This is a genomic window from Marinobacter lutaoensis, assembly GCF_001981305.1.
In the GTDB taxonomy this organism is placed as follows: domain Bacteria; phylum Pseudomonadota; class Gammaproteobacteria; order Pseudomonadales; family Oleiphilaceae; genus Marinobacter; species Marinobacter lutaoensis.
Genome location: NZ_MSCW01000003.1, coordinates 112967 through 163716, shown reverse-complemented (window position 1 = coordinate 163716; position 50750 = coordinate 112967). Strand labels below are relative to the sequence as shown.

Genomic DNA, 50750 nt, shown 5'->3' with positions numbered 1-50750 from the left:
TACAGCCCCACGGAAAACTGTCAACGGCCTGCGGGAAAAAAATTCAAAATCTTCGGTTTCCACCTATGTTGTTGATTTCAAAACACACAATTTGACCATAAAACCATCGATCAGCCTCTTGCCGGGCGCCTCAGGGGCACCAGGGACGCCCAACCGAACCACCGAACCCGGACCGCCAGCAACAGCAGCATCACCATACCGTACGCCACCATGGGCGTAATATCACTGCGGGCCTGCCAGAGATAATGCCCCCAAGCCAGCAACACCGCCAGGTACACCAGGCGATGCAACGGCTTCCAGCGGCGCCCGAGTCGCCGCATCGCCATCTGGAAGGAGGTCGCAGCCAACATGGCGAGCAGCAGGAACGAGAGCGCGCCAAGCACGATGTAGGGACGCTGGGTGAACGTTGTCCCAAGATCCGACCAACCGAGAACGAACTGGAGAAAAGCCAGCAGGTGCAGGCAGGCATAGAAAAACGTGAATAAGCCCAGCATCCGACGGACGCGCACCCACGCGGACCACCCTGTCCAGCGCGCGAACGGGGTCATGCACAGGGTCAGCAGCAGGCACTGGAACGCCGCCAGTCCCAGCCGTTCGGTGATAATTTGGCCCGGATCCGGCCCCAGCCCCGCGCTGTAAAGGTCCCAGGCAATCCCGGACAGTGGCAACAACGCAAGGACAAACACCACGCCCTTGAACAGCGGTATTGGCAAGGCCATCGCCTTCGGCGCCTCCAGCTCCTCAGTAAAACTTGCTCAGATCCATACCACGATACAAGTGGGCGACCTGCTCGCCATACCCGTTGAACTTGCGGGTTTCGATCCAATGCGGGGACAACAGCCCGGAAGGCAGGCGGCGCTCTCGCTTTTGGCTCCAGCGTGGGTGATCAACCTCCGGGTTCACATTGGCATAGAACCCATATTCATTGGGAGCAATCGATTCCCAGGTGGTCACCGGACGCATTTCCTGGAACCGGATCTTGACGATCGATTTGATGCTCTTGAAGCCGTATTTCCAGGGCACCACCAAGCGCAGAGGTGCGCCATTCTGGTTTGGCAGGGTCTTGCCATAAAGCCCCACCGCCAAGAAACTGAGCTCATTCATCGCCTCATCCAAGCGCAGCCCCTCCCGGTAGGGCCAATCGATGGTGCTGAACAGCGAACGCTGGCCACGCATCTGCTCAGGGTCGTACAGGGTTTCGAAAGCGACGAACTTGGCGTTCGAGCCCGGTTCGAACCGGCGCAGTACTTCCGCCAGAGGGACACCGATCCAGGGAATCACCATCGACCAAGCCTCGACACATCGCAGCCGATACACCCGCTCCTGATACTCGACGGGTTTCAGCAAGTCTTCCAGGGCGTAGGTGCCAGGCTTGCCACACGCCCCCTCCACCACGACGGACCAAGGCTCCACCGTCATCTCACCCGCATATCGGGCGGGATCGCCCTTGCCCGTTCCGAACTCATAGAAGTTGTTGTAGCGGGTGGCATCTTCGTAGGGGGTCTGTTCTTCCCGGGTCGAGTATTCGGGCACAAAGGTGGATGGCAGTGACTGTCCCGGCCTAGGCACCGGCGCGGCTGTGGCCAGACCGGGCAGCAAGCCTGCCCCCGCGACAGACGCGGCCATGCCCGCCATGAAGGCGCGACGGCTGAGGTAAACGGGCTCCGGTGTCACTTCGGAGTAGGGAATCTGCCATGGGGGGCGAGTCGTGATCAGCATCCGGAGTCTCCAGCCTTTGTCCGTGTCCATGGCAATGGTTGACCGGGCAATACACAAAAAATTCCCCGGCGAGGCCGGGGAATTGCGGGAAACCGGGGCGCTGACGACTAGGCGGCGCGACGCGGTTTGCGACGGAACAGGGCCCGCACCGGGCCGGACAGGGCATAGACCAGGAACCCAGTGAACAGGACAGTGGCGGGATCGATGGCAATGACGATCAGTACCAGGACAAACAACAGGATGGCGGCAAACGGAACCCGGCCACGCAGGTCCAGGTCCTTGAAACTACGATAGAAAATGTTGCTGACCATCAGCACTCCGGTGCCCCCGACCACCAGCACCGACAGTGCCGTGAGCCAAGCGGCGTTGTCAAAGGCGTGGAAGCACCAGACCAGCCCCGCCACGCACGCTGCTGCCGACGGACTGGGCAGACCGACGAAGTATTTTTTGTCCACCGATCCAATCTGGGTATTGAACCGGGCTAGGCGCAACGCGGCGCCCGCCACGTAGATGAAGGTGATGGCCCAGCCGAACTTGCCCAACCCGTTCAGCGACCAGAAAAAGGCCACAAGCCCAGGCGCGACGCCGAAGGCTACCATGTCCGCCAGGCTGTCGTATTCCTCACCGAACTTGCTCTGGGTGTTGGTCATGCGCGCCACGCGGCCGTCCAGTCCGTCCAGAATCATGGAGACGAAAACCGCGACGGCCGCATTGTCAAACAGTCCGTTGGCCGCCGCGACAATGGCGTAGAAACCGGAAAACAGTGAGGCCGTGGTCAACGCATTGGGCAACAGGTAAATCCCCTTGCGCCGGACCGGCGCTCCCCCGACCAGTTCTTCCTCAACCACTTCGCCCATGTCCACTTCGGGCTCCTGGGCGTGGGACTTGACCGTGGACGCTTCCACCGAATGTTTTTCTTCACTCATTGCCTGATGACTCCGGAAAGCATGTTGGGCGCAGTATAAACGAAAAACGCGGCCACCCGGGCCGCGCTGTACAAACCGTGCCGGAAACCCGGATCAGTTCTTTTCCTTATCCACGATCTTGTTCGCGGAGATCCAGGGCATCATCGAACGCAGTTTTTCACCAACCACTTCGATCGGATGCGCGGCATTCTCGCGCCGGCGCGCGGTCATGGAAGGATAGTTCAGGCTGCCCTCGGCAATGAACATTTTCGCGTACTCGCCGCTCTGAATCCGCTTGAGCGCCTTGCGCATGGCCTCGCGGGACTGTTCGTTGATGATTTCCGGGCCGGTCACATACTCACCATACTCCGCGTTGTTGGAGATGGAGTAGTTCATGTTGGCAATGCCACCCTCGTACATCAGGTCAACGATCAGCTTCAGTTCGTGCAGGCACTCGAAATAGGCCATTTCAGGCGCGTAACCGGCGTCCACCAGGGTTTCGAAACCGGCCTTGACCAGCTCCACCGCACCACCGCACAACACCGCTTGCTCACCGAACAGGTCGGTTTCCGTCTCATCCTTAAAGGTGGTCTCGATGATGCCGGTGCGGCCGCCGCCGATGGCGCTGGCGTAGGAGAGCGCGACATTCTTGGCGTTGCCGGAAGCGTCCTGGAAGATCGCCACCAGATCTGGAATACCGCCGCCCTTGGTGAATTCCGAGCGCACGGTATGGCCCGGCGCCTTGGGCGCGACCATGATCACGTCCAGGTCCTTCCGGGGCACGATTTGGTTGTAGTGGATCGCGAAGCCGTGGGCAAAGGCCAGGGTGGCCCCTTCCTTGAGGTTCGGTTCGATCTCGTTCCGGTACAGCTGGGACTGGAACTCATCCGGAGTCAGCACCATGACCAGGTCTGCCTGGGCCACAGCGGAGGGCACATCACGGGTCTTCAGCCCATAGGCCTCGGCCTTGGCGATGGAGGAGGAGCCAGGGCGCAGCCCAACGGTCACGTCGACGCCGGAGTCTTTCAGGTTGCAGGCGTGGGCATGCCCTTGCGAGCCGAAGCCGATGATGGCTACTTTCTTGCCCTGGATGATGGAAAGGTCGCAATCCTTATCGTAATAAACTTTCATGAGAAACCTCTTATGGATGTCGGGCCGCAGGCCCTGCTGTCAAATTACGTTGTGCGGTTAGAGGCTGAGCACCTTCTCGCCACGGGCAATGCCGGAAACCCCAGTCCGGACCACTTCCAGCACGCCAGATGTGCCCACGGCCTGGATGAAGCCGTCCAGCTTCTCGCTGTCGCCCGTGAGCTGGACCGTGTACACCGAGCTGGTGACGTCGACGATCTGGCCCCGAAAGATGTCCACTGTGCGCTTGATCTCCGCACGCTGGGAACCGGTTGCTTTCAGCTTGACCAGCATCAGCTCCCGCTCAATGTGGGCGCCCTCGGTCAGGTCCACCAGTTTGACCACCTCAATGAGCTTGTTCAGCTGCTTGGTGATCTGTTCGATGACCCGGTCCGACCCCCGCGTGGTCACGGTCAGGCGGGACAAAGTCTCATCTTCCGTCGGCGCGACCGTCAGGGTCTCGATGTTGTAATTGCGCTGCGAAAACAGGCCGACCACCCGCGACAGCGCCCCGGGCTCGTTCTCCAGCAAAACAGAAATGATTCGACGCATGATCACACCCTCTCCGTCTTGCTGAGCCACATATCCTTCATGGCGCCACGAGCCACCTGCATCGGGTACACATGCTCGAAACGGTCCACGTAGACGTCGACAAAGACGAGCCGGTCCTTCATGGCCAGGGCCTCCCTCAGCTTGGGCTCGAGGTCTTCCTTGCGGTCAATCCGGATACCCACGTGGCCATAGGCCTCCGCGAGCTTGATGAAGTCCGGCAGGGACTCCATGTAGGACTGGGAGTGCCGGGACTCGTAGTTCATGTCCTGCCACTGTTTGACCATGCCCAGGGCTTGGTTGTTGAGGTTGATGATCTTCACCGGCAGATTGTACTGCTTGCAGGTGGACAGTTCCTGAATGTTCATCTGGATACTGCCCTCACCGGTGATGCACAGGACCTCCGCGTCAGGGTGCGTCAGCTTGACGCCCATGGCGGCCGGCAGACCAAACCCCATAGTGCCCAGACCACCGGAGTTGATCCAGCGGTTGGGCTTGTCGAACTTGTAGTACTGTGCCGCGAACATCTGGTGCTGGCCGACGTCGGACGCCACGTAGGCGTCTCCGTTGGTCAGTTTCCAGAGCAGCTCGATCACCTCCTGCGGCTTGATCACATCCGGGCTGGTTTCATAACGCATGCCATGAAATGCCCGCCACTCCTCGATCTGTTTCCACCAGGCAGCCAGCGCCTCGGCATCAGGCCGGGCCTTGCTTTCCCTGACCAGTGACAGCATTTCCTTGAGCACCGCATCGACCGGACCGACGATCGGTACATCCGCTTCCACGGTCTTGGAGATGGAGGCCGGGTCGATGTCGATGTGAATGATCCTCGCCCCCGGACAGAACTTCTCGGTGGCATTGGTCACCCGGTCATCGAAACGCGCCCCCACCGCCAGAATCAGGTCGGAATGGTGCATGGCCATGTTGGCCTCATAGGTGCCGTGCATGCCAAGCCAGCCCAGATGCTGCTTATCGGTGGCCGGGTAGCAGCCAATCCCCATCAGGGTATTGGTGATCGGGTAGCCCAGCCTCCGGGTCAGCTCGGTGAGCTGGTCCGATGCCTTGCCCAGGATGACGCCGCCGCCGGCGTAGATCACCGGACGTTTGGCCGCCAGCAGCATGTCCACCGCTTTTTTGATCTGACCGGCGTGACCCCGAACCGCCGGATTGTAGGAGCGCAACTTGACCTTCTTCGGGTATGAGTATTCATACCGCTCGTTCGGGGAGGTCATGTCTTTTGGAATGTCCACCACGACGGGGCCGGGACGGCCGGTCGAGGCGATGTAATAGGCCTTGCGGATGGTTTCGGGGATGTCCTGGGGACGGCGCACACTCATGTTGTGCTTCACCACCGGCCGGGACACACCGATCATGTCGGTTTCCTGAAAGGCATCCTCGCCGATCAGGGTGGATGCCACTTGGCCACACAGAACCACCATAGGGATGGAATCCATAAAGGCGGTGGCAATACCGGTGATGGTGTTGGTGGCTCCAGGGCCCGAGGTCACCAGCACGGTTCCAGGCTTGCCTGTGGCCCGGGCATAGCCGTCCGCCATGTGGACCGCCGCCTGTTCGTGCCTCACCAGAATATGCTTGACCTTGTCCTGCCTGAACAGCGCGTCATAGATGTGCAGCGCTGCGCCACCCGGATAACCGTATATGTACTCGACGCCCTCATCCTGAAGGGCGCGGATCAGCATATCGGCGCCAGACAATAACTCCACGTTTTTCTACCCTCTTCTACGAGTGAATGAGCCGGGAAAACCCGGTTGCCTGGATTCACGGTTTTCCGGCTTCTTGTGGAAGCGGAACCGGCTTGCTCCTCCACACCTTCAAAAGAGGTTGTCTCCTGGCCGGCCGCCCTCCTGAGGGTTGCGGAGGACGACCATTCGATCGGTTGCATGCATGCAACAACCAGTACACACCGCGACCCGGCGTGATCAGTGTGGTCATAAACGGGGGATACTTGCTCGGGATTGCCTGCCGTATTAACCCCAGTTTCAGGCAATCGACAATTCTGACAGCGCGAAACTCCCTGTCAATAGGCGCTGGCAGTTAATCCGCCACAATCGCCGAAAGCTCTGCCATACTTCCGGAAGCGACGCTGTCGAGTTTTGAACCAGACGAGGGAAATTGGGCCGGATTGGTGGCATGATAGGCACTGTCATGTCTTGGCCGCAGCGTCAGCGGAGCCTGAGCGGAAGTCACGGAAACGATGAGTGGGACGATGAACAGAAAAATCCTGATGTTTTTGAGCCTGTTGGCAATCGCCGCCCCAGGGCTGGCGTTCAGCGGTTCGGTTTACAAATGGACCGACGAGAACGGCATTACCCATTTCGGTGATCGCCAACCCACGGGCCAGCAGGCCGAACGGATCAGCGTACGAGCCGGTTCCGCCGCCAGCCCCAGCCAGCCGAGTGCGCCCCAGGAGCAGTTGAAAGCCCTGCAGGAACAGCAGGAACAACAAGCGGTTTCCGACCGCCGACAGGCTCAGCTGGACGCCATGCGTAAGCAGCGCGAGGCCAATTGCGCCATGGCCCGGGCCAATCTGGACATCATTGACAGCAACGCCCGGATCCGGGTCGAGGAAAACGGTGAGGCACGGTACCTCTCGCCGGAGGAAATCGCCACCGAACGGGAAAAATACCAGCGCATTGTCGACGAAAACTGTGGTCCTCAGGCCCCGGACGCCGATCTGCGCTGATCAAAAAAGGGCAGTCCTCCCAGACTGCCCTTTCCACATTGGCCGCCATCAGGCCTTTTCGAACACCAGCTGGTGCTCCTTCACCGTCGCCTTGATGGTATCCCCCGGCCCGAACTCGCCCTGTAGCAGTTTCTGAGCCAGCGGGTTCTCGATGTTGCGCTGGATCGCCCGCTTCAACGGACGGGCACCGTAGACCGGGTCGTATCCGACCTCCGCCAGCAACTCCATGGCGGCATCGTCCAGCTCCAGCCGGATGTCCTGATCCGCCAGACGCTTGTTCAGGGAGCCGATCTGGATCCGGGCGATACCGCGGATCTGATCTTCGGCCAGCGGATGGAACACCACCACCTCGTCGACCCGGTTAATGAACTCGGGCCGGAAATGGGTGCCAACCACCTCCATCACTGCGTTCTTCATGGCCTCATAGTTCTCCTCGCCCGCCTTTTGCTGGATGATGTCGGAACCCAGGTTCGAGGTCATCACGATCACGGTGTTACGGAAGTCCACGGTACGCCCCTGACCATCGGTCAGGCGGCCATCCTCCAGCACCTGTAGTAGGATGTTGAACACGTCCGGATGGGCTTTCTCCACCTCGTCCAGCAACAGTACGGAGTATGGCCGGCGCCGCACTGCCTCGGTCAGGTACCCCCCTTCCTCATAGCCGACATAGCCCGGAGGCGCGCCAATCAGCCGGGCCACGGAGTGCTTCTCCATGAACTCCGACATGTCGATGCGCACCATCGCCTCTTCGGTGTCGAACAAGAACGAAGCCAGCGCCTTGCACAGCTCCGTCTTGCCGACCCCGGTCGGGCCAAGGAACAGGAACGAGCCGTTCGGACGGTTCGGGTCAGAGAGGCCGGCCCGGGAGCGGCGTACCGCGTTGGCCACAGCCTCGACCGCCTCGTTCTGGCCAATAACCCGGGCATGCAGGGCCTCTTCCATGCGCATCAGTTTGTCGCGCTCGCCCTCCAGCATCTTGGATACGGGGATGCCCGTCCACTTGGATACCACCTCGGCGATTTCCTCCTCGGTGACACGGTTGCGCAGCAGCTTCATTTCCATCATTTCAGCCTGGCTGGCCATGTCCAGCTGGCGCTCCAGTTCGGGGATGCGGCCGTACTGAAGCTCGGACATTTTGGCCAGATCACCGGCACGGCGGGCATTTTCCAGGTCAATCCGAGCCTGTTCGAGCTGACTCTTGATTTTCTGGGAGCCCTGCAGTGCCGCTTTTTCGGTGTTCCAGACCTCTTCCAGGTCGGCGTACTCACGCTCAACCTTGGCGATCACCTCGCTCAGTTCCTCCAGCCGTTTCTTCGAGGCCGCATCGGTCTCTTTCTTCAACGCCTCGCGCTCAATCTTCAGCTGAATCAGGCGGCGCTCCAGGCGATCCAGTGCCTCCGGTTTGGAGTCCATTTCCATCCGGATCTGGCTGGCCGCCTCATCCACCAAGTCGATGGCTTTGTCCGGCAGCTGGCGGTCGGTGATGTACCGGTGCGACAGCTTGGCCGCGGCGATGATCGCGGCATCGGTCACCTCGACCCCATGATGCACCTCGTAGCGTTCCTTGAGGCCGCGGAGGATGGCAATGGTGTCTTCCTCGCTCGGCTCGTTCACAAACACCTTCTGGAAGCGCCGCTCCAGAGCCGCGTCCTTTTCAATGTACTCGCGGTACTCGTCCAGCGTCGTGGCGCCCACGCAGTGCAGCTCCCCCCGGGCCAGCGCCGGCTTGAGCATGTTGCCCGCATCCATCGACCCTTCGGCCTTGCCGGCGCCCACCATGGTATGGATTTCGTCGATGAACAGAATGACCTGCCCTTCCTGTTTAGCCAGTTCATTGAGCACCGCCTTCAGGCGCTCCTCGAACTCACCACGGAACTTGGCGCCGGCAATCAGGGCCCCCATGTCCAGAGACAATACCCGCTTGTCTTTCAGGCCATCGGGTACTTCACCATTGACGATACGCTGGGCCAGACCTTCGACGATGGCGGTCTTGCCCACGCCCGGCTCCCCGATCAGCACCGGGTTGTTCTTGCGGCGACGTTGCAGCACCTGGATGGTTCGACGGATCTCGTCGTCCCGGCCAATCACCGGGTCCAGTTTGCCGGCCGCGGCCCGCTCGGTCAGGTCGATGGTGTACTTAGACAGCGCTTGGCGGTTTTCCTCGGCACTGGCATCAGACACCGGTTCACCGCCCCGGATGTCGTCAATGGCCCGGGTCAGGGCAGCCTTGTCAACGCCCTGCTCCCGCAGCACCCGACCCAGGGTGCCTCGATCTTCCAGGGCTGCCAGCAGGATCAGCTCACTGGAAATGAACTGGTCCTTGCGTTGCTGGGCCAGCTTGTCGGCGATGTTGAACAGACGCCCCATGTCGTTGGACATGGACACATCCCCGGCCGACCCTTTGACTTCCGGCAGGTTCTCAATTTCCCGGGCCACCGCCTGACGCACCCGCCCCGGTTCCGCCCCCGCCTGTTTCAGCAGCGGCTTGATGGCGCTACCTTCCTGATCCAGCAAGGCCATCATCAAGTGAAGCGGTTCGATGAAGTTGTGATCCTTGCCCACCGCCAGCGACTGCGCATCCGCCAGCGCGGTCTGCAGTTTGCTGGTCAATTTGTCGATTCTCATACAGTGTCCCCAATCTGGTTCACGGATACCCTGCGATCCGAACGGCTGGATCGTTCATATCCCGTTGGCTTTGACACTAAATGTAGGGGCGGGCGGGGGGACTTCAAGCAAAAGGGCGGGCATTTCGTCAGAAAATTGACGGTTGTCATGTTGTCGAAGGGGTGCGCCGGCTGCCGACGCCACACTCAGGTCAGCCAGATCAGCGAGGCCATACGGCCGGTCTGGCCATCCCGACGATAGGAAAAGAACCGCTCGGAGTCGGACAGCGTGCACAGACCACCCCCAAACACCCGGCCAACACCCGCTTGGGCCAAGCGCTGGCGAGCCAACCCATACAGGTCGGCCAGGTAGTGGCCCGGCCGGTGGCTCGATGGGACAAAGGCCCGGGCGGCCTGCGGGTCCCGCGCGAGAAACTCGGCACGCACCTCCGGCCCGACTTCGAACCGCTGCGGGCCAATGGCCGGCCCCAACCAGGCCAGCACATCCCCCGCCGGCACCGGCATTGCGGTTACCAACCGCTCCAGGACCCCGGCACACAGGCTGCGCCAGCCCGCGTGCGCAGCCCCTACCACCTGCCCCGCCTGATCACAGAGCAGAACCGGCAAACAGTCCGCGGTAAGAATGGCACAGGCCATGCCCCGCTCACGGGTCCAGCAGGCGTCGGCGGTCACCAGCGTCCCGGCGGAAGCGGCCGTCAGAGCCACCACATCGATGCCATGGACTTGGTTCAGCCAAACCAGCCGAGCGGTTGGCAGCCCGGTCACTGCCGCCAGCCGACGCCGGTTTTCCACCACATCCTCCGGCCGATCCCCCACGTGCCCGCCCAGGTTCAGGCTGTTCCAGGGAGGCTGACTGACCCCACCCTGACGTGTCGTGCACAGGGCCCGAACACCGGCCGGCGCCGGCCAGTCCGGTGTCACCAGATCGCGTTCAGAAATCATGGAGCTCCCGTTCCCGGGCATGCGCCCTCAGCCCCTCGATCAGGGCCACCATATCGGCGGGCAGCGGCACTTCCCAGCTTAGCCGCTCGCCCGTTTCGGGGTGCTCCAGCGTCAGTTGCCGGGCATGCAATGCCTGCCGGCCAAACCCCGCCAGCAGGTCCCGCAGCTCCGGCGTGGCGCCCTTGGGTAACCGCATACGCCCCCCATAGAGCGGATCCCCAACCAGCGGGTGTTTGATGTACGCCATGTGCACGCGGATCTGGTGAGTCCGGCCACTTTCCAGGCGGCAGCGGATGTGGGTATGAGCGGCGAAACGCTCAACCAGCCGGTAATGGGTCACAGCCGGCTTGCCGGCGGCAACCACAGCCATCTTCTTGCGCTCACGGGGGTGGCGCCCGATGGGCGCGTCCACGGTGGCGCCACCGGTGAGGCTACCCACCACCACCGCGTCATACTCCCGCCCCATGGTCCGGGTTTGCAGTTGCTCCACCAGAGAGGTATGCGCCACCAGACTGCGGGCGACCACCATGATGCCCGAGGTGTCCTTGTCGAGCCGGTGTACAATCCCGGCCCGGGGCAGGTTCTCCACTTCAGGGGCATGGTTGAGGACGGCGTTCACTAGAGTACCCTCGGCATGGCCGGCGGCCGGATGCACCACCAGCCCCGCCGGCTTGTTGATCACCAGCAGGTGTTCATCCTCATAAACGATGTCGAGCCGGATGTCTTCCGCCGTCCAGCTCACCTGGACTTCAGGCTCTGCATTCAGTGCGATGACGTCGTCCAGCATCACCTTGTCACGGGGCTTGCGGGACTCGCCGTTCACTGTCAGGGCCCCCGCCCTGATCCAGGTTTGCAGGCGCGAGCGGGAGTGCTCCGGCATCAGCTGGGCCACCGCCTGGTCCAGACGACGGTCGCTGAGCTCGGCGGGAACGACGAAACGGGCGGTAATGCGGTTATCGGTGGACATCGAGCCCCCACGGCCAGTGATTACATTTCGGAGAGAATCTGCGACTGCCGAAGACCAGACACTGCACATGGAGGATCATCCCCGCTACAATGTCGGCTCTTTGCACATTACTCGACATTATACGGGATTCCGGCATGAGATCAGTTGTTCGTTTGCTGCTGCTATCCACCCTGGTGGCCATGATCAGCGCCTGCGCCAACCACCCCAGACAAGAGGAGGTGCTGCCGGAACAGACATATTATGAAAATGCCCGTCGCGCCATGAACGCCGGCAATTTCAACGAGGCCGAGCAGAATCTGGATGCACTGGAAACCTATTACCCGTTTGGCCGTTATGCCGAGCAGGCCCAGCTGGACCTGATTTTCGCCCGCTACCAGAACCTGGACCTGGAAGGCGCCCGCGCCGCCGCCGACCGCTTCCTGCGCCTGAACCCACAAAGCGAACACGCAGACTACGCGCTGTACATGCGGGGGCTGGCCTCGTACAACCTGGACGTAGGACTGGCCGCCCGCTACTTCCCGGTTGACATCTCGGCCCGCAACCCTGGCGAACAGCTCCAAGCCTTCCGGGATTTTTCCGAGCTGCTGAGCCGGTATCCGGACAGTGACTACGCCGCAGATGCCCGTCAGCGCATGCTCGCCATTCGCAACCGAATGGCTGAACTGGAACTGCACGCGGCCCGGTACTACATCAAGCGACAGGCCTATCTGGCGGCCAACAACCGGGCCCGCTACGTGCTGGAAAACTACCCGACTTCTCCGGCGGTCGAGGAAGCGCTTGTGATCATGGCCGAGACGTATCGTTTCCTCGACCTAAAAAAGGGGTATCGGGATGCCGTAGCACTGCTGCGGGAGAACTTCCCCAACAGCGAGGCGTTCGATGACAGGGGCGAGTTCAAGGCGGATATCCTGAAGCGGGAAAACCGGTCACTGGCCAACGTCGTGACCTTCGGCCTGATCGGCGACGAGTGAGCCGGCCCGGTCACTTGCCGCTTTTCCAGCCATTGGTGATGGGATAGCGGCGATCCTTGCCAAATCCCCGCTCGGTGATGCGCACCCCGATCGGGGCCTGTCGACGCTTATATTCGTTGACGTCCACCAGGCGAATGACCCGCTCCACATCCTTGCGCTCGAAGCCTTCGGCGATGATGGCCTCGGCACTGAAGTCGCGCTCCACGTACAGATTCAGAATCTGATCCAGAATGTCATAGCTGGGCAGACTGTCCTCGTCCTTCTGGCCTGGCGCCAGCTCCGCCGACGGCGGCCGGGTGATGACCCGCTCGGGGATCACCGGCGACAGGGTATTGCGGTAGCGGGCCAAGCGAAACACCAGCGTTTTGGGAACATCCTTGAGGACATCAAAGCCCCCCGCCATGTCGCCATAGAGCGTGGAATAGCCCACGGCCATCTCACTCTTGTTACCGGTCGTCAGCACCAGCGAACCGAATTTGTTGGACAGCGACATCAGCAACACACCGCGCAGGCGGGCCTGCAGGTTCTCTTCCGTGGTGTCCGGCGTGGTGCCCTGAAACGGTTCGGCCAGAGTGGCCATGAAGGCATCGTACATGGGCTCAATGGAGAACACATCGTACTGTACCCCCAGAGCCCGGGCTTCGGCCTCCGCGTCCTCGAGGCTCATACTGGAGGTATAGCGGAACGGCATCATTACGGCCCGGACCCGCTCCTTGCCCAAGGCATCGACGGCCACCGCCAGCGTTACCGCCGAGTCGATGCCCCCCGACAACCCCAGGACCACGGACCGGAAACCGTTCTTGTTGACGTAGTCCCTCACCCCGGTCACCAGGGCCTGGTAAACGCCCGCCTCCAGAGACAGAGGCTCCGGCAGCGGCTGGGAAATCGGCTGGCAGTGATGCTCGCACAGGAACTCCACCGGATAGAGGTCCTCCCGGAACTGGGGCGCTTCCACCCTGAGGGCGCCGGAGTGGTCATACACCATGGAGCCACCGTCAAACACCAGTTCGTCCTGGCCGCCGACCAAGTTGACGTACACGATGCTGATCGCATTCTCCCGGGACTTGCGCTCCAGCAAGGCCTTTCGACGTGCCTGCTTGTCGGTGTCGTAGGGTGAGGCATTGAGGTTCAGGAGCAACCGGGCGCCGGCGGCGGCGCAGTCCTCCACCGGACCGTCCTTCCAGATGTCCTCACACACGGTGATCCCTACCGGAATCCCCCGGATCGTCGTCAGGAAGGTATCCCGCCCCTCAGCGAAATAGCGTTTTTCGTCAAAAACCTGATAGTTCGGGGGGAAACGCTTGAAATAGCGTCCGGTGATCACGCCACGCTCCAGCACGACCGCGGCATTGTACAGCAGCCCGCCGTCCCGCAACGGAACGCCAATAATCAGGGTCGGCTCCAACCCGGCGCCCTGCAACCGCTCAAGCGCTTCCTGGACTCGCAGATCCAGACTGGGCCGGAGCAGCAGGTCTTCCGGCGGATACCCGGTAAGGCACAGTTCCGGAAACACCACCACATCGGCCTGGTGATCCCGCCACGCCCGGTGAGCGGCTTCGATCACCTTGTCGGTATTGCCCGGGATGTCCCCCACCAGAAAATCGAGCTGCGCCATCACAACCTTCAACCGTTGGGCGGACGCTGGGAACGCGGGGCGACTTCCGGACATAGATCGGCTCCTGTAACTTGTTGCCACGAAAACGCTATTATAACCCCGCGAAGCTCAGGATTCCCTAGGGAGCCGCCGATTCGCTCCCACGCCCCGGCAGCCAAAACAACGAGACCCATGACAACCGGCAACATGACCGACACCCCGACCTACGCGGAAACGCGCGCAAGCAACGAACAGCAGATCAAGCTGTTTCGCATTTACAACCACTATCGTTTGGTGGTGAGCCTGATGCTGGTGGGGCTGCTTCTGATCGAGCCGGTTACCTTCGATACCCGCTTCCGCTGGCACGACTACTACCAGGCCGGCGTCGTTTCTTATCTGGCGCTCAATGCCTTCATTGGACTGGTGTTGGTGGCCGGCTTTCGTCCCGGCCAACGTCACATCACCCTGTCAATCCTACTGGACATCCTGATCATGCATGGCCTGCTGCTGTCCAGCACCGGCATCACCAATGGCTTGGCCAACCTCGTGATCATCTCGGTGGCGGCGGGCAACATCCTGACCCCCAGTCGCATGGGCACCTTCTACGCTGCCCTGGCGGCGATCTGCTCCCTTGGTATCGCCGGCTGGGCGATTCTGGCATTGAACGAGAACGCCGACAACATCGTACGCGCCGGCTCCCTGGGCATTCTCTATTTCGCCACGGCCTTCCTGCTGCAGAACATTTCCCGGCGCATGATCCGAAGCGAGGCCCTGGCGTCAAGTCGAGCCCGGAGCATTGCCGAACTGGAGCGCATCAACCAGCAGATCATCCAGCGCATGCGCACCGGCATCCTGGTTCTGGACCGCTTCGGGCAAATCCGGCTCGTCAACGCTGCGGCGGAGGAACTGCTGTTCGGCTCCGGCACCGAGACGACGGCATCGCCCCTGCACCACCCGCGCACCCTGCCACCGGCACTGCGACAGGGGCTGGACGCCTGGCTGAAGGATCCGCGGCGCCGGGTCTCGCCATTCCAGCCTAACCCCGCCTCCCCGCTGTTGCAGGCCAATTTTACCCAGCTGGACCGGGAACGGGGCGACCAGATTCTAGTATTCATCGAGGACATGAGCAAAGTCACCCAGCAGGCCCAGCAAATGAAACTGGCCTCCCTGGGACGACTGACTGCCGGCATCGCCCATGAAATCCGCAACCCCCTGGGCGCTATCAGCCACGCAGCCCAGCTGTTGGAGGAGTCGCCCAGCCTGGCAGCAGGGGATCGGCGCATGCTGGACATCATCCGGCGCCACTCAAAACGGGTCAACGGCATCATCGAAAACGTTCTGGATCTATCCCGGCGCAGGGCCGCGGACCCGGAACTGGTGGACATCAGCCAATGGCTGCCGGAATTTCGCCGGGATTTCCTACAGGCTGACGCCACCCACTCGCCCCCCGCCTTCATCGAACTGGACATCGATCCCAACACGCCTCCGGCCCGGTTCGACAAAAGCCAGATCGAGCAGGTCTTGGTCAATCTCTGCGACAACGGCCTGCGCTACAGTGAGCAGCAAACGGGGACCCGCAGGGTACGGCTTCGGGCCGGCCCCATGGCGAACAGGGAAAGAGCGTTCGTGGAGGTGCGTGACTTTGGGCCGGGCATTGCGCCGGAGCACCGCGGTGCCGTGTTCGAACCCTTCTTCACCACCGACAAAAGCGGTACCGGGCTCGGGCTTTATCTTGCCAGGGAACTGTGCGAGGCTAACCAAGCTCACTTGGCCCTGGTGGAAGACGATCAGCCTGGCTGCTGCTTCCGCATGACGTTCGCCCACCCCGGTCGACTGATCTGAGTTGTCCCCAGCGGAAGGACCGAATATCCGGACACGACACGGAACCGACACACGACAATGACCAGCCATACCGTACTGATTGTTGACGACGAGCCCGATATCCGGGACCTGCTCGAAATCACCCTCGCCCGGATGGGCGTCGCAACCCTGACCGCCCCCGACCTGACCACAGCCCGCCAGCTTCTGTCGGCACATCAGCCACAGTTGTGTCTCACCGATATGAACCTACCCGATGGCTGCGGCATCGACCTGGTCCACTGGATCCAGCAGCATGCGCCTGCAACACCGGTCGCCGTCATCACCGCCTATGGCAGCATGGAAACCGCCATCGAGGCACTGAAAGCCGGAGCCTTTGATTTCGTCTCCAAGCCCGTGGAGCTGGCTCGCCTCCGGGAACTCGTCAACAGCGCCCTCAAACTCTCCGAGCCTGGCCCCCAGGCCAGTGCGGAACAGGACGAACCGGGCCTGTTACTGGGCCAATCCCCCCAGATCCGAAAGCTCAGGGCGCAAACCCGAAAACTGGCACGCAGCCAGGCGCCGGTGTTTATCTGTGGCGAGTCCGGCAGTGGCAAAGAGCTGGTGGCCCGAATGATCCACTTGCAGGGCCCGAGACGAGACGGCCCCTTCGTCGCCGTCAACTGCGGCGCCATTCCTTCTGAGCTCATGGAGAGCGAGTTTTTCGGGCACAAGAAAGGCAGTTTCACCGGCGCGGTTGAAAACAAGGACGGGCTGTTCCGCTCGGCGGATGGCGGCACCCTGTTTCTGGACGAAGTGGCAGACCTGCCCCTGGCAATGCAGGTGAAGCTGCTTCGGGCCATCCAGGAAAAAGCCGTGCGGCCTGTGGGCGACACCCGGGAAATTCCAGTGGATATCCGGGTGTTGAGTGCCACCCACAAAAACCTCCCCAAACTGGTACAGGAAGGCGGCTTCCGGCAGGACCTGTTCTACCGTATCAACGTGATCGAACTGGCGGTGCCCCCGCTCAGGGAACGACCGGAGGATATCGAGATTCTGGCGGAGCACATCCTGCAACGGATTGCGGATGAGTACGAGTGCCCTCCGGCGAGCCTGACCCCCGACGCCGTCGAACGGCTGAAAGCCTACGACTTCCCCGGCAATGTGCGGGAGCTTGAGAACATCCTTGAGCGTGCCTTCACTCTGTGTGACAACGACCGGATCAGCGCCAAGGACCTACACCTGGGCAACGGTGCCCAGGACGCCATGGCCGGGACAGCCGGTACCGGCAACCCTCTCCCTGCCCCCCCGTCGTCCTTGCCTGACGGCGAAATCGACCTGGAAAACTACCTCGAGTCCATCGAACGCCAAGCCATCGAAAGGGCCCTGGAGGCCACTCGCTGGAACAAGACCGCAGCAGCCAAGCGCCTGGGAATCAGTTTTCGGGCGTTACGGTATCGGTTGAAGAAGTTGGGAATGGAGTGACTGGGTAACGGAATGAGGTTAGTCTAAACTGCTTTTTCAGTGGGCGGGAGCGCCCACTTCACTCACGATAAATGCGACTTCAGGACGAAGTACCAACATGGAGGTTCAAGGATGAACCGTGCTACCCAAGGGGGCTTGACACTTGTCGAGCTCATTATTTCCCTGGTTATTGTATCCATTCTCGTTTTTTCAGCGGTTCCCAGCTTCAGCACGTTGATAAACGACTCCCGGGCAACGGCGGAAGCGAACGACTTACTCGGTTTTTTTGTGCTGGCACGACAGCAGTCCATTCTTAGCGGACGCATTGTTACTGTCTGCCCAGTCAGCGCAAATTTAAAGTGTGGAAGGAACTGGAACGACCCTCTCTATGCATTCTTCGATCCGGAAAACCGAAGACAGATCACCGACACCAGGGACATTATCCGGATTCTTTCGCCCCCGGATAGCGGCCGACGCTTTGCCAGCTCCCTGTCGCGCAGTTACTTCCAGTACCGGGCCGACGGTATGATTTACAGCGATCTAGGCAATATTACCTGGTGCCCCGACAATAGCGACAGCCGCCGTTCGGCGCATCTCGTCATCAGCCGGGGCGGCCGTGTCCGGCTGGCTCGAGACACTGATGGCGACGGCATTCCCAACCGGGCAGACGGCCACAATGTCAGATGTTGACACTACCAGCAGTCTGCCTCGGCAGCGCTCCGGGAACCGGCACTGTTGAGCGTCAGGGTGCCGCATCGGTCAGCTGCCTGGGCACCGGTAGGTACGGCCTGCAGGGTGAACCCATTCTGCGTCACATTGCCGGAAAAACTCAGATTGTAGAATGCAGTTCCGTTGCGTGGCGAAACCGTAAACGGCAGTACCGGCTGGTTGCCACCGTCAAGATAGGAATAATCCGGTGCGTACTGCCGCTCCATCCACTGGGCAAGTTCCATCAGATCCGCCTGAGCCGTCGCCCGGCGGGTTTTCCGCACATGTTCCTGATAGGAGGGGTAGGCAATCGCCGCAATAATACCGATGATGGCTACCACAATCATCAGTTCAATCAGAGTAAATCCGGCCAGGGTCCTGAGTGCCGGATAAAACTTGCGTCTTATCATCACAGGATATCCGCCCCTTTCAGTACAAGTACCTCGTCCTGACCCTGCCGTTCAGCGACAATATTGAAAAGCTTCTGCCCCTGCCGCAGCACCTTCAGGACACCGCCGGCGGGGATCTCCTGCCCGTTGATCATCACAGGACCTGTGACATAGTACTCCCCGTCATCAATCACAATGCGGGAGTCCTCCGGATAAATCGCATCAATTGTATATTCAGTCTTGTGAGCAACGGCTCCGTCCGCCACAGGCCCTCTGTCCTGCCCCCACCCAGGCGCAGCGGCCAGAGTAAATATCAAGATTCCCGCCACAATAAATGCTTTCACAAGTGATCCTCCTGTTCTGTCTGCCTGGCTGGTCGGACCATGTTTACTCATCAATCAGCTCAACCCAGCCCCGCCGGCCAGCATCGGTTACCGCACCGCTTAATGGTGGCAATTCCATGGTATCCACCGGCTCATCCGTATTGCTGGTGGAGGTGACCCGGTAATTTCCAAGAATTGTGGACTCATTCGGCAGGCCGTTAACCAAGTATCCAGCCACCTCATCCTCGAATGACAGAAAAGCCCTGTCTTCCGGAGTGCGACCATCAAGGCCAAAGGCCATCAGCCAACCACTGCCCCCGCCCAGACACGGATCCTGATCAGGAATCAGTGTATTGATGTAAACAAAATTACCGCGAACCTGAGCGCTGGTTGTGACCCGCTCACCCGACGTTGGCAGATCCACATACCAGCCCTTGGCCGAACCAAAATCAATGGCGTCTCCGTCTGAATAGCGCACGGCGGCGGTGGTACCGTCTGAGTCGGTCAGGATTCCTGTACTAATGGTGCGCCCCTGCAGGTTACTACGTGTCAGGCCGAAACTGCCACGGTCCCAGACACCATAGACAGATTGTGTATCGGTGGACGTGACATCATCCGACTCCAGATACTGGCCGGTTCCGAAATACACCATCAGGTTGGGCGTATTGCCGGCACGAGAAACCTCATCATTGGAAGCCGCAACCGGCGCTGCTGTGATGGCCTGATTACTGGCTGCAGTGAACAGGGGCTGCGCCACACTGCCGGAAGTGTAGGCCGAAGCCCAGTCGCCAGACGAATCTACTCTGGCGACCCAAAGATTACCATCCAGATCGCCGGCATAGACCCGGTCAACCAGATAGTCCCCGGTGGTATCCAGTGCCAGCAACGGGGAAAGCCCGCTCCCCCCGGATTCGAACTCGATATAGCGAATGTCGTCACTGTCCCAAGAGCCATCCATACCGCCTTCGATATCAAGCATGAAGAAACCGGTAGAAGCCGTATCCGAGTTATAGCCATTGGCCACAAAGGCCGTCCAGCGGATATCCGAGGCGCCCCATTTGGTCATGGCGATAATGGGCGCCTGGATAACATATCCCATTTTCGGATTATCGCTACCGGTAAACTCCCACAAGGCGATCTTCCCGGCATTGGCTTCAGAAAACTCGGAGGGATCGGCAACATCCAGAGCGAAGATGCCCTTGGCGCCGGCACGGCCACCGCCAACGATGATACTGCGCCAGTCTCTGCCGCCCGTGACACTGCCATCGACTGTTTTGCCTTTTGTATAAACATCGGCCTGCCGGATGGAGAGATCCACATAATAACGGTGCTGATAGTCAGGGTCTGTCAGGAAATGAAGCCCGGCATTATCCTCCCCCCAGTTGTAGACAAACCCGGGGATGTAGGCCAGCACCTCTTCTCCTCCTGATTTGCTGGCATCAAAACCATGCAGCATGCCGTCATTGGATCCCACATAGATAACCGGAGTCCGGTTTTCCCTGGATTCAGCAAAATCCGAATAACGCTCCGAGGCTGTGCCGAAAGGATCGGAATCCGGCCAGATCGCATCCGGCGATCCTACGTATTCCGGTGACGAATTGACAATGGAGCCAAGCCGGCTGCCCCGCTTGCGCCAGCCACTGGTCCCCTCCAGAGAACGGTCACCGCGGATATATTCCAGGCGTTCCTGTGCAACCGTATTGCCGACTCCCCCATAACGCAGATCATCCTGCTGGGTATTGGCCAGGTTATCCCAGCGGAACCCGGTGCCGGCTGTCCCGTTATAGGTCACAATCACCCGGTCGTTTGTTGTCAGATCCCGGTTATCCAGAAGCGCCTGGGCAGACCAGCCATTACCGGCAGCAATGGCATCGTCAATATCAGGAACTACCAGAGTGTCCGCCCCTTCCAGCTCCACCGCCTTCAGGTCGCCCGTCCAGCCATTGGGGTCAAACTGGGTGGAAAACATCATTGCCCCTTCTTGGAAGGAGGTCACATCAAATTCAACCGCCGTGGAAGAACCGGCTTCAGCTACAATTTCGTCCACGGTCTTCTTCAGTTCAGCAGCAAAGGTATCGGGATCAGAGGCACTGAAGAACCCTCCTCGACCATTAACCGCTGCATGTAACATATCATTGATCTTGTCTTCATTACTGTCACCACCCCACCAGCTAATAGCGGTTTCATTATCTATAGCTGCAAAGGCATCATCCGGATCAATGGTTCCGGCCACCCCAAGCCCTACAGTATAGGTCACCATATGTTGCCAGAAGGCAGGATCCGAATCCGAAGTGGGTACATAGTTGTCAATATCCGAACGCAGGTCCGTTTTCCAGTAATACATGGCCACATCAGCCAAGGATGTCCCATCATATCCATCCTTGAATGGATCAACCGGCGTATACCGGTAAGAATCTCCCCTGTTATTGGTAATCTGGTCGCCATTTTTGTCATCCGCCTTTTTGAGCGAGTTATCGGGGCTGCTTCCATTGTAGTAACCGTCGGACATCAGGATGGTGTAGGCCTGCCGGCACTCACGGACCGGATTGGTATCACTGACCCGGCTACCGGGATTATCAGACCAGGCCCTCTCGCTTTTCTCATAATATTTTCCGGCACCTTCCAGTGCCCGGCGCAGGGGTGTGCCGCCACTGGCGGGAGCATCATAAAGCCATTCCAGAAACTCCTGTCGCCAGTCATTGGTATATTCTCTGACACCTTCTTCAACAGCCTGGATGTCATCTGCACCATCAACAGAGTGACTTCCGCGATTGATCCGTCCCCAGCCAAGCCGGAAACTGGTGGGCAGATCATAAAAGGCAGAGCTTATACCTGCCCGCGCGGCTTTCATCCGGGTATTATAGTACGAATACCAGTTGGCAAAATTTATCTGCTCTTCCTCGGACAAATCATTTACAGAAACATAATCATAACATTTGTTTTGCCTTGGATTTTCATCACAACCAGGCTGCCCATTAAACTCGAAGTAAAAACCACCACTTGTTATAGTGTAATTATTTGTACGAAAATTATTACTAAGATCTCGTTTCTGACTTGAAGAATTATAGCCATTCTCCGGCGCCGAGGTATATAAAGAGTCAGGGTAACGACCGGAACCATCCGACTTCCAGGGGGGAAGATAGTTTACGTCTGGGTTGTACCATATTTTATTGACATAGGACGAATAATAATAACGATATCCAACACCGTTCCAGCCGATGCCATGATACCTATTCAAATCATCCGGCATAAACTCCCACCCCATGGATCCGGAGTCATCCAGAATAAACATCAGATTCGGCGCCACGGAACTGCCGATAAACAAGGGCTCCTGAGCAAAATCCGGGCGATCGGGATAACCAGCAACCGGCACAATCAGTGCCAGTACGGCCAGTATGATTCTTGGTCTGAACGATCTCATGGATTCCCTCCTCCTAGCCCACCGGGCTGAAATACGTAAAAGCCTTCCAGAATTCTGGCGCTCAGTCCGGACGGACCTGTTGTCCGGACCAGAATTCGCGCGTAATCGAAATCAGACGTTTCGCTTGAGCTGTACTGACTCATATCGCGCGGCAGTTCACCTTCCGAGTCCAGGGTTACCTTGCCCTTGTACTCGAAGATAAAGGCTGGCTCGACACCATTAATCTTTGTACCCTTCACATAATTATCAGAATCGGACCAGGTGCTGCTATCAAAGGGTGAGGGTACGGTTACATCAGGGTCCGTACCATCATAAAAACCGTTGGTTGAACCAAACGCAGACAGATCCGAAAGCCCATCCAGTATCGATTCCGCCTCGGCCAGAGCTGTCTCGGCAATTTCCAGTGCCTGAACACCGTCCCGCTGGGCTGTTGCCATGCGTTCCTGCATGATGCTCCCCTGCATACCAGATACAGCGAGCAGTGTCAGGACCAGCAGGATTACCAGGGAAAGCAGAAGCACAGCCCCCTTCTGACGATCGGTCGGTTTTCTGATCATGCCCCCTCCTAAAACGGATTTCTGATCGCAGAAGTAAAGGTGTATACCCGGTACATACGCTCGTCGGCAGCCACTGTCAGCTTACTGGGGTCTGCTTCACAGTCCTCCCAGCCCGGGAAACAATAGGACTGGGGACCATCCAGGACATTATCGTTCGGAGCTGCGACCAGCAGGCTGACCTCCACAGCCAGCACGTCATCCCAGTCTGTAACTGCATCAGACTCGCTCCAGCTCTGTACCCCCGTTGCAGTCGTCCCCTCACCAAAGCGGACCGCCATATCCTCAACACCGGCTACAAGTTCCACAGCCGTGCCGTCTGCCTGCCGCAGGAACAGGGAACGGCCGCCATCTGCCGAATTACCGATGTAATAAATTTCACTGTAGGGCTGGAAGATTTCCGTACCCGTATCATAGCTGCCGCTCAGACAGGAGCCTGCAGCTGTACAGGCAGCCGGTGCATTGGCTGACAGGTCATTCCCGGGATTTCCGGAGCTGCCATTGGCGTTATCCGCCGTTACCTTCACCTCACTGCCCACCGTTGCCAGGCTGGAAATCTGGAATATGTCGCCCCGCTCACAATTGGACAGATACAGAAAGTCACCCGCCTGCAGGTTACCGGCATCTGTCAGACGGATATCCGTTGTGTCACTTACATCAGCTGCAAGCCTGATGGTTTCACCCGGGCGGCGTACAGCGGTAACCCGCAAAAAATCAGTTCCGGCTATAGATCCTGAAGGGCGCTCACTGTAGGACGCATCATCGATAGCCGAAACGCCGAGAACCTCAAAACCATGCAGTTCACGATCAAACTCAGGGTCCGTTTCATCCAGATTATTGGTCACACCCTGCACCGGGAAGCACCCAAAAAAACCGGAATTGCGTAGAGCGCGAGCCAGGATATCCATGGCAATCCGGCCAGACTCCTGCGCTCTAGCTGAAGCCTCGTTTGTTCGAAATGACTGACTATTGGAAGTAAAGACTTGAACCAGGCCGATACTAAGGAGCGTCCCCAGCAACAACGCAATCATCAGTTCAACCAGGGACAACCCTGACTGAACCCTCATTCCAGGCAACCTTGAGTCAACACGCATGACTACAACCTCACATTCAGGGTCAGTGACTGCTGACTCATTCCATCGTCTGCAAACGGATCTCGCTCATCCCAGGTAAGTTCGATCGTAGCTTCATCTCCGTTAACATCCACATCAAGCTCAGCTTCTGCACCAAGATCCGCCGATATCATCGCTTCCAGTGCCGCCTTGTCAGTGGCAGAAAGATTATCCCCACCATTTGAACGCAGCCTTTCCGCGACACTCTGGACATACATGGTCGCCTCCGACTTGAGAGCAGAGTTGGTTGTCTGCTGCATGGACACGAGCTGAACACCGGCCACTCCGAGAAGCCCGATAGCGAGCACAAGCACCGCAACAAGAACCTCGATCATTGTGAAGCCGGCCTGATAGAACTTCTGCCTGTTCCTGCCTGTCATACGACTGCACCTTGTACTAGGGACATGTGATCCGCTCCGAGCGAATCTGCCCGCCTGCTGTAATCGAAATTTCAACCCCGTCCTCACCGGAAACCCGGCAGACAACAAACTCCGCCGCATTGGATCCCCGCAGCATGCCGGTTGCCGAAAACCTGGGATTGTTGCCCTGGCTGAGAGCGATAAAAAAATCACCCCTGGCTCCGTCAAAACTGTTCAGGGTATTGCCATCAGCATCAGTGATCTGATAGCCCTCCGTAAAGGAACCTATAGGTTCGACGGATACGGAGCCCCCCCTCCGGATCGCTTCCGAGCGCGCCAGATTAAGAGCACCAATCAGATCATTCGCGGTTACGGTCAGCTGGTTGCTTTGAATAAGTCGGGAAAAGCCGGGCACCGCAATGGTGGCCACCACCGCAAGCACGGCGATCAGCACCAGAAGCTCAATAAGCGTAAAACCGGATACAGATTTGCCAGACATCGTTAGTTGTCATCCTGTTCAGTTATGGGAATGTTAGAACAGATCAGACACGTACGACGATTCCTTCCGGACAAATGGTTCCGGAGGCAGGACAAGCGGCAGGATGTATTGTCAGAATGGAAAGCAGTTCACATAACCGGGCGATCTGGCCTGTATAGCTCAGCTTACATTCACCACATCAATTCGCAATTCCCTGGGCATGGAGAAAACGATATTTTCCTCCCGGCCAGACACTTCCTGCGGCTCCTCGCCACCGAGTTCGCGCAGGCGAGCCACCACCTCGTTGACCAGAACTTCAGGCGCGGAGGCACCGGCGGTGACACCGACAACCTGCGTCCCTTCGAGCCATGCCGGGTCGATCTGGGCGGCCTCGTCGATCAGGTAGGCCGGTGTGCCCATCCGTTCGGCCAGCTCACGCAGGCGGTTGGAGTTGGAGCTGTTGGGCGACCCTACCACCAGCATCAGGTCGCAGTCACCGGCCAGCTGCTTGACGGCATCCTGACGGTTCTGGGTGGCGTAACAGATGTCGTCTTTGCGCGGCCCTTTGATCCGGGGGAAGCGGGCCCGAAGGGCGTCGATGACACGGGCGGTATCATCCATCGATAGCGTGGTCTGGGTTACATAAGACAGGCGGCTGGGGTCCCTCACCTGCAACCGGGCCACGTCATCCTCGTTCTCCACCAGGTAAATCTCCCCCCCCTGGCTGCGATCGTACTGGCCCATGGTCCCTTCCACCTCAGGGTGACCATGGTGACCGATCAGGATGCACTCACGCCCCTCGCGGCTGTAGCGCATCACTTCCATGTGCACCTTGGTCACCAGGGGACAGGTGGCATCAAACACCTTGAGCCCCCGCCGCGCGGCTTCCTGCTTGACCGCCTGAGAGACACCATGGGCGCTGAAAATCACCAGGGTGCCGTCCGGCACCTCGTCGAGCTCGTCGACAAAAACGGCCCCCCGTCGGCGCAGATTGTCCACCACGAACTTGTTGTGGACCACTTCATGGCGCACATAGATCGGCGCGCCAAACACATCCAGGGCCCGGTTGACGATTTCGATGGCACGGTCCACGCCGGCACAGAAGCCACGGGGGTTAGCGAGTCGAATTTGCATAGTCAGTGCGCCGTTCCAACGGGTTCAACGTCCAGGATTGCCACTTCGAACTCCAGTGTACGCCCCGCCAGCGGGTGATTGAAGTCCACGTCCACCTCGTCCCCCTCGACCCGGGTCACCACGCCCGGAAGCTCCTGCTGCCGGGCATCGGCGAACGAGACCACGACACCGGGCTCAAGCACCATATCAGCACTGAAATCGTGTCGCTTGAAGGTTTGAATATTGCTGGGATTGTGCTGGCCGAAGCCTTTCTCCGGCGGAACCACCACGGTCTTGCGGTCGCCGGCCTTCATGCCCATCAGGTAGGCTTCAAAGTTCTCCGGCAGGTTGCCGTCACCGATTTCCAGACTGGGCGCGTCCTTGTCGAACGTGGAGTCCACCACTTCACCCCCCTGGATCCGCAAAGCAAAATGCAGGGTTACGCGGGTTCCCTTATCTACCGGCAGGTCGTTCATGAGGGTTTGTCACTCCTGTTGGCATTCCCGCCCGGGGCGGGCTTGCGAAAAACATCAAGAATCATCATGGCCGCGCCCAGCGTGATGGCGGTATCGGCCAGGTTGAAGGCCGGGAAATGCCAGTCACGCCAGTAAAAGTGCAAAAAGTCCACAACATAGCCATGCATGACGCGATCATGAACATTACCCAGAGCGCCCCCGAGAATCAGGGCGATGGCAATGGCCGTCCAGGTCTCGCGGGGCTTCAGCCGCCGTAGCCACCCGATCAGAAAGACGCTGACCAGAAGTGCCAGAACGACGAAAAACCAGCGCTGCCAGCCAGCAGCCTCGGCCAGAAAGCTAAAAGCCGCCCCTGTGTTGTGTAGCAGCGTGAGGTTGAACATGGGCATCACCGGCACCGGCTGCCCGTACACCAGCAGGGTGCTGGCCAGCGCCTTGGTGCCAAGGTCGATGGCCAGCACCAGCACCGCCAGCCAAAGCCACTTCAGCTGGGTGCCCACCGTTTTGTCCGTCATAGTCCGGTCCATCAGGCAAACACGCGCTGTTCGCCCGGGCCTTCAACGTTGCTGACGCAACGACCGCACAGGTCCGGGTAGCGCTGGTGATGCCCAACATCCTCCCGATGGTGCCAGCAACGCTCGCACTTGGCATGGCGGGTCGGCACCACCTTGACCAGCAGCCCCTCAACCGCGGTCTGCTCCGCGCCCTCGGCTTCGGCAACCGGGCGCACGGTCGCCTCGGAGGTGATCAACACGAAACGCAGCTCGTCACCGAGGCGCTGCAGGCGCGCCGCCAGCTCGCCCTCGCAGTACAAGGTGACCTCGGCACTCAGAGAGCCCTTGACCTCCCCCCGGCCGCGGGCGTCTTCCAGGCACTTGTTGACCGCTTCCTTGACTTTCTGGATATCACGCCAATCATCGCGCCCCATTTCGGCATCATCCGGCAGGGCTACAAGCCCCTCGTACCAAGTTTCATAGAACACGGTTTCGCCCCGGGAACCGGGCATGTGTTGCCAGATTTCATCGGCGGTGAAGCTGAGGATCGGAGCGATCCAGCGTACCAGCGCCTCGATGACGTGATACATGGCGGTCTGACAGGAACGGCGGGCCAGGCTGTCCGCCCGGGTGGTGTACTGCCGGTCCTTGATGATGTCGAGGTAGAAGCCGCCCAGGGTGGCCTCGCAGAAGTTGTAGATCTTCTGGTAAATCCGCAGGAAAGCGTAGTTACCATAGTCCTCCGTCAGTTCCTCCTGCAGCTGGAGGGTCCGATCAACGATCCACCGATCCAGAGCGATCATTGCCTCCGGCGCCACCATGTGCTGTTCCGGATCAAAACCGTTGAGGTTGCTGAGCAGGAAGCGGGCGGTATTGCGAATGCGCCGGTAGCCATCCGCGGTCTGGCGCAGGATGTCCTTGGATACGGTCATCTCGCCGCTGTAGTCGGTGGCCGCGACCCACAGGCGCAAAATGTCGGCCCCCAGTTCGTTCATCACTTCCTGGGGCGCGATCACATTGCCCAGGGACTTGGACATCTTGCGGCCCTTGCCATCCACCGTGAAACCGTGGGTGAGAACCTGGCGGTAAGGCGCCACCCCGTTCATGGCAATCGAGGTCTTCAGGGAGGACTGGAACCAGCCCCGGTGCTGATCCGAGCCTTCCAGATACAGGTCGGCAGGGAACTGGCCCAGCTCCGGTCGCACCCTCAATACCGAGTCATGGGTTACACCGGAGTCGAACCAGACATCCAGGGTGTCCAGCACCTTCTCGTACTGATCGGCTTCGTCGCCCAGCAGTTCACGGGCATCCAGCTCGTACCAGGCATCGATGCCGCCGGTTTCGATGCGCTCGGCGACCTTCCCGATCAGGGCCTGAGTATCCGGGTGCAGGGCCTGGGTTTCCTTGTGCACGAACAGGGTGATGGGCACCCCCCAGGTACGCTGACGCGAGATGCACCAGTCCGGGCTCTGTTCGAACATGGCCTCGATCCGGTTCTGTCCCCAGGCCGGTACCCAGCGTACGCCCTTGATGGCCTCCAGCGCGTCGGCCCGCAGGTGGTGTTTGTCCATGCTGATGAACCACTGCGGCGTGGCCCGGTAGATCAGCGGCGTCTTGGTCCGCCAACAGTGTGGATAGCTGTGCGTGAATGTCGCCCTGCGCACCAGCTTGCCTTCACGGGCCAGGGCCGCACACACCGGCTCGTCCGCCTTGTACACATGGAGGCCGGCGAACTCGCCGGCGGCGGAGGTGTAGGTACCGTCGGCCTGAACCAGGTTAAGGGTACCGATGCCATAGGCCTGACCCGCCTCGAAGTCTTCCATGCCGTGGTCCGGCGCGGTATGAACGGCACCGGTACCGGCATCGGTGGACACATGATCCCCGAGAATGACCGGCACCTGCTTGTCATAGAACGGGTGCTGCAGCAACAGGTGCTCCAGGGCTGCCCCCCGCACCCGGGCCAGCACCTCGAAGGCGGTCACCTCCCAGCGGGCCATGATGCCGTCCACCATGTCGGCCGCCAGAATCATCCGCTCCGGGCCCTGACCGGCATCCACCTGCACCAGGGCATATTCCAGGTCTCCGTTCACTGCCACCGCCTGATTCGCCGGAATGGTCCAGGGCGTGGTGGTCCAGATCACGATGGCGATATCCCCCTGCCCCTGATCGGTACCGAACACCGCCAGCACCCGCTCTGGATCGGTCACGGTGAAGCGCACATCGATCTGGGTGGACGTCTTGTCCTGATACTCCACCTCGGCCTCGGCCAGGGCCGACTGACCCACCACACTCCAGTAGACGGGCTTATATCCGCGCACCAGATGCCCCTTCGCCACGATCTTGCCCAGCGCCCGGACAATCCCAGCCTCCACCTTCGGGTCCATGGTCAGGTAGGGGTTGCCCCAGTCACCCATCACCCCGAGACGGATGAAGTCGGCCTTCTGGCCTTCCACCTGGCGGGCGGCGTAATCACGACAGGCTTGCCGGAAGGTCTTATAGTCCACCTTGACGCCGGCTTTGCCGATTTCCTGCTCCACCTTGTGTTCGATCGGCAGGCCGTGGCAGTCCCAACCGGGGACATAAGGCGCGTCAAAGCCCATGAAACTGCGGGATTTGACGATCATGTCCTTGAGAATCTTGTTGACCGCATGACCGATATGAATGCTGCCATTGGCGTAGGGAGGGCCATCGTGCAGGATGAACTTGTCCCGACCCGCCCGTTGCTTGCGGAGGTTGCCGTAGACATCCAGCGCCTGCCAGCGCTTGAGCATCTCCGGCTCGCGCTTGGCCAGGTTACCGCGCATGGGAAAGGCGGTTTCCGGCAGATTCAGGGTATGCTTGTAGTCGCTCATGGTCTCTGTGCGTACTCTTGTGGTCAGTGTTGGTCAGTATACTGGCGGTGCCGCGGCGGCGAGCTCAGTGACGGTTCCGGGCCGAGCCATGGCGGCAAACCCAGGCCCTTGCATCGTCCAGATCCCGGGCGATCTGCGCCTTGAGCGCCGCGATGGAGTCAAACTTCTTTTCCTCCCGCAGACCGTGACGGAACACCACGGCCAGGTGCTGGCCATAAAGTGTGCCAGCAAAATCAAACAGGTGCACTTCCAGTGATGGCCGGTGGCCATCCACCGTCGGGCGTACCCCGATATTGGCCACGCCGTCGAAAACCCGGCCGTCGTCCAGCTCGGCCGACACCACGTACACTCCCCGCAGGGCCGGCATACGGTGCAACAGGATATTGGCGGTCGGCGCCCCGATGTCGCGCCCGAGCTGCCGGCCATACACCACCCGCCCACGGATCCGGTACGGGTGCCCCAGCAACACCTCGGCCTGCTCCAGGCCGTTGACGGTCAGAAGGCTGCGCACCCGGGTGCTGCTGACACGCTCCCCGTCGACCGTCACGGTACGGGTGTTTTCCACGGTGAAGCCGGCGTCGGCCCCCACCTTGCGCAGCAGCTCAAAGTCGCCGGCGCGGTCACACCCGAAACGGAAGTCATCTCCCACCACCAAGTGCCGAACGTTCAGCCCTTCCAGCAGCACCTCATTGATGTAACGCATGGCGGAATAGCGCCGAAACGACTCGTTGAAGCGCAGGCACAGCACCATATCGATGCCCTCGGCAAGCAGCGCCTCGAACTTCTGCCGGAACTCCATCAGCCTGGGAGGCGCCAGCTCACCCTGGAAAAACTCACGGGGCTGGGGCTCGAAGATCATCACCACCGACGGCACCCCCAGGGCCCTGGCCTTGTCCCGGACCTGCGCGATGATGGTCTTGTGTCCCAGGTGCACCCCATCAAAGTTACCGATGGTGGCCACACACCCCCGCGCAAGGGGTGAATCGGCCTGACGGGAGAGACGCTTCAGGTTGGTCAGACCTCGGATCAAACGCATGCCGTGCGAACCTAACTATTGCCAGCGGGCTTTAACGCGCCCCGGCCGGAAACGGGCGGGAGCGCTGGTGAGAAAACGCGCGATTATACCCTACCTCTGGCGGAAATGTCTTACCCGGACCCCGGCCAGCGCAAGCGCCAGGAAGTAAGCCACGGCGCCGCCAAATACCAACACCACCATCGCCTGCGCCCGCTCGACGCCGGTCATGGCCAGCCAGTCGGGCGCCGGTGCCGCCAACCCCAGAACCACCCCGGCCAGCACCGCGTTGGCGAACGCCAGCCGCGCCAGATACACCAGCCAGCCCGGCTGACTGCGCCAAGCCCCTTCCCGGCGCAACCCCCGCCACAGCAGGATGCCATTGAGCCAAGCCGACAATGACGTGGCCAGGGCGAGCCCGGCATGGGCCAGCGGCACAATCAGCGCCAGGTTGAACACCATGTTGGCCACCATGGCAATCACCCCGATCCGGACCGGCGTCGCAGTATCCTGCCGCGCGAAAAAGCCCGGCGCCAGAACTTTGATCAGCATGAAGGCCAGCAGGCCGACGGCGTAGGCCCGAAGACTCCATGCCGACATCACAACATCCCGGTCCGTCACCTGGCCATAGTGGAAAATCGTGGTAATCAGCGGTTCGGCCAACAGCACCAACGCCAGCGACGCGGGCAGGCCAATCAGCAGCACCGCGCGCACGGCCCAGTCCAAGGTCGCCGCGAACTGCTCGGCGGACGCTGCCGCATGCTTGCGCGACAGACTGGGCAGGATCACCGTCGCGATGGCGATACCGAACACCCCCAGCGGCAGTTCCGACAGCCGGTCCGAGTAGTAAAGCCAGGACACACTGCCCGTCTGCAGGAACGAGGCCAGCACCGTGTCCAGCAGCAGGTTGATCTGACTGACCGAAACGCCGAACAGGGCCGGCGCCATCAGCTTCAGAATCCGACGCACACCGTCGTGGCGATAGTCCACCCGGGGACGAGGCAGCAACCCCAGGCGCATCAGAAACGGCAGCTGGAAAAACAGCTGCAGGGCTCCGGCGAGCAATACCCCCCAGGCCAGCGCCATCACCGGTTCGGTCATCAGCGGCGACAGCAGAATAGCGGCACCGATCATCGATAAGTTAAGCAGCACCGGCGTGAAGGCGGGCACGGCGAACCGATCGTAGCTGTTCAGGATGCCACCGGCGAACGCGGTCAGGGAAATCAACAACAGATAGGGGAAGGTGATGCGCAGCATGTCGCTGGTCAGGGCGTACTTTGGCCCATCGTCCAGAAACCCCGGTGCGAACACCGCCGTCAGCAGCGGCGATCCCAGCATGGCCACCAGGGTCACGCCCAGCAGCACCAGTCCCAGGGAGCCGGCCACCGCATCCACCAGCCCCTTGACCTCACCGGCCCCCCGACGCTCCCGATAAGAGGACAGCACCGGTACGAAAGCCTGGGAAAAGGCCCCCTCCGCGAACAGTCGACGCAGAAAATTGGGAATTTTGAACGCCACAAAGAAGGCATCCGCCCCGGCACCGGCACCGAAGTACCGGGCAATGACCATGTCCCGAACCAGGCCCAGCACCCGCGACAACAGGGTCATGAGCCCCACCACGCCGGATGACCGGAGCAAACCCGGAGCACGGGCGGTGGCGTTTGATTCCGGAGGCGACGCTTGCGATTCCGACGACATGCAGCAACGACCCAACTGGCAACTCAGAGATACCGGAAACTACGCACTCGGCGACAGCCCCGGCAGCGAGCGGCGAGTTTAGCACAGGCGACAGGGCTGGGTGCATGACGCCGGCTTTAGGCTTGACATCTCAGGCATTCGGCGGCATAGTTCCGCGTCATTTATTTCGACGCGCTGGTTTTTGGCGCGCCCGCGATGTACGAATTCATCAGGAATTCACGAAAGATCTTTCAGTAACGAATTTCAGATTTTCAGGAGTTTTACGGTGGCAAATTCCCCGCAAGCCAAAAAGCGCGCTCGTCAGAACGAGAAGAACCGCAAGCACAACGCCAGCCTGCGTTCCATGGCGCGCACCTACATCAAGAAAGTTCAAGCCAAGATCAACGCCGGCAACTACGATGAAGCCGTTGCGGCCTTCCAGAAGGCTCAGCCGATCCTGGACAGCATGGTCAACAAGGGCATCTTCGCCAAGAACAAGGTGGCTCGCCATAAGAGCCGCCTGAACGCCAAGATCAAGGCACTGAAAAACGCCTGATCCACGCGCGCAAAAAAAACCGGCTTCCGAGCCGGTTTTTTTGTGCCCTGACGGAACCCGGGAGGGGTCACAGGATGACCAGGTTGTCCCGGTGAATCATCTCCTCGTCAGAGACATACCCAAGCACTTCGGCGATCCGGTCACTGGAACGCCCGGCAATCGCCCTCGCCTCATCGGCATCGTAGTTCACCAACCCCCGGGCCACCTCGCGACCACTTTCATCAACGCAGGACACCATTTCCCCCCGGCGAAAGCGACCGGCCACAGCCTTGACGCCCACCGGCAGCAGACTGCGACCACCCCGGCAAAGCACCCGCACCGCCCCCGCATCCAGCGTCAAGGTCCCTCGGGTCTGCAGATGACCGGCAATCCACTGCTTCCGAGCAGCTTCCCGCCCCTGCTCGGGCAGCAACAGCGTCCCCACGACCTCACCCTGGCGAAGCCGGGCCAGCACGGCTTCGATGCGCCCTCCAGCGATGACGGTAAACGCGCCGGAACGGGCCGCCAGGCGGGCCGCCCGCAGTTTGGTCTGCATACCGCCACGGCCGAGCACCCCGGCACCGCCGCTGGCCATCGCATCCAACGTCCGGTCGCTGGCCCGGCACTCCGTGACCAGCGTGGCATCGGCATGACGGCGCGGATCCTTATCGAACAACCCAAGCTGGTCGGTCAGAATGATCAGACCATCCGCCTCCACCAGATTGGTGACCAGGGCGGCCAGGGTATCGTTGTCACCAAAGCGGATCTCGTCCGTGACCACCGTGTCGTTCTCATTGACGATGGGCACCACCCCCACATCCAGCAGGGCCCGCAGCGTACTGCGCCCATTCAGGTACCGTTTGCGGTCGGACAGATCATCATGGGTCAGCAGAATCTGCGCCGTGTGAATACCATGCCGCTTGAACTGGGCCTCCCACGACTGAACCAACCCCATCTGCCCCACGGCTGCGGCGGCCTGCAGTTCGTGCAGCTGATCCGGCCGCCGACTCCAGCCCAGGCGGCTCATCCCCACCGCCACGGCTCCGGACGACACCACCACCAACTCCACCCCATCGGCGATCAGGCCCGCCATCTGGTCCACCCACTGCCCCAGGGCGGCCTCGTCCAAGCCCCGCCCATCATTGGTCAGCAGGGCACTTCCGATTTTCACAACCAGGCGGCGCGCCTGGCGCAACTGCGGGCGTTTATTCATGGTCAGCCAATCACTTCCGTGGTTTCAGGTATCGGTTCACTCGGGGGCGTAGACCACCTCGACATCGTAATCGTCGTCATCGAAGTCATCATCGTCGTCATCCCCGTGGCGGGCCGCTCGGCGCGCTTGCCGGTCCGCCTCGAGCTTCGCCCGCGCCTCCTCATCCATGCGACGACGGCGCTCGGCTTCCGCCTCGGCAGCCTCCGGATTCTGCGCTTCCTCTTCGGCGCGAGCCTCGATCCAGCGCATGACAGCCTGCACCAGTGGTCGCGTGCCCTCGCCACTGAGCGCGGAAATCCGGAACACCGGACCGGTCCAGCCCAGCTTATCGACGATGGCCTGGCAGTGCGCCTCGCGCTCCGCTTCCGGCAGCATGTCGACCTTGTTCAGCACCAGCCAGCGCGGCCGGTTGGCCAGGGTCTCGCTGAACTTCTCCAGTTCATGCTCGATGGCCCGTACCGCGGCCACCGGCGAAGAGCCGTCGTAAGGTGCCACATCCACCAGATGCAGCAACAGGCGGGTGCGGACCAGATGTTTGAGAAACCGGATGCCCAGGCCCGCACCTTCAGCGGCACCCTCAATCAGACCGGGAATATCCGCAATCACGAAGCTCTGGTGCGCCTGGACACTGACCACCCCCAGATTCGGCACCAGCGTGGTGAACGGATAGTCCGCCACCTTCGGGCGCGCGGCGGAGACCGAGCGGATAAAGGTAGACTTGCCGGCGTTGGGCATACCCAGCAAACCGACGTCCGCCAGCACCTTGAGCTCAAGGCGCAGGTTGCGGATCTCGCCCTCGGAGCCTTTGGTGGTTTGCCTTGGTGCCCGATTCACCGAGGACTTGAAGCGGGTGTTGCCCAGGCCGTGGAACCCGCCTTGGGCCACCTTCAACCGCTGCCCGGGCCGTGTCAGGTCACCCAGCACTTCATGGGTATCCATGTCGACCACGGTGGTCCCGACCGGCACCGGCAGTACCAGATCCTCACCCTTGGTGCCGGTACAGTTCCGGCCCGCACCCGGCTCGCCGTTCTGGGCCTTGAACTTACGCTGGTAGCGATAGTCAATCAGGGTATTCAGCGAGCCGTCCGCTTCCAGATAGACGGAGCCACCGTCCCCGCCGTCCCCGCCATCGGGCCCGCCCTTGGGAACATACTTCTCACGCCGGAAGCTCAGACAGCCATGACCGCCCTTCCCGGCTTCCACGATAATGGTGGCTTCATCGACAAATTTCATGATCAACCCTTTGCGCGTCGCGCATAAACCAAAAAGCCCCGCAGCCTCTGGGAAGCTTTGCGGGGCTCCGGGGCAGGGCCGACTTCCAGTATGACCAGGAAGCCGGCCCTGCCCGAGGTTACAAGAACCGGATCGCCGCGGCTCAGGCCGCCGGCACGATGCTCACGAACTTGCGGTTCTGCGGGCCTTTGGTTTCGAACTTCACCTGCCCGTCCACTTTCGCGAACAGGGTGTGATCCTTGCCAATGCCCACGTTGCTGCCGGCGTGGAACTTGGTGCCACGCTGACGCACGATGATGCTACCTGCCGTGACGGCCTGACCACCGAAACGCTTCACGCCAAGTCGTTTCGACTCTGAGTCGCGACCGTTACGGGTACTACCTGCTGCCTTTTTATGAGCCATTACCAGCCTCCTTCTCTAGGGGTCGCTCCGGGGCTCAGCCCTGGATACCCGTGATCTTGACTTCAGTGAACCACTGACGGTGGCCCTGACGCTTCATGTGGTGCTTGCGACGACGGAACTTGATGATCTGCACCTTGTCGTGGCGACCGTGGCTCACCACCTCAGCGGTAACCTTCGCACCGTCAACAACCGGAGCACCGACCTTGACATTGTCACCATCGGCCACCAGCAGGACACGATCGAACTCGACAGTGGCGCCGGTTTCAACCTCCAGCTTTTCCAGCTTCAGGGTTTCACCTTCTTTGACGCGGTGCTGCTTTCCACCGCTAACGATTACTGCGTACATTGACTAGTCTCCGCGATTGACCCATCCCTGCTCTTATCCACCTGGTTCTAAGGGAAGCACTCTGGCGACCCTATAGCAGGGAGCGCAGGTTGGGATGAGTTGGGCGCGTGATTGTACGAAAACCGGCCGCGCAACACAAGCCAAGTTGACACTCTCCGCAGCAATACCTAGCATTGCCGCGACCTGTCCGAATTATCAACCATGAGACCCGCAAGGACACCCGAGCCGCATGACAGCCCAGCGCATTTATGACACCGTGGCGGATGACTTCAGCCGCGTGAATGACCTGATCCTCCAGCGGCTTTCCTCCAACGTTCCCCTGGTCCAGAAAATCGCCGAATACATCATTGAAAGCGGCGGCAAGCGCCTGCGCCCACTGCTGGTGCTGTTGACCACCCGGGCCCTCGGCTACGACCGTGACGACCACCTCAAACTGGCCGCGGTCATCGAGTTCTTACACACCGCTACCCTGCTGCACGACGATGTCGTGGACACCTCGGACATGCGGCGCGGCCGCAGCACCGCCAATGCCAAGTGGGGCAATGCGCCCAGCGTGCTGGTCGGCGATTTTCTCTATGCCCGCGCCTTCGAGATGATGGTGGAGCTGCAAAGCCTGCCGATCATGGACGTGCTCTCCCGCGCCACCGCCGTGATCGCCGAGGGCGAGGTCCTGCAGCTGATGAACGTCAAGAATCCGGATCTCACCGAGGCCCAGTACATGACGGTCATCCACAACAAGACCGCCATGCTGTTTGAGGCCGCCTCGCACACCGGTGCCCTGCTGGCCGGCGCCAGCCCGGAGCAGGCCGCCGGATTGAAAGACTACGGCAAGCACCTGGGGCTGGCGTTCCAACTGGTGGATGATGTCCTTGACTACCAAGGCGATGCCGAGACCATGGGCAAGAACGTGGGCGATGACCTCGCTGAGGGTAAAACCACCCTGCCCCTGATTCACGCCATGGCGCACGGCGCCGAAGCGGAACGCCGGCTGATCCGCCAGGCGATCCGCAAGGGCGGCCTCGAGGCGCTGCCGGAGATTCTGGAGATCGTATCCCGCTCCGGCGCCATCGAATACACCATGAACCGGGCCCGGGAACAGGCAGAACAGGCAAGGCAGCGGCTCGCTACCCTCCCCGACTCAGAACACAAGACAGCCCTGCTCGAACTGACCCGGGTGGCCGTTGCCCGAGCCAGCTGAGGGCGGATCGGTTCACACCAGCGTTTCCCTGCCGTGAGCGGCCTCGAAGTCCAGTTGGGGCCCCTCAGGCACGATCTGGGTCGGGTTGATGGTGCGCTGGCTGACGTAGTAATGCCGCTTGATCTGCCCGATCGACACGGTTTCCCGCACCCCCGGCGTCTGGTACAAATCCCTCAGATAGGCGGACAATACCGGAAAATCCGCCAGCCGCTGGCGGTTGCACTTGAAGTGACTGTAGTAAACGGCATCAAACCGAATCAGGGTGGTGAACAGCCGCCAGTCCGCCTCGGTCGGCTGCCGCCCCACCAGGTAACGCCGGTCCGACAAACGCGCCTCCAGCCAGTCCAGAGTCTCGAACAGGGCATGGTACGCCCGGGCATACTGGTCCTGAACGGTGGCGAATCCCGCCTTGTACACCCCGTTGTTGACGGTGTCATAAACACGCTGGTTGATCCGCTCGATTTCCGCTCGCAACGGTTCCGGGTAGATATCGAGATCCGACCGGACACCCGCCAGCCCGTCAAAGGCGCTGTTGAACATCCGGATGATCTCCGCCGATTCGTTGCTGACGATGGTGTCCCGCCGCCGGTCCCACAGCACTGGCACCGTCACCCGCCCGCTGTAGTCCGGCACCGCCCGGGTGTAGACCTGATGCAGAAAACGGTGATTATGGAGATGGTCCCGGTACCGTTCATCGTCCGGCCGGAATTCCCAACCATTCTCCAACATGTCCGGGTGCACCACCGACACCGAAATATGCGGCGCCAGCCCCTTCAGCGCACGGACAATCAGGGTCCGGTGCGCCCAGGGACAGGCCATGGACACATACAGGTGATAGCGGCCACTTTCAGCCGGGAAACCGCCCTGACCACTAGGACCGGGCGAACCGCCAGGGGTGACCCAGTGCCGGAACCGGGCCTTTTCCCGCTCGAAGCGGCCACCGGTCTTGTCGGTGTCATACCACTGGTCGTGCCACTGGCCCTCGATCAGCAATCCCATCGCATTCTCCTGACAAACAATTTGTAGAGAAGAATACGTTCGAGCCTGCTACCCTCTCAAACAAGCATTTCTGGCCAACAACCTCAGTAAATTTGAACATGCACACCGCCCTATCCCTCGATGCCTTGAAAGTCCTGGACGCCATCGACCGCAGAGGCAGCTTCGCCGGCGCCGCCGCCGAGCTGTTCCGGGTGCCCTCGGCCATCAGCTACACCGTGCAGAAACTGGAAGAGGACCTCGATACCCGGATCTTCGACCGCAGTGGACACCGGGCGGTACTGACACCGGCAGGCCGCTACCTGCTGGAGGAAGGACGGGCACTGCTGGAAGCCGCGGAGAATCTCGCCCACGCCACCCGACAAGTGGCCCAGGGCTGGGAAACCCGGCTGCGCATCGGCTTCAACTCCCTGATGCCTGCCACCTGCCTGTTCCCGGCCATCCGTGACTTCCAGCAGCTGGGCGTGCCCGTCGACGTCCAGATCGTCGAGGAGGTGTTTGCCGGGGCCTGGGATGCCCTGCAAAGCCGCCGGGTGGATCTGATCGTCGGCGCCGACCATTTCAGCAAGCCAGCTGGCAGTTTCAGTACCCGGACTCTGGGAGAAATCGACTTCATCTTCGCGGTCGCACCCGGGCATCCGCTCGCCCTCGCCACCGAGCCCTTATCGGAGGAGCTCATCGCCCAATACCCCGCGGCCGTCGCCGCCGACACCTCCCGCGCCCTGCCCCCGGGCAACGCGGGTATCTTCCGCCGCCAGCGAACCCTGACTGTCAGCAACATCGATCAGAAAATCGCGGTTCAGGAGGCGGGCCTGGGCGTCGGCTGGCTGCCCAGACCCCGGATTCGGGAGCAGCTCCGGAGTGGTCGCTTGGTGGAGAAAGCCGTACAGGACCCCCGCCAGCCCATCGTACTGCACCTGGCCCGACGTGCCGAAGATCAGGGCAATGCCCTCACTTGGTTCTGGGAGCGGCTGCAACAGGACCCCGCCCTTCGGGATTGGTTGGCGCCGCAGGCCAGCCCTCCAGAGGCCCCCTGACCGGAAGCCGCTTCCGGGAATGGCCAGTGGGTCAACCAGGACTGGCCGACGCTGGTTTATACTGCCGAAAACCGTGCCGGAAGGAGTTAGACCATGCGGCAGCTCTCGGAACTGGATGCGTCGTTCCTGTATCTGGAATCGGACACCACGCCTATGCACATCGGCGGTATCTACCTGTTCGATGCCAGCGACCGGGACGCCCCCCTGGCGTTCAGCACCTTCGTCGCCTATCTGCGCAGCCGGCTGCACGTGGTGCCCCTGTTCCGGCAACGGTTGCGGGACATGCCCTGGCAACTGGGGCGCCCTTACTGGGTCGATGACCCGGAGTTCAGCATTGAGCGCCACCTCGCCTACGTGAATCTCGGTGATCAGGGGCGAGAGGCCAGCCTCATGGCCCTGGCGGCCAAGATTCTGGAAACACCCCTGAAACGGGACCGGCCACTCTGGCACATCACCTTCGTCGACGGTTTTCGGCTGGAGGGCAGCGGTCAGGACAAAGCCGCCTTCGCGCTGATTGTCAAACTGCATCACGCCGCCATCGACGCGTTCAGTGGCGAGGAAATCATGGGGCTGTTGCTGGAATACCTTCCGGAGCCCGCGCCCATACCGGCGCCACGCCCCTGGCGCCCTCACCCAGAACCGTCACGGGAGCGGGTGCTATTGCAGGCGGGGGCCCAGCTGATCAAGGCGCCCTTGACGCTGACAGCTCTCGCCGCCCGGGCCACGGAAGCCACGACGAAGGGCCTGGTACAGCGCTATCTGCGCAGGCTGCCCTGGCCGGTACCGCTGTTCTCCGCACCCACCAGCCCGTTCAATCGCCACGTCACGCGCCGGCGCGAAATCGTAGCGACACGAATTGAGTTGGCCCGCCTCAAGCGCATCAAGGCCGAGCTCGGCGATGTCACTCTGAATGATGTGGTGCTGGGCCTTTGCGCGGAAACCCTGCGCCGCTACCTGAAGGCCCAAGGGGCCACGCCCGTGCGCCCGCTGGTGGCAATGACCCCCATTTCCGTTCGCTCCAGCAGCCTTCGGCGCGCCACCGGTAACCAGATGTCCGCGATGCTGCTGGACCTGGCCACCGACGAACCGGACCCGGCCCGGCGGATCCGGCACATCCACCGCAATGCCGTGGCCAGCGAACCCTATCGCGAGGCGATCGCGGCCGACCGCCTGACAGAACTGCTGCCCTCCACCCTGCTCGCGCTTTCCGCCCGGCTCTACTCCGAACTCCAGGTGGCTCAGCGCTATCAGCCGCTGTTCAACTTGCCCATCACCAATGTCCCCGGGCCCCAGGTGCCCCTGTATTTACAGGGCGCCCGGCTGGTCCGGCAGTACAACAGTGCGCCCCTGTTCGACAGCCTGGGACTGGTGGTGGTGGCGGTCAGCTATCAGGGCACGCTGACCCTGAACTTCACGCTGTGCCCCGATGTCGTTGCCGACGGAGCCTCACTCAGCGACCATGTCAGCGCAAGCCTGGATGCCATTGAGAGCCAGGCTCGCCACTGCCCTCCGGAGGACGGAGCAACGCCCGAGGCTATTCAAACGCCCAGCGCAGGAAGGCGCGTTTTTCCTCGTCGGAGGCGGTCGCCCAAACAGCCTTGAGCCGCTCCAGGGTGGAACCATCGGCACTCTCGGATGCGGTTTCACCCAGAGCCGGCAGCGGCGTACGAGCAGCCGTCCCCGCGGTCGGCGTCCACCGGTTGGAAGTGGCAACCACCTGCCCCTGGGCGTCCACTAGGGTCGCGCTGAAGGTCGGCATCATGGCCTCCGCCTCGGGCCGGGTGGCGGGCTTGTCAAACTCGAAGTGATAGACGGCGTTTGGACGCGCGTCAAAGCGCACGACCTGAGGGTCGCTTTCAACGGTAAAGACCTTCGACTCCCCATTTTCGACCACCCCCGGGTTGGCCCAGATGGTCTTGTAGGTGAACACCACCTGGTTCTCGCCCGGCAGCAGTGCATAGTCCAGATCCAGATCGTCGATCAGGAAATTGGTCATGCTGCGACCGTTGACATTCTTCACCTGGATCTCGCCCGGTGCTTTCAGCACGGCCGCTTCCGAAGCCGCCGCCGGATTTCCCTGCCAGGTCTCCACCCGGGACACCGATGATGCACAGGCCGAAAGCATCAGCACCAGCACACCCGCCAACAGGGGCCGGCACCAACCGGTAACATGGGAAAGTGTCATGTAAACTCCTCGTCGAAAAGTTAGGAAGGTTTTCGGATTCGCGTTCAACCGAGGCATTCTGACCGGCGTGCTTCCTGGGCGCAAGGCGGGCCGTAACCGCGTCGGCGCCTCCGGCCCGCCCTTTTTTGCGGCATTCGGCTGGAAAAATGTAAAAAAATGTTGAATTCGCCCACGATTGGATTAATTTTAAACAATCGGCTTAATCAACGCGCTGCCCGAAAAGCAAAAAATCATAAGTGGGCTCAGGAGACACCATGGACACTCAGCGACGCGCTGGAGAAGAAGGCCCCGTACCTTTTCGCAGCAGCCGATTTTTCTGTGTGGGCGGCAAGTGGTATTTCACCACCCGTGAGGGCTTCGACAGCGGCCCCTTTGCCTCGCGGGAGCGAGCGGAAATCGGCCTGAAACGCTTTCTGCACGTGGTCCGCATGCTGCCCGAGCAACCCGAGGAACCCCAGCTGCATTGAGCCGCCTAGAGCACCACCGGCATCAACCAGCGGTCGATCGCCAGCAGGCACACCAAGGCCATGACGCCCGCCAGCACGTCGTCCACCATGATGCCCAGGCCTCCGGGCAAACGCCGGTCCAGCCACCCGATCGGCCAGGGCTTGACGATATCGAACAGGCGGAACAGCGCGAAGGCCACCAGAACCCCGTATATCGTGTCCGGGAACAGGCCCAGCGCCACCCACATGCCAACGAACTCGTCCCACACGATGCCCGAGTGGTCATGCACCTTCAGATCGCTGGCGGTCCGGCCACACAGCCATATCCCCACCAGGAAGGCCACCAGCACCCCCCCCCAATACACCGGGCCAGGCACCCACGCAAACAGGTACCAGACCGGAATCGCCGCCAGGCTGCCCCAGGTTCCCGGCGCACGAGCCATGGCACCGCTACCCAGTCCGAAGGCAAGCAGGTGAACCGGATCCTTCAGGAAGCCAGGCGGCAACAGCGCCTGTGGCAGCTCCGGTTCCTGAAAGTCATCCTCGTGACTCATCCGTCCTCACTCCTGAAGTGATCAAACCCCGCCGAGCCATCCGGCTCCGGAGTGCCCTCCTGAAACCGAAGCCCCGGTTTGGACTCGACCCGCCCGATCGGCGTCAACTGCGCCCGGACGGCCGGCGCCAACCGGTGCCAGCCGGTTTCTGGAAGGGTCACGCACAACTCGTAATCATCGCCACCGCACCAGGCCAGATGCGAGGCCTCGGGACCCCGGCAGCGTCGCAGCGCCGGCGACAACGGCAGTTGGGACAGGTCAAGGCAGGCGCCAACACCTGAACGTGACAGCAGATGCTGGAGGTCCGCCCCCAGACCGTCGGACACATCGATGGCGGCCGACGCGATACCGCGCAGGGCCTGCCCAAGCGCCAACCGGGGCACGGGACGGTGGTACCGGGCCAGCAGCGCCCGCGCATCCTCCGACGGCGAGCGTTCGTCGAGATAGGCCAAGGCCGCCGCCGCATCGCCCAGGGTTCCGGACACCACAATCAGGTCGCCAACGGCCGCGCCGTCGCGCCTGAGCGCCTGGTCCTGGGGAACGGTACCCTGCACCTGCAGGGTCACCGTCAGGGGCCCCCGCGTGGTATCACCGCCCGCCAGCGCCAGCCCAAACGACCGGGCCGCCTCGGACAGGCCCTGGGCAAACGCCGCCAACCAGCGCTCTTCGGACCGGGGGATTGTCAGTGCCAGGGTGAAACAGACCGGATCGGCGCCCATGGCCGCCAGATCACTGGCGGCCGCCGCCAGGGCACGCCAGGCGAGGCGTTCAGCGGGATAGGCACGGGGGAAGTGGACACCCTCGACCAGGGTGTCCATGGAAAATACCAGATCCCGTCCCGGCGGCACCCGCAGGATGGCGCAGTCATCCCCCAGGGCCAGTCGCAGATCCGGGTGGCCCTGTTCTCGGGCCACCGGATCGAAGTACCGGCGGATCAGGTCAAACTCGCCCATGGCTCAGCGGGGACGAGTCTCGGCCAGACGAAGGCGGCGGCTCAATTTGTCCAGGACACTGTTGACGAACTTGTGGCCATCGGTGCCGCCAAAGCGCTTGGCCAGCTCGATGCCCTCATTGATTACAACCCGGTAGGGCACATCCAGGCGGTGCTTCAGTTCGTAGGCCCCCAACCGAACGATGGCCAATTCAATCGGATCGACTTCCTCGATCGGCCGGTCGAGGACCGGCCCCAGCAAGGCATCCAGCTCGCCCTGCTCCCGGTGCACTCCCCGGAGCAGGTCACGGAAGTACAGCAGGTCCACCTTGCTCATGTCGTTGTCGACCATGAACTCGGCTTCGATGTCTGAGATGGCGCTCTTGCTGAAATGGCGCTGGTATAGCCCCTGCATCGCCAGCACGCGGGCACGGCGCCGATCGCCTGCCTTGGGCTGTCCGGAAGAGGCAGGCTTGGGACTGGTATCGTCGGTCGTACTCATCACTCACCCAGTGTCTTGAACAGGCTGACCATTTCCAATGCAGTGAGGGCGGCTTCCGCGCCCTTATTGCCGGCCTTAGTACCGGAACGTTCGATCGCCTGCTCGATCGAGTCCACCGTCAGCACGCCAAAGGTGACCGGCACGTTGGTGTCCAGGCTCACTGCGCCCAGGCCGCTGGAGGCCTCGCCCGCGACGTATTCGAAATGTGGGGTACCGCCACGGATCACCGCCCCCAGGGCAATGATCGCGTCATAGTCCCCGGTCTCGGCAACGCGCTTGACCGCCAGCGGCATCTCATAGGCTCCCGGCACCCGGACGATCACAATATCGTCCTCGGAGATGCCGTGACGGCGCAGGGTGTCCACCGCGCCCTCAACCAAACGTTCCACCACGAAGCCGTTGAAGCGGCCCACCACCAGAGCGTAACGGCCACTGCACTGGGTAAAATCACCTTCAATCACTTTGATATTTGCCATGCTGGCTCCTTCACGGGCTGTCCGGGAACACCGGCAACCGGGTTGTTCATTCAGGGGAAAAGGGTACGTACTCCACCACTTCCAGGTCGAATCCGGAAATGGCTGAAAACTTGACGGGCGGGCTCAGCAAACGCATCTTGCGGACCCCCAGGTCACGCAGAATCTGGGAGCCGGTACCCACCGTGAAATACACACCGGCACTGCCCTTCGCCGCAGGCTTGGTGCCCCGGTCGAAGAACTCATGGATCCGGTCTTCCAGGTTGTGGCTGTCCTCGGCGCTGTTGAGCAGGACCACAACGCCCTTGCCCTCCGCTGCAACCTTCGCGAGTGCGTGGTGCAGCGGCCAGCTGGGGGAATCCTTGCGACGCGCACCCAGCAGATCACGCAGGGTGTCGGTGATGTGCACCCGGACAAACACCGGCTCGTCTCCGGAAATATCGCCTTTCACCATCGCCAGATGAGTGCCGCCCTGAATCGTATCCCGATAGGTGCGGAGCGAGAATACGCCATATTCAGTGTCGAGCTCGTTCTCATCCAACAGCTCGATGGTCCGCTCGTTGGTGGTCCGGTAGTGGATCAGGTCGGCGATGGTCCCGATCTTCAGGCCATGCTGCTCCGCGAACCGCTCCAGGTCTTCCCGGCGCGCCATCGAGCCATCGTCGTTCATCACCTCGCAGATGACCCCCGCCGGCTCGCATCCGGCCAGCGCCGCGAGATCACAGGCAGCCTCGGTGTGGCCGGCTCGGCTGAGCACGCCGCCCGGATCCGCCATGAGCGGGAAAATATGGCCCGGCTGGACCAGATCGGACGGCTTGGCGTCCTTGGCCACCGCGGCCTGCACGGTACGGGCCCGGTCGGCGGCGGAAATGCCGGTCGTCACGCCTTCACGCGCCTCGATCGACAGGGTGAACTTGGTGCCAAAACCGGAGGCGTTCTGCTGCACCATCAGAGGCAGCCCCAGTTGCTCGCAGCGCTCGCGGGTCATGGGCATACAGATCAGGCCACGCCCGAACTTGGCCATGAAATTGATGGCCTCCGGCGTACAGTGTTCGGCCGCCATGACCAGGTCTCCCTCGTTCTCGCGGTCCTCGTCATCCATCAGGATGACCATCCTACCCTGGCGGATATCTTCGATGATCTCTTCAATACTGTTCAGTGCCATACCGTGTTGCACCCTCGCGCCCGGGTGGCAATGCCACTCCGGAGCTTGCTTTGATGAATTAGCGACGGGTGAGAATCAAACGTTGATCCTCGCCCACCTGACGTCGATCCAGGACCTGCCACTGCACTTTTTCCGCCATCCGCTCCAGCGGCAGATGAGCCGTCGGCCGGCCGGTGCTGCCGAGAAACACGGGCGCCTGATACAGCCACAGTTCATCCACCAGCTCGTCCCGGATGAACGCGCCCGCCAGCGTCGGCCCGGCTTCCACCAGCAGTTCGTTCACACCCTGCTCGCCCAGAGAATCCAGCAGTTCCCCCAGATCCACCCCCTGGGGTGTCCAGGCGATGCCGGTCAGACCAACGCCCAGGGCCGCCAGATCCTGCGCCCGGGCCGATGCCACCGAGGCGGCGGCGCAGTACAGGTGGACATTGCCGCCACGCAGGACTTTCGAGGTAACCGGCGTTCGCGCGTCCCGGTCGGCGATGACTTTCAGGGGCTGACGCGAGGGTTCCGTTGCCGCGCCAATGTCCCCCAACTGATCCCGCCGCACCGTCAGCGCCGGGTCATCGGCCAGGACGGTACCCACTCCGGTGAGGATGGCGTCACTCATGGCACGCAAGCGCTGGACATCCTGACGGGCCTCAGGGCCGGTGATCCACTGGCTTTCCCCGGAGGCCATGGCGGTACGGCCATCCAAGCTGGCAGCCATCTTGAGACGAACCCAGGGACGCCCGGTGGTCATCCGTTTCAAAAAGCCGGGATTCAGGCGCCGGGCCTGCTCCGCCAACAGCCCTTCGTGCACCTTGATGCCGGCGCTCCGGAGCATGGCCAAGCCACGACCGGACACCGCCGGATTGGGATCGGTGATCGCAGCAAAGACACGGGCAACCCCCGAGTCGATCAAGGCCCGGGCACAGGGCGGCGTGCGACCGAAATGACTGCAGGGTTCCAGGGTAACGTAGGCGGTGGCGCCCCGGGCCTCGGCTCCGGCCTGACTCAGTGCCCGAACCTCGGCGTGCGCCTCGCCGGCCCGCTCGTGCCAGCCTTCGCCCACGATCCGGTCGCCCTGGGCAATGACGCATCCCACCCGGGGATTCGGGTGCGTGGAGTAACGCCCTCGCCATGCCAGCTGGATCGCCCGGGCCATCATCGCCCGGTCACGGACAGAACTCATGACTTCCCTTGCTTGGCGTGATTTTCCGCCAGGGCCTTGGCGACATCCACCGCGGCCGGCTCGCCGTGATTATTGGCGGACAGGCGCTCGATTTCCTCCTTGAACTCATTGATGTCCTGAAAGCTCCGGTAGACCGAAGCGAACCGGACATAGGCCACCTTATCCAGCTGCCGAAGCTCCGTCATCACCTCTTCACCCAGCTGCATCGACTTGACTTCCCGCTCGCCGGTGGCCCGCAGCCGGAACTTGATCCGGTTGATGGCGGCATCGATCGCCTCAATGCTGACCGGGCGTTTCTCCAGAGCCTTCATGATACCGGCCCGCAACTTGTCCTCATCAAACGGCTGCCGGGAACCGTCCTGCTTGACCACCCGGGGCATCACCAGCTCGGCCGTCTCAAACGTGGTGAACCGCTCGTGGCAGGACAGACACTCCCTGCGGCGACGCACCTGATCCCCCTCGGCCACCAGCCGGGAGTCAATCACCTTGGTATCGGCTTCACCACAGAAAGGACAATGCATGGTTCAGGGGCTCCGGAGCGTCGCCGGGCCACGGGGTGTGGCCCGGCTGGGGTCTTGCCAGAAGATTAACCGTAGACCGGGAAACGGGCACACAGGGCTTCGACCTGCCCACGCACGCGCTCGATCACGCTCTCATCTTCCAGGTTATCGAGGATGTCGCACATCCAGCCCGCCAGCTCGCGGCACTCGGCCTCGCCAAAACCGCGGGTGGTCACCGCCGGGGTACCGATGCGCAGGCCGGATGTGACGAACGGCGAGCGCGGATCGTTGGGCACCGCGTTCTTGTTGACGGTGATATGGGCACGCCCAAGCGCCGCATCCGCATCCTTGCCGGTGATGTCCTGCTTGATCAGGCTGACCAGGAACAGATGGTTCCTGGTACCGCCGGACACCACATCGTAGCCGCGCTCAATGAACACATCCGCCATCGCCGCCGCGTTCTTGACCACTTGGCGCTGATAGGCCTTGAACTCGTCACTCATGGCCTCCTTAAAGCACACGGCTTTGGCCGCGATCACGTGCATCAGGGGGCCGCCCTGGCCACCGGGGAACACGGCGGAATTCAGTTTCTTCTGAATCTCCTCGTCGTCACAGGCCAGGATCAAACCACCGCGCGGACCGCGCAGGGTCTTATGGGTGGTGGTGGCGACCACGTGGGCATGGGGCACCGGATCCGGGTAGACTCCCGCGGCCACCAAGCCAGCCACGTGGGCCATGTCCACGAACAGGTAGGCGCCCACCTTGTCGGCAATGGCCCGGAAACGGGCGAAATCCAGCTCCTGGGAATAGGCGGAGAAGCCGGCGATGATCATCTTCGGCTTGTGCTCCTCGGCCAGGCGCTCAACCTCATCGTAATCAATCAGGCCGGTCTCCGGGTTCAGGCCATACTGGACCGCATGGTAGATCTTGCCGGAGAAGTTAACGCTGGCGCCGTGAGTGAGGTGCCCGCCATGGGCCAGGCTCATACCCAGCACGGTGTCGCCCGGTTTGAGCAGCGCCATGAATACGGCGGAGTTGGCCTGGGACCCGGAGTGCGGCTGGACGTTGGCGTACGCGGCGCCGAACAGCTGCTTGGCACGCTCGATCGCCAGCGTCTCGACCTTGTCGACGAACTCGCAGCCGCCGTAGTAGCGTTTGCCCGGATAGCCCTCGGCGTACTTGTTGGTCAGCACACTGCCCTGGGCTTCCATGACCCGCGGACTGGTGTAGTTCTCGGACGCGATCAGCTCAATGTGCGCCTCCTGACGTTTGCGCTCATCTTCCATCGCGCCCCAGAGCTCATCGTCAAAACCGGCGATTTTCATTTCACGATTAAACATGGATGTGCTGCCCCTGTCTGTTTGGCTGGTCCGGACACGCCAGGCGCCCCGGAGACCCCTGAAAAATTGGGCCGTTATTCTAGCTTGAAACCGGTTGGAAAATCACCCTTCGGGGCACCAACCGGCGCCGTCGGCCTCACCGCTTCGGCATCCCCTCAATTGCCATAGTTTCCCGGTTTCGCTACCTTACGTGGCACATCCATCCGTGGTGTCTTGCCACCGATCCGAACACTTCAGAGGACACAGCCAGCATGGCCCAGTATGTATATACCATGAACCGCGTGGGCAAGGTCGTCCCGCCCAAGCGCGAGATCCTCAAGGACATATCCCTGAGCTTCTTCCCGGGCGCCAAGATCGGCGTACTGGGTCTGAACGGCGCCGGTAAATCCACCCTGCTCCGGATCATGGCGGGTGTGGACCAGGACTACATCGGCGAAGCCCGCCCGCAGCCTGGCATCAAGGTTGGCTACCTGCCCCAGGAACCGGAGCTGGATGATGAGAAAACCGTCCGGGAAATCGTCGATGAGGCGGTGGCCGGCGTTCACGAGGCACTGGCCGAGTTGGACAAGGTCTACGCCGCCTATGCCGAACCGGACGCAGACTTCGACGCCCTGGCCAAACGCCAGGGTGAACTGGAAGCCTTCATCCAGGCCACCGATGGCCACGACATTGAGCGCAAGATGGAAGTGGCCGCCGACGCCCTACGCCTGCCACCCTGGGACCAGAAGGTGAAACACCTGTCCGGCGGCGAGCGTCGCCGCGTGGCCCTGTGCCGCCTGCTGTTGTCTGGTCCGGACATGCTGCTGCTGGACGAGCCAACCAACCACCTGGACGCCGAATCCGTGGCTTGGCTGGAACGGTTCCTGCACGACTACCCGGGCACCGTCGTCGCCATCACCCACGACCGCTATTTCCTGGATAACGTCGCCGGCTGGATTCTGGAGCTGGACCGTGGCCAGGGCATTCCGTTCGAAGGCAACTACAGCCAGTGGCTGGAGGCCAAGGAAAAACGCCTGGAGATGGAAGCCAAGCAGGAGGCCGCGCATCAGAAGGCGGTCAAGCAGGAGCTGGAGTGGGTTCGCGCCAACGCCAAGGGCCGCCAGGCCAAGAGCAAGGCCCGCCTGGCCCGGTTCGAAGAGATGAGCTCGCAGGAATTCCAGAAGCGTAACGAAACCAACGAGCTGTACATTCCACCGGGCCCCCGCCTGGGCGACAAGGTCATCGAGGTCGAGAACGTCCGCAAATCCTTCGACGGCCGACTGCTGTACGAAAACGTCTCCTTCCGGGTGCCACCGGGCGCCATCGTCGGCATCATCGGCGGCAACGGTGCCGGTAAGTCCACCCTGTTCCGGATGCTGACCGGACTGGAACAGCCGGACAGTGGCACCATCACCCTGGGAGAAACCGTGGACCTGGCCTACGTGGACCAGATGCGCGAACTGGACCCGAACAAGACCGTCTGGGAAGAAGTCTCCGATGGCTTGGATATCATCCGGGTCGGCAACTACGAGACACCGTCACGGGCCTATGTCGGTCGTTTCAACTTCAAGGGCAGCGATCAGCAGAAACGCGTCGGCGACCTCTCCGGCGGCGAGCGCAATCGGCTGCACCTGGCCAAGCTGCTCAAGCAGGGCGGTAACGTTCTGCTGCTGGACGAGCCCACCAACGATCTGGACGTGGAAACCCTGCGCGCCCTGGAGGAGGCCTTGCTCAATTTCCCTGGCTCGGCGCTGGTGATTTCTCACGACCGTTGGTTCCTGGACCGCGTCGCCACCCACATCCTGGCGTTCGAGGACGACGGCGAGGTGGTGTATTTCGAGGGCAACTTCAGTGAGTACGACGAAGACCTCAAGCGGCGCAAGGGCGACTCCGCCATGCAGCCCCGCCGCATGAAATACAAGAAGCTGGCGTAATGGCCAGGCCCCGGACCGCCTACGTCTGCACCGAGTGCGGTGCCGACTATTCCAAATGGCAGGGCCAGTGCACCGCCTGCAACGCCTGGAACACCATCAGTGAGGTGCGAGGGGTTGGCGGTGCCGCCAAAGGCAGCCGCGGTGCCCGTTTCGACGGCTTCGCCGGCAGCCTCTCCGAGGTCCAGCGCCTGGACGAGGTCAGCCTGCGCGAACAGCCCCGGATCAGCACCGGCATGCAGGAGTTCGACCGGGTGCTCGGTGGCGGTCTGGTGGC

General features: G+C 61.4%; 49 protein-coding genes (1 of these 49 cut by a window edge). 12 read left to right on the top strand and 37 right to left on the bottom strand.

Annotated elements, in window-relative coordinates; translation table 11 throughout:
* Positions 1-110: 110 nt before the first annotated feature.
* The 6 genes from BTO32_RS04680 to BTO32_RS04655 all read right to left on the bottom strand — a co-directional run bounded on the left by BTO32_RS04680 (position 111) and on the right by BTO32_RS04655 (position 6025).
* Positions 111-719: a protein-methionine-sulfoxide reductase heme-binding subunit MsrQ gene (locus BTO32_RS04680; protein WP_076723297.1), complete on the bottom strand. Its 609-nt coding sequence runs from the start codon at positions 717-719 to the stop codon at positions 111-113.
* A gap of 22 nt (positions 720-741) precedes the next feature.
* Positions 742-1719, bottom strand: a complete 978-nt coding sequence (gene msrP / locus BTO32_RS04675) for a protein-methionine-sulfoxide reductase catalytic subunit MsrP (protein ID WP_076723296.1) — start codon at positions 1717-1719, stop codon at positions 742-744.
* A 107-nt stretch (positions 1720-1826) separates the two neighbouring features.
* The gene (gene pssA / locus BTO32_RS04670) at positions 1827-2645 is read right to left on the bottom strand and encodes a CDP-diacylglycerol--serine O-phosphatidyltransferase (RefSeq protein ID WP_076723295.1); all 819 of its coding nucleotides are present in this window, start codon (positions 2643-2645) and stop codon (positions 1827-1829) included.
* A 93-nt stretch (positions 2646-2738) separates the two neighbouring features.
* Positions 2739-3755, bottom strand: a complete 1017-nt coding sequence (gene ilvC / locus BTO32_RS04665; RefSeq protein WP_076723294.1) for a ketol-acid reductoisomerase — start codon at positions 3753-3755, stop codon at positions 2739-2741.
* A gap of 57 nt (positions 3756-3812) precedes the next feature.
* Positions 3813-4304 carry an acetolactate synthase small subunit gene (gene ilvN, locus BTO32_RS04660; protein WP_076723293.1) on the bottom strand — a complete coding sequence of 164 codons (492 nt, stop codon included), beginning with the start codon at positions 4302-4304 and terminating at the stop codon, positions 3813-3815.
* A gap of 2 nt (positions 4305-4306) precedes the next feature.
* Positions 4307-6025, bottom strand: a complete 1719-nt coding sequence (locus tag BTO32_RS04655) for an acetolactate synthase 3 large subunit (RefSeq protein ID WP_076723292.1) — start codon at positions 6023-6025, stop codon at positions 4307-4309.
* A gap of 503 nt (positions 6026-6528) precedes the next feature.
* Between BTO32_RS04655 and BTO32_RS04650 the strand changes: the two genes are divergently transcribed.
* Positions 6529-7005 carry a DUF4124 domain-containing protein gene (locus tag BTO32_RS04650; protein ID WP_076723291.1) on the top strand — a complete coding sequence of 159 codons (477 nt, stop codon included), beginning with the start codon at positions 6529-6531 and terminating at the stop codon, positions 7003-7005.
* A 48-nt stretch (positions 7006-7053) separates the two neighbouring features.
* Here the strand turns inward: BTO32_RS04650 and clpB are convergent, their stop codons facing one another.
* From clpB to rluD, 3 genes are all read right to left on the bottom strand, one after another.
* Positions 7054-9630, bottom strand: coding sequence for an ATP-dependent chaperone ClpB (clpB, locus tag BTO32_RS04645; RefSeq protein ID WP_076723290.1), 2577 nt, complete (start codon positions 9628-9630; stop codon positions 7054-7056).
* A gap of 185 nt (positions 9631-9815) precedes the next feature.
* Positions 9816-10571, bottom strand: coding sequence for a peptidoglycan editing factor PgeF (pgeF, locus tag BTO32_RS04640; protein WP_076723289.1), 756 nt, complete (start codon positions 10569-10571; stop codon positions 9816-9818).
* Positions 10561-11538, bottom strand: a complete 978-nt coding sequence (gene rluD / locus BTO32_RS04635; protein ID WP_076723288.1) for a 23S rRNA pseudouridine(1911/1915/1917) synthase RluD — start codon at positions 11536-11538, stop codon at positions 10561-10563. The genes pgeF and rluD overlap by 11 nt, the downstream gene beginning before the upstream one ends.
* Before the next feature lie 134 nt (positions 11539-11672).
* Between rluD and BTO32_RS04630 the strand changes: the two genes are divergently transcribed.
* A complete protein-coding gene (locus BTO32_RS04630) occupies positions 11673-12509 on the top strand; it encodes an outer membrane protein assembly factor BamD (protein WP_076723287.1) in 837 nt (278 codons plus the stop codon).
* A gap of 10 nt (positions 12510-12519) precedes the next feature.
* On the opposite strand, the gene BTO32_RS04625 is transcribed toward BTO32_RS04630, so the two are convergent.
* Entirely contained in the window at positions 12520-14178 is a 1659-nt protein-coding gene (locus BTO32_RS04625) for an NAD+ synthase (protein WP_076723286.1), read from the bottom strand.
* 117 nt (positions 14179-14295) lie between these two features.
* Here BTO32_RS04625 and BTO32_RS04620 point away from each other — a divergent pair, with 117 nt between their 5' ends.
* The 3 genes from BTO32_RS04620 to BTO32_RS04610 all read left to right on the top strand — a co-directional run bounded on the left by BTO32_RS04620 (position 14296) and on the right by BTO32_RS04610 (position 18054).
* Positions 14296-15945: a sensor histidine kinase gene (locus tag BTO32_RS04620; RefSeq protein ID WP_245820268.1), complete on the top strand. Its 1650-nt coding sequence runs from the start codon at positions 14296-14298 to the stop codon at positions 15943-15945.
* Between the two features lie 57 nt (positions 15946-16002).
* A complete protein-coding gene (locus tag BTO32_RS04615) occupies positions 16003-17385 on the top strand; it encodes a sigma-54-dependent transcriptional regulator (RefSeq protein ID WP_076723285.1) in 1383 nt (460 codons plus the stop codon).
* A 111-nt stretch (positions 17386-17496) separates the two neighbouring features.
* Positions 17497-18054, top strand: a complete 558-nt coding sequence (locus BTO32_RS04610; RefSeq protein WP_076723284.1) for a GspH/FimT family pseudopilin — start codon at positions 17497-17499, stop codon at positions 18052-18054.
* A gap of 2 nt (positions 18055-18056) precedes the next feature.
* Here the strand turns inward: BTO32_RS04610 and BTO32_RS04605 are convergent, their stop codons facing one another.
* The 13 genes from BTO32_RS04605 to murJ form a co-directional block, all read right to left on the bottom strand.
* Positions 18057-18482, bottom strand: a complete 426-nt coding sequence (locus BTO32_RS04605) for a type IV pilin protein (RefSeq protein WP_076723283.1) — start codon at positions 18480-18482, stop codon at positions 18057-18059.
* A complete protein-coding gene (locus BTO32_RS04600; RefSeq protein ID WP_076723282.1) occupies positions 18482-18805 on the bottom strand; it encodes a hypothetical protein in 324 nt (107 codons plus the stop codon). The genes BTO32_RS04605 and BTO32_RS04600 overlap by 1 nt, the downstream gene beginning before the upstream one ends.
* 43 nt (positions 18806-18848) lie before the next feature.
* A complete protein-coding gene (locus BTO32_RS17555) occupies positions 18849-22205 on the bottom strand; it encodes a pilus assembly protein (RefSeq protein ID WP_084206783.1) in 3357 nt (1118 codons plus the stop codon).
* A complete protein-coding gene (locus BTO32_RS04590) occupies positions 22202-22762 on the bottom strand; it encodes a pilus assembly PilX family protein (protein WP_076723280.1) in 561 nt (186 codons plus the stop codon). The genes BTO32_RS17555 and BTO32_RS04590 overlap by 4 nt, the downstream gene beginning before the upstream one ends.
* Before the next feature lie 8 nt (positions 22763-22770).
* On the bottom strand, positions 22771-23826 hold the full coding sequence (locus BTO32_RS04585) for a PilW family protein (RefSeq protein WP_076723279.1): 1056 nt from the start codon (positions 23824-23826) through the stop codon (positions 22771-22773).
* A 29-nt stretch (positions 23827-23855) separates the two neighbouring features.
* Complete coding sequence (gene pilV / locus BTO32_RS04580) at positions 23856-24251, bottom strand: type IV pilus modification protein PilV (protein ID WP_076723278.1); 396 nt, start codon at positions 24249-24251, stop codon at positions 23856-23858.
* A gap of 16 nt (positions 24252-24267) precedes the next feature.
* A complete protein-coding gene (locus BTO32_RS04575) occupies positions 24268-24729 on the bottom strand; it encodes a GspH/FimT family pseudopilin (RefSeq protein WP_076723277.1) in 462 nt (153 codons plus the stop codon).
* A gap of 159 nt (positions 24730-24888) precedes the next feature.
* Positions 24889-25842, bottom strand: a complete 954-nt coding sequence (ispH, locus tag BTO32_RS04570; RefSeq protein WP_076723276.1) for a 4-hydroxy-3-methylbut-2-enyl diphosphate reductase — start codon at positions 25840-25842, stop codon at positions 24889-24891.
* A gap of 2 nt (positions 25843-25844) precedes the next feature.
* Positions 25845-26297, bottom strand: a complete 453-nt coding sequence (locus BTO32_RS04565; protein WP_076723275.1) for an FKBP-type peptidyl-prolyl cis-trans isomerase — start codon at positions 26295-26297, stop codon at positions 25845-25847.
* Positions 26294-26824: a signal peptidase II gene (lspA, locus tag BTO32_RS04560; protein ID WP_076723274.1), complete on the bottom strand. Its 531-nt coding sequence runs from the start codon at positions 26822-26824 to the stop codon at positions 26294-26296. The genes BTO32_RS04565 and lspA overlap by 4 nt, the downstream gene beginning before the upstream one ends.
* The gene (gene ileS, locus BTO32_RS04555; protein WP_076723273.1) at positions 26824-29643 is read right to left on the bottom strand and encodes an isoleucine--tRNA ligase; all 2820 of its coding nucleotides are present in this window, start codon (positions 29641-29643) and stop codon (positions 26824-26826) included. Before ileS ends, lspA begins: the two co-directional genes overlap by 1 nt.
* A 64-nt stretch (positions 29644-29707) precedes the next feature.
* Complete coding sequence (gene ribF / locus BTO32_RS04550) at positions 29708-30679, bottom strand: bifunctional riboflavin kinase/FAD synthetase (protein WP_076723272.1); 972 nt, start codon at positions 30677-30679, stop codon at positions 29708-29710.
* Positions 30680-30769: 90 nt separating this feature from the next.
* A complete protein-coding gene (gene murJ, locus BTO32_RS04545) occupies positions 30770-32353 on the bottom strand; it encodes a murein biosynthesis integral membrane protein MurJ (RefSeq protein WP_076723271.1) in 1584 nt (527 codons plus the stop codon).
* Positions 32354-32618: 265 nt separating this feature from the next.
* Between murJ and rpsT the strand changes: the two genes are divergently transcribed.
* Positions 32619-32888, top strand: coding sequence for a 30S ribosomal protein S20 (rpsT, locus tag BTO32_RS04540; protein ID WP_076723270.1), 270 nt, complete (start codon positions 32619-32621; stop codon positions 32886-32888).
* A gap of 67 nt (positions 32889-32955) precedes the next feature.
* Here the strand turns inward: rpsT and proB are convergent, their stop codons facing one another.
* From proB to rplU, 4 genes are all read right to left on the bottom strand, one after another.
* On the bottom strand, positions 32956-34080 hold the full coding sequence (gene proB / locus BTO32_RS04535) for a glutamate 5-kinase (protein ID WP_076723269.1): 1125 nt from the start codon (positions 34078-34080) through the stop codon (positions 32956-32958).
* Positions 34081-34116: 36 nt separating this feature from the next.
* On the bottom strand, positions 34117-35313 hold the full coding sequence (cgtA, locus tag BTO32_RS04530; RefSeq protein WP_076723268.1) for an Obg family GTPase CgtA: 1197 nt from the start codon (positions 35311-35313) through the stop codon (positions 34117-34119).
* A gap of 142 nt (positions 35314-35455) precedes the next feature.
* Positions 35456-35716 (bottom strand): 50S ribosomal protein L27, encoded by a 261-nt coding sequence (rpmA, locus tag BTO32_RS04525; RefSeq protein WP_076723267.1) that lies wholly within the window; start codon positions 35714-35716, stop codon positions 35456-35458.
* Positions 35717-35750: 34 nt separating this feature from the next.
* On the bottom strand, positions 35751-36062 hold the full coding sequence (gene rplU / locus BTO32_RS04520; protein ID WP_076723266.1) for a 50S ribosomal protein L21: 312 nt from the start codon (positions 36060-36062) through the stop codon (positions 35751-35753).
* Positions 36063-36291: 229 nt separating this feature from the next.
* Here rplU and ispB point away from each other — a divergent pair, with 229 nt between their 5' ends.
* Positions 36292-37260: an octaprenyl diphosphate synthase gene (gene ispB / locus BTO32_RS04515; protein ID WP_076723265.1), complete on the top strand. Its 969-nt coding sequence runs from the start codon at positions 36292-36294 to the stop codon at positions 37258-37260.
* 12 nt (positions 37261-37272) lie between these two features.
* On the opposite strand, the gene BTO32_RS04510 is transcribed toward ispB, so the two are convergent.
* Positions 37273-38259, bottom strand: coding sequence for a glutathione S-transferase family protein (locus tag BTO32_RS04510; RefSeq protein ID WP_076723264.1), 987 nt, complete (start codon positions 38257-38259; stop codon positions 37273-37275).
* A gap of 98 nt (positions 38260-38357) precedes the next feature.
* Here BTO32_RS04510 and BTO32_RS04505 point away from each other — a divergent pair, with 98 nt between their 5' ends.
* Positions 38358-39293, top strand: a complete 936-nt coding sequence (locus BTO32_RS04505; protein WP_076723263.1) for a LysR family transcriptional regulator — start codon at positions 38358-38360, stop codon at positions 39291-39293.
* Between the two features lie 93 nt (positions 39294-39386).
* Positions 39387-40895, top strand: coding sequence for a WS/DGAT/MGAT family O-acyltransferase (locus BTO32_RS04500; RefSeq protein ID WP_084206780.1), 1509 nt, complete (start codon positions 39387-39389; stop codon positions 40893-40895).
* On the opposite strand, the gene BTO32_RS04495 is transcribed toward BTO32_RS04500, so the two are convergent.
* The gene (locus BTO32_RS04495; RefSeq protein WP_076723262.1) at positions 40828-41478 is read right to left on the bottom strand and encodes a DUF2057 family protein; all 651 of its coding nucleotides are present in this window, start codon (positions 41476-41478) and stop codon (positions 40828-40830) included. The genes BTO32_RS04500 and BTO32_RS04495 overlap by 68 nt on opposite strands.
* Before the next feature lie 254 nt (positions 41479-41732).
* Here BTO32_RS04495 and BTO32_RS04490 point away from each other — a divergent pair, with 254 nt between their 5' ends.
* A complete protein-coding gene (locus BTO32_RS04490; protein WP_076723261.1) occupies positions 41733-41945 on the top strand; it encodes a DUF6316 family protein in 213 nt (70 codons plus the stop codon).
* Positions 41946-41950: 5 nt separating this feature from the next.
* Here the strand turns inward: BTO32_RS04490 and BTO32_RS04485 are convergent, their stop codons facing one another.
* The 8 genes from BTO32_RS04485 to glyA all read right to left on the bottom strand — a co-directional run bounded on the left by BTO32_RS04485 (position 41951) and on the right by glyA (position 48563).
* Complete coding sequence (locus tag BTO32_RS04485) at positions 41951-42478, bottom strand: phosphatidylglycerophosphatase A family protein (protein WP_076723260.1); 528 nt, start codon at positions 42476-42478, stop codon at positions 41951-41953.
* Complete coding sequence (thiL, locus tag BTO32_RS04480) at positions 42475-43431, bottom strand: thiamine-phosphate kinase (protein WP_076723259.1); 957 nt, start codon at positions 43429-43431, stop codon at positions 42475-42477. Before thiL ends, BTO32_RS04485 begins: the two co-directional genes overlap by 4 nt.
* 3 nt (positions 43432-43434) lie before the next feature.
* The gene (gene nusB, locus BTO32_RS04475; RefSeq protein WP_076723258.1) at positions 43435-43911 is read right to left on the bottom strand and encodes a transcription antitermination factor NusB; all 477 of its coding nucleotides are present in this window, start codon (positions 43909-43911) and stop codon (positions 43435-43437) included.
* Entirely contained in the window at positions 43911-44387 is a 477-nt protein-coding gene (gene ribH, locus BTO32_RS04470; RefSeq protein WP_076723257.1) for a 6,7-dimethyl-8-ribityllumazine synthase, read from the bottom strand. The genes nusB and ribH overlap by 1 nt, the downstream gene beginning before the upstream one ends.
* A 46-nt stretch (positions 44388-44433) precedes the next feature.
* Positions 44434-45549, bottom strand: a complete 1116-nt coding sequence (gene ribBA / locus BTO32_RS04465) for a bifunctional 3,4-dihydroxy-2-butanone-4-phosphate synthase/GTP cyclohydrolase II (RefSeq protein WP_076723256.1) — start codon at positions 45547-45549, stop codon at positions 44434-44436.
* A gap of 58 nt (positions 45550-45607) precedes the next feature.
* Positions 45608-46723 (bottom strand): bifunctional diaminohydroxyphosphoribosylaminopyrimidine deaminase/5-amino-6-(5-phosphoribosylamino)uracil reductase RibD, encoded by a 1116-nt coding sequence (gene ribD, locus BTO32_RS04460; protein WP_076723255.1) that lies wholly within the window; start codon positions 46721-46723, stop codon positions 45608-45610.
* Positions 46720-47244: a transcriptional regulator NrdR gene (gene nrdR / locus BTO32_RS04455; RefSeq protein ID WP_076723254.1), complete on the bottom strand. Its 525-nt coding sequence runs from the start codon at positions 47242-47244 to the stop codon at positions 46720-46722. The genes ribD and nrdR overlap by 4 nt, the downstream gene beginning before the upstream one ends.
* A gap of 65 nt (positions 47245-47309) precedes the next feature.
* Entirely contained in the window at positions 47310-48563 is a 1254-nt protein-coding gene (gene glyA / locus BTO32_RS04450) for a serine hydroxymethyltransferase (RefSeq protein WP_076723253.1), read from the bottom strand.
* 251 nt (positions 48564-48814) lie between these two features.
* Here glyA and ettA point away from each other — a divergent pair, with 251 nt between their 5' ends.
* Both ettA and radA read left to right on the top strand, forming a co-directional pair.
* Positions 48815-50476, top strand: coding sequence for an energy-dependent translational throttle protein EttA (gene ettA / locus BTO32_RS04445; RefSeq protein WP_076723252.1), 1662 nt, complete (start codon positions 48815-48817; stop codon positions 50474-50476).
* A protein-coding gene (radA, locus tag BTO32_RS04440) for a DNA repair protein RadA (protein ID WP_076723250.1) crosses the window boundary here: on the top strand, positions 50476-50750 show its beginning. It continues 1102 nt past the right edge of the window; only the first 275 of its 1377 coding nucleotides appear in the window; it begins with the start codon at positions 50476-50478; its stop codon lies beyond the right edge, outside the window. Before ettA ends, radA begins: the two co-directional genes overlap by 1 nt.

Bases quoted from the DNA above. Each gene is read 5' to 3' on its own strand.
- ileS (WP_076723273.1), bottom strand. From the start codon at position 29,643: ATGAGCGACTACAAGCATACCCTGAATCTGCCGGAAACCGCCTTTCCC.
- murJ (WP_076723271.1), bottom strand. From the start codon at position 32,353: ATGTCGTCGGAATCGCAAGCGTCGCCTCCGGAATCAAACGCCACCGCC.
- BTO32_RS04590 (WP_076723280.1), bottom strand. From the start codon at position 22,762: ATGATCAGAAAACCGACCGATCGTCAGAAGGGGGCTGTGCTTCTGCTT.
- BTO32_RS04630 (WP_076723287.1), top strand. From the start codon at position 11,673: ATGAGATCAGTTGTTCGTTTGCTGCTGCTATCCACCCTGGTGGCCATG.
- BTO32_RS04615 (WP_076723285.1), top strand. From the start codon at position 16,003: ATGACCAGCCATACCGTACTGATTGTTGACGACGAGCCCGATATCCGG.
- BTO32_RS17555 (WP_084206783.1), bottom strand. From the start codon at position 22,205: ATGAGATCGTTCAGACCAAGAATCATACTGGCCGTACTGGCACTGATT.
- ribD (WP_076723255.1), bottom strand. From the start codon at position 46,723: ATGAGTTCTGTCCGTGACCGGGCGATGATGGCCCGGGCGATCCAGCTG.
- msrP (WP_076723296.1), bottom strand. From the start codon at position 1,719: ATGCTGATCACGACTCGCCCCCCATGGCAGATTCCCTACTCCGAAGTG.
- BTO32_RS04500 (WP_084206780.1), top strand. From the start codon at position 39,387: ATGCGGCAGCTCTCGGAACTGGATGCGTCGTTCCTGTATCTGGAATCG.
- ispH (WP_076723276.1), bottom strand. From the start codon at position 25,842: ATGCAAATTCGACTCGCTAACCCCCGTGGCTTCTGTGCCGGCGTGGAC.
- clpB (WP_076723290.1), bottom strand. From the start codon at position 9,630: ATGAGAATCGACAAATTGACCAGCAAACTGCAGACCGCGCTGGCGGAT.
- BTO32_RS04625 (WP_076723286.1), bottom strand. From the start codon at position 14,178: ATGTCCGGAAGTCGCCCCGCGTTCCCAGCGTCCGCCCAACGGTTGAAG.
- ribBA (WP_076723256.1), bottom strand. From the start codon at position 45,549: ATGGCACTGAACAGTATTGAAGAGATCATCGAAGATATCCGCCAGGGT.
- BTO32_RS04680 (WP_076723297.1), bottom strand. From the start codon at position 719: ATGGCCTTGCCAATACCGCTGTTCAAGGGCGTGGTGTTTGTCCTTGCG.
- BTO32_RS04620 (WP_245820268.1), top strand. From the start codon at position 14,296: ATGACAACCGGCAACATGACCGACACCCCGACCTACGCGGAAACGCGC.
- lspA (WP_076723274.1), bottom strand. From the start codon at position 26,824: ATGGACCGGACTATGACGGACAAAACGGTGGGCACCCAGCTGAAGTGG.
- pilV (WP_076723278.1), bottom strand. From the start codon at position 24,251: ATGACAGGCAGGAACAGGCAGAAGTTCTATCAGGCCGGCTTCACAATG.
- ettA (WP_076723252.1), top strand. From the start codon at position 48,815: ATGGCCCAGTATGTATATACCATGAACCGCGTGGGCAAGGTCGTCCCG.
- rplU (WP_076723266.1), bottom strand. From the start codon at position 36,062: ATGTACGCAGTAATCGTTAGCGGTGGAAAGCAGCACCGCGTCAAAGAA.
- nusB (WP_076723258.1), bottom strand. From the start codon at position 43,911: ATGAGTACGACCGACGATACCAGTCCCAAGCCTGCCTCTTCCGGACAG.
- BTO32_RS04585 (WP_076723279.1), bottom strand. From the start codon at position 23,826: ATGAGGGTTCAGTCAGGGTTGTCCCTGGTTGAACTGATGATTGCGTTG.
- BTO32_RS04485 (WP_076723260.1), bottom strand. From the start codon at position 42,478: ATGAGTCACGAGGATGACTTTCAGGAACCGGAGCTGCCACAGGCGCTG.
- BTO32_RS04610 (WP_076723284.1), top strand. From the start codon at position 17,497: ATGAACCGTGCTACCCAAGGGGGCTTGACACTTGTCGAGCTCATTATT.
- BTO32_RS04605 (WP_076723283.1), bottom strand. From the start codon at position 18,482: ATGATAAGACGCAAGTTTTATCCGGCACTCAGGACCCTGGCCGGATTT.
- BTO32_RS04490 (WP_076723261.1), top strand. From the start codon at position 41,733: ATGGACACTCAGCGACGCGCTGGAGAAGAAGGCCCCGTACCTTTTCGC.
- glyA (WP_076723253.1), bottom strand. From the start codon at position 48,563: ATGTTTAATCGTGAAATGAAAATCGCCGGTTTTGACGATGAGCTCTGG.
- BTO32_RS04505 (WP_076723263.1), top strand. From the start codon at position 38,358: ATGCACACCGCCCTATCCCTCGATGCCTTGAAAGTCCTGGACGCCATC.
- nrdR (WP_076723254.1), bottom strand. From the start codon at position 47,244: ATGCATTGTCCTTTCTGTGGTGAAGCCGATACCAAGGTGATTGACTCC.
- ilvC (WP_076723294.1), bottom strand. From the start codon at position 3,755: ATGAAAGTTTATTACGATAAGGATTGCGACCTTTCCATCATCCAGGGC.
- BTO32_RS04650 (WP_076723291.1), top strand. From the start codon at position 6,529: ATGAACAGAAAAATCCTGATGTTTTTGAGCCTGTTGGCAATCGCCGCC.
- ribH (WP_076723257.1), bottom strand. From the start codon at position 44,387: ATGGCAAATATCAAAGTGATTGAAGGTGATTTTACCCAGTGCAGTGGC.
- ribF (WP_076723272.1), bottom strand. From the start codon at position 30,679: ATGCGTTTGATCCGAGGTCTGACCAACCTGAAGCGTCTCTCCCGTCAG.
- rpmA (WP_076723267.1), bottom strand. From the start codon at position 35,716: ATGGCTCATAAAAAGGCAGCAGGTAGTACCCGTAACGGTCGCGACTCA.
- cgtA (WP_076723268.1), bottom strand. From the start codon at position 35,313: ATGAAATTTGTCGATGAAGCCACCATTATCGTGGAAGCCGGGAAGGGC.
- proB (WP_076723269.1), bottom strand. From the start codon at position 34,080: ATGAATAAACGCCCGCAGTTGCGCCAGGCGCGCCGCCTGGTTGTGAAA.
- ilvN (WP_076723293.1), bottom strand. From the start codon at position 4,304: ATGCGTCGAATCATTTCTGTTTTGCTGGAGAACGAGCCCGGGGCGCTG.
- pgeF (WP_076723289.1), bottom strand. From the start codon at position 10,571: ATGATTTCTGAACGCGATCTGGTGACACCGGACTGGCCGGCGCCGGCC.
- BTO32_RS04495 (WP_076723262.1), bottom strand. From the start codon at position 41,478: ATGACACTTTCCCATGTTACCGGTTGGTGCCGGCCCCTGTTGGCGGGT.
- BTO32_RS04565 (WP_076723275.1), bottom strand. From the start codon at position 26,297: ATGAACGACCTGCCGGTAGATAAGGGAACCCGCGTAACCCTGCATTTT.
- rluD (WP_076723288.1), bottom strand. From the start codon at position 11,538: ATGTCCACCGATAACCGCATTACCGCCCGTTTCGTCGTTCCCGCCGAG.
- thiL (WP_076723259.1), bottom strand. From the start codon at position 43,431: ATGGGCGAGTTTGACCTGATCCGCCGGTACTTCGATCCGGTGGCCCGA.
- BTO32_RS04510 (WP_076723264.1), bottom strand. From the start codon at position 38,259: ATGGGATTGCTGATCGAGGGCCAGTGGCACGACCAGTGGTATGACACC.
- ispB (WP_076723265.1), top strand. From the start codon at position 36,292: ATGACAGCCCAGCGCATTTATGACACCGTGGCGGATGACTTCAGCCGC.
- BTO32_RS04575 (WP_076723277.1), bottom strand. From the start codon at position 24,729: ATGTCTGGCAAATCTGTATCCGGTTTTACGCTTATTGAGCTTCTGGTG.
- pssA (WP_076723295.1), bottom strand. From the start codon at position 2,645: ATGAGTGAAGAAAAACATTCGGTGGAAGCGTCCACGGTCAAGTCCCAC.